This window comes from Micromonospora sp. DT41, assembly GCF_049841715.1.
Taxonomy (GTDB): domain Bacteria; phylum Actinomycetota; class Actinomycetes; order Mycobacteriales; family Micromonosporaceae; genus Micromonospora; species Micromonospora profundi.
On record NZ_JBNCKU010000003.1, the window covers coordinates 339,412 to 395,584 of the forward strand.

At 71.3% G+C, this 56,173-nt stretch carries 50 protein-coding genes and 1 pseudogene (2 of these 51 running past the window's edge); 28 read left to right on the plus strand and 23 right to left on the minus strand.

The genetic code is table 11. The annotated features are described in order from the left end of the window. Positions 1-6 carry the 3' end of a phosphoglyceromutase gene (locus tag ACLQ23_RS07975; RefSeq protein ID WP_355589636.1) on the plus strand. The gene continues 762 nt to the left of window position 1, outside the view, so only the last 6 of its 768 coding nucleotides appear in the window; its start codon lies beyond the left edge, outside the window; the stop codon is at positions 4-6. Positions 7-66: 60 nt separating this feature from the next. Here ACLQ23_RS07975 and phoU read toward each other — a convergent pair whose 3' ends face one another. Further along, on the minus strand, positions 67-720 hold the full coding sequence (gene phoU / locus ACLQ23_RS07980; RefSeq protein WP_425880485.1) for a phosphate signaling complex protein PhoU: 654 nt from the start codon (positions 718-720) through the stop codon (positions 67-69). A gap of 203 nt (positions 721-923) precedes the next feature. On the opposite strand from phoU, the gene ACLQ23_RS07985 reads away from it, so the two are divergent. Beyond that, positions 924-2,207 (plus strand): sensor histidine kinase, encoded by a 1,284-nt coding sequence (locus ACLQ23_RS07985; protein ID WP_355589634.1) that lies wholly within the window; start codon positions 924-926, stop codon positions 2,205-2,207. 22 nt (positions 2,208-2,229) lie between these two features. Next, on the plus strand, positions 2,230-2,913 hold the full coding sequence (locus ACLQ23_RS07990; protein ID WP_053654192.1) for a response regulator transcription factor: 684 nt from the start codon (positions 2,230-2,232) through the stop codon (positions 2,911-2,913). A gap of 31 nt (positions 2,914-2,944) precedes the next feature. On the opposite strand, the gene ACLQ23_RS07995 is transcribed toward ACLQ23_RS07990, so the two are convergent. Then, entirely contained in the window at positions 2,945-3,745 is an 801-nt protein-coding gene (locus ACLQ23_RS07995) for a hypothetical protein (RefSeq protein WP_355590368.1), read from the minus strand. Between the two features lie 80 nt (positions 3,746-3,825). Here ACLQ23_RS07995 and ACLQ23_RS08000 point away from each other — a divergent pair, with 80 nt between their 5' ends. Both ACLQ23_RS08000 and ACLQ23_RS08005 read left to right on the plus strand, forming a co-directional pair. Continuing rightward, complete coding sequence (locus tag ACLQ23_RS08000; RefSeq protein WP_355589632.1) at positions 3,826-4,770, plus strand: Ppx/GppA phosphatase family protein; 945 nt, start codon at positions 3,826-3,828, stop codon at positions 4,768-4,770. A 75-nt stretch (positions 4,771-4,845) separates the two neighbouring features. Continuing rightward, positions 4,846-5,652, plus strand: a complete 807-nt coding sequence (locus ACLQ23_RS08005) for a sugar phosphate isomerase/epimerase family protein (protein WP_355589630.1) — start codon at positions 4,846-4,848, stop codon at positions 5,650-5,652. Positions 5,653-5,713: 61 nt separating this feature from the next. Here ACLQ23_RS08005 and ACLQ23_RS08010 read toward each other — a convergent pair whose 3' ends face one another. The 3 genes from ACLQ23_RS08010 to ACLQ23_RS08020 are packed head-to-tail and all read right to left on the minus strand — an operon-like array spanning position 5,714 to position 7,761. Further along, a complete protein-coding gene (locus ACLQ23_RS08010; protein WP_355589628.1) occupies positions 5,714-6,301 on the minus strand; it encodes a CGNR zinc finger domain-containing protein in 588 nt (195 codons plus the stop codon). A gap of 19 nt (positions 6,302-6,320) precedes the next feature. Then, a complete protein-coding gene (locus ACLQ23_RS08015) occupies positions 6,321-7,487 on the minus strand; it encodes a glutathionylspermidine synthase family protein (RefSeq protein WP_355589626.1) in 1,167 nt (388 codons plus the stop codon). Position 7,488: 1 nt separating this feature from the next. Then, positions 7,489-7,761 carry a hypothetical protein gene (locus ACLQ23_RS08020; protein ID WP_355589624.1) on the minus strand — a complete coding sequence of 91 codons (273 nt, stop codon included), beginning with the start codon at positions 7,759-7,761 and terminating at the stop codon, positions 7,489-7,491. Between the two features lie 153 nt (positions 7,762-7,914). Here ACLQ23_RS08020 and ACLQ23_RS08025 point away from each other — a divergent pair, with 153 nt between their 5' ends. The 9 genes and pseudogenes from ACLQ23_RS08025 (at position 7,915) to ACLQ23_RS08065 (ending at position 16,902) form a co-directional block, all read left to right on the plus strand. Further along, on the plus strand, positions 7,915-8,835 hold the full coding sequence (locus tag ACLQ23_RS08025; RefSeq protein ID WP_355589622.1) for a proline dehydrogenase family protein: 921 nt from the start codon (positions 7,915-7,917) through the stop codon (positions 8,833-8,835). A gap of 83 nt (positions 8,836-8,918) precedes the next feature. Next, positions 8,919-10,208 (plus strand): hypothetical protein, encoded by a 1,290-nt coding sequence (locus ACLQ23_RS08030; protein WP_355589620.1) that lies wholly within the window; start codon positions 8,919-8,921, stop codon positions 10,206-10,208. A 40-nt stretch (positions 10,209-10,248) separates the two neighbouring features. Continuing rightward, positions 10,249-11,631, plus strand: a complete 1,383-nt coding sequence (locus ACLQ23_RS08035) for an efflux RND transporter periplasmic adaptor subunit (protein ID WP_425880486.1) — start codon at positions 10,249-10,251, stop codon at positions 11,629-11,631. Then, positions 11,628-12,503: pseudogene (locus ACLQ23_RS08040) on the plus strand (ABC transporter ATP-binding protein); the annotation flags it as partial. The gene ACLQ23_RS08035 and the pseudogene ACLQ23_RS08040, both read left to right, overlap by 4 nt. 119 nt (positions 12,504-12,622) lie before the next feature. Next, a complete protein-coding gene (locus ACLQ23_RS08045; protein WP_053654177.1) occupies positions 12,623-13,807 on the plus strand; it encodes an ABC transporter permease in 1,185 nt (394 codons plus the stop codon). 205 nt (positions 13,808-14,012) lie between these two features. After that, complete coding sequence (locus tag ACLQ23_RS08050; RefSeq protein ID WP_007465625.1) at positions 14,013-14,222, plus strand: helix-turn-helix domain-containing protein; 210 nt, start codon at positions 14,013-14,015, stop codon at positions 14,220-14,222. A 307-nt stretch (positions 14,223-14,529) separates the two neighbouring features. Then, a complete protein-coding gene (locus ACLQ23_RS08055) occupies positions 14,530-14,631 on the plus strand; it encodes a 30S ribosomal protein bS22 (RefSeq protein WP_007465623.1) in 102 nt (33 codons plus the stop codon). A 121-nt stretch (positions 14,632-14,752) separates the two neighbouring features. Beyond that, positions 14,753-15,829, plus strand: a complete 1,077-nt coding sequence (locus ACLQ23_RS08060; RefSeq protein ID WP_355589616.1) for an NAD-dependent epimerase/dehydratase family protein — start codon at positions 14,753-14,755, stop codon at positions 15,827-15,829. Between the two features lie 152 nt (positions 15,830-15,981). Beyond that, the gene (locus tag ACLQ23_RS08065) at positions 15,982-16,902 is read left to right on the plus strand and encodes a lysophospholipid acyltransferase family protein (protein ID WP_425880502.1); all 921 of its coding nucleotides are present in this window, start codon (positions 15,982-15,984) and stop codon (positions 16,900-16,902) included. Between the two features lie 9 nt (positions 16,903-16,911). Here ACLQ23_RS08065 and ACLQ23_RS08070 read toward each other — a convergent pair whose 3' ends face one another. The 3 genes from ACLQ23_RS08070 to ACLQ23_RS08080 all read right to left on the minus strand — a co-directional run bounded on the left by ACLQ23_RS08070 (position 16,912) and on the right by ACLQ23_RS08080 (position 20,053). After that, the gene (locus tag ACLQ23_RS08070; protein ID WP_355589615.1) at positions 16,912-17,787 is read right to left on the minus strand and encodes an HAD family hydrolase; all 876 of its coding nucleotides are present in this window, start codon (positions 17,785-17,787) and stop codon (positions 16,912-16,914) included. Between the two features lie 133 nt (positions 17,788-17,920). Then, positions 17,921-18,811, minus strand: a complete 891-nt coding sequence (locus ACLQ23_RS08075) for a DUF5667 domain-containing protein (RefSeq protein ID WP_425880487.1) — start codon at positions 18,809-18,811, stop codon at positions 17,921-17,923. 279 nt (positions 18,812-19,090) lie between these two features. Further along, positions 19,091-20,053 carry an ECF subfamily RNA polymerase sigma factor, BldN family gene (locus ACLQ23_RS08080; protein ID WP_355628877.1) on the minus strand — a complete coding sequence of 321 codons (963 nt, stop codon included), beginning with the start codon at positions 20,051-20,053 and terminating at the stop codon, positions 19,091-19,093. 573 nt (positions 20,054-20,626) lie between these two features. Between ACLQ23_RS08080 and ACLQ23_RS08085 the strand changes: the two genes are divergently transcribed. The 3 genes from ACLQ23_RS08085 to ACLQ23_RS08095 are packed head-to-tail and all read left to right on the plus strand — an operon-like array spanning position 20,627 to position 23,245. Then, the gene (locus tag ACLQ23_RS08085; protein WP_355628868.1) at positions 20,627-22,315 is read left to right on the plus strand and encodes an AMP-binding protein; all 1,689 of its coding nucleotides are present in this window, start codon (positions 20,627-20,629) and stop codon (positions 22,313-22,315) included. Then, positions 22,305-22,559, plus strand: a complete 255-nt coding sequence (locus tag ACLQ23_RS08090) for a glutaredoxin family protein (protein ID WP_053654171.1) — start codon at positions 22,305-22,307, stop codon at positions 22,557-22,559. Before ACLQ23_RS08085 ends, ACLQ23_RS08090 begins: the two co-directional genes overlap by 11 nt. 20 nt (positions 22,560-22,579) lie before the next feature. Next, positions 22,580-23,245: an HAD family hydrolase gene (locus ACLQ23_RS08095; RefSeq protein WP_355628866.1), complete on the plus strand. Its 666-nt coding sequence runs from the start codon at positions 22,580-22,582 to the stop codon at positions 23,243-23,245. On the opposite strand, the gene ACLQ23_RS08100 is transcribed toward ACLQ23_RS08095, so the two are convergent. Next, on the minus strand, positions 23,226-23,879 hold the full coding sequence (locus ACLQ23_RS08100) for a response regulator transcription factor (protein WP_355589607.1): 654 nt from the start codon (positions 23,877-23,879) through the stop codon (positions 23,226-23,228). The genes ACLQ23_RS08095 and ACLQ23_RS08100 overlap by 20 nt on opposite strands. A gap of 50 nt (positions 23,880-23,929) precedes the next feature. After that, on the minus strand, positions 23,930-25,234 hold the full coding sequence (locus ACLQ23_RS08105) for a sensor histidine kinase (RefSeq protein ID WP_355589605.1): 1,305 nt from the start codon (positions 25,232-25,234) through the stop codon (positions 23,930-23,932). A 451-nt stretch (positions 25,235-25,685) separates the two neighbouring features. On the opposite strand from ACLQ23_RS08105, the gene ACLQ23_RS08110 reads away from it, so the two are divergent. The 6 genes from ACLQ23_RS08110 (at position 25,686) to ACLQ23_RS08135 (ending at position 32,148) form a co-directional block, all read left to right on the plus strand. Further along, entirely contained in the window at positions 25,686-26,456 is a 771-nt protein-coding gene (locus ACLQ23_RS08110) for a redox-sensing transcriptional repressor Rex (RefSeq protein ID WP_355589603.1), read from the plus strand. Continuing rightward, a complete protein-coding gene (locus ACLQ23_RS08115) occupies positions 26,453-27,850 on the plus strand; it encodes a glutamyl-tRNA reductase (protein ID WP_355589601.1) in 1,398 nt (465 codons plus the stop codon). The genes ACLQ23_RS08110 and ACLQ23_RS08115 overlap by 4 nt, the downstream gene beginning before the upstream one ends. After that, complete coding sequence (gene hemC, locus ACLQ23_RS08120; RefSeq protein WP_355589599.1) at positions 27,847-28,815, plus strand: hydroxymethylbilane synthase; 969 nt, start codon at positions 27,847-27,849, stop codon at positions 28,813-28,815. The genes ACLQ23_RS08115 and hemC overlap by 4 nt, the downstream gene beginning before the upstream one ends. Beyond that, on the plus strand, positions 28,812-30,392 hold the full coding sequence (locus tag ACLQ23_RS08125; RefSeq protein WP_355589597.1) for a uroporphyrinogen-III synthase: 1,581 nt from the start codon (positions 28,812-28,814) through the stop codon (positions 30,390-30,392). Before hemC ends, ACLQ23_RS08125 begins: the two co-directional genes overlap by 4 nt. An 18-nt stretch (positions 30,393-30,410) precedes the next feature. Beyond that, positions 30,411-31,394 carry a porphobilinogen synthase gene (gene hemB / locus ACLQ23_RS08130; protein WP_355589595.1) on the plus strand — a complete coding sequence of 328 codons (984 nt, stop codon included), beginning with the start codon at positions 30,411-30,413 and terminating at the stop codon, positions 31,392-31,394. 250 nt (positions 31,395-31,644) lie between these two features. After that, positions 31,645-32,148, plus strand: a complete 504-nt coding sequence (locus ACLQ23_RS08135) for a helix-turn-helix domain-containing protein (protein WP_355589593.1) — start codon at positions 31,645-31,647, stop codon at positions 32,146-32,148. Between the two features lie 75 nt (positions 32,149-32,223). On the opposite strand, the gene ACLQ23_RS08140 is transcribed toward ACLQ23_RS08135, so the two are convergent. The 3 genes from ACLQ23_RS08140 to ACLQ23_RS08150 all read right to left on the minus strand — a co-directional run bounded on the left by ACLQ23_RS08140 (position 32,224) and on the right by ACLQ23_RS08150 (position 37,976). After that, positions 32,224-35,502 (minus strand): lamin tail domain-containing protein, encoded by a 3,279-nt coding sequence (locus ACLQ23_RS08140; protein WP_425735119.1) that lies wholly within the window; start codon positions 35,500-35,502, stop codon positions 32,224-32,226. Between the two features lie 92 nt (positions 35,503-35,594). Then, the gene (locus tag ACLQ23_RS08145) at positions 35,595-36,611 is read right to left on the minus strand and encodes a GNAT family N-acetyltransferase (RefSeq protein WP_425735152.1); all 1,017 of its coding nucleotides are present in this window, start codon (positions 36,609-36,611) and stop codon (positions 35,595-35,597) included. A 72-nt stretch (positions 36,612-36,683) separates the two neighbouring features. Then, on the minus strand, positions 36,684-37,976 hold the full coding sequence (locus ACLQ23_RS08150) for a lytic murein transglycosylase (protein ID WP_425735153.1): 1,293 nt from the start codon (positions 37,974-37,976) through the stop codon (positions 36,684-36,686). Between the two features lie 56 nt (positions 37,977-38,032). Here ACLQ23_RS08150 and ACLQ23_RS08155 point away from each other — a divergent pair, with 56 nt between their 5' ends. Beyond that, on the plus strand, positions 38,033-38,254 hold the full coding sequence (locus ACLQ23_RS08155) for an FmdB family zinc ribbon protein (protein ID WP_355628863.1): 222 nt from the start codon (positions 38,033-38,035) through the stop codon (positions 38,252-38,254). A 151-nt stretch (positions 38,255-38,405) separates the two neighbouring features. Next, positions 38,406-41,249: an ATP-binding protein gene (locus ACLQ23_RS08160; RefSeq protein ID WP_425735120.1), complete on the plus strand. Its 2,844-nt coding sequence runs from the start codon at positions 38,406-38,408 to the stop codon at positions 41,247-41,249. A 97-nt stretch (positions 41,250-41,346) separates the two neighbouring features. Here ACLQ23_RS08160 and ACLQ23_RS08165 read toward each other — a convergent pair whose 3' ends face one another. Further along, positions 41,347-41,883: a phospholipase gene (locus ACLQ23_RS08165; protein ID WP_355589587.1), complete on the minus strand. Its 537-nt coding sequence runs from the start codon at positions 41,881-41,883 to the stop codon at positions 41,347-41,349. 176 nt (positions 41,884-42,059) lie between these two features. Further along, the gene (locus tag ACLQ23_RS08170) at positions 42,060-43,733 is read right to left on the minus strand and encodes a glycoside hydrolase family 10 protein (RefSeq protein WP_425735121.1); all 1,674 of its coding nucleotides are present in this window, start codon (positions 43,731-43,733) and stop codon (positions 42,060-42,062) included. Between the two features lie 303 nt (positions 43,734-44,036). Between ACLQ23_RS08170 and ACLQ23_RS08175 the strand changes: the two genes are divergently transcribed. Then, entirely contained in the window at positions 44,037-45,533 is a 1,497-nt protein-coding gene (locus ACLQ23_RS08175; RefSeq protein WP_355589583.1) for an amino acid permease, read from the plus strand. A 48-nt stretch (positions 45,534-45,581) separates the two neighbouring features. Here ACLQ23_RS08175 and ACLQ23_RS08180 read toward each other — a convergent pair whose 3' ends face one another. From ACLQ23_RS08180 to ACLQ23_RS08200, 5 genes are read right to left on the minus strand one after another with little or no spacing between them, the layout of a single operon-like run. Then, positions 45,582-46,607 carry a glycoside hydrolase family 43 protein gene (locus ACLQ23_RS08180; RefSeq protein WP_355589581.1) on the minus strand — a complete coding sequence of 342 codons (1,026 nt, stop codon included), beginning with the start codon at positions 46,605-46,607 and terminating at the stop codon, positions 45,582-45,584. Continuing rightward, entirely contained in the window at positions 46,604-47,458 is an 855-nt protein-coding gene (locus ACLQ23_RS08185) for a carbohydrate ABC transporter permease (RefSeq protein WP_355589579.1), read from the minus strand. Before ACLQ23_RS08185 ends, ACLQ23_RS08180 begins: the two co-directional genes overlap by 4 nt. A gap of 10 nt (positions 47,459-47,468) precedes the next feature. Next, positions 47,469-48,434 (minus strand): carbohydrate ABC transporter permease, encoded by a 966-nt coding sequence (locus ACLQ23_RS08190; protein WP_355589578.1) that lies wholly within the window; start codon positions 48,432-48,434, stop codon positions 47,469-47,471. A 6-nt stretch (positions 48,435-48,440) separates the two neighbouring features. Beyond that, the gene (locus tag ACLQ23_RS08195; protein ID WP_425735123.1) at positions 48,441-49,775 is read right to left on the minus strand and encodes an ABC transporter substrate-binding protein; all 1,335 of its coding nucleotides are present in this window, start codon (positions 49,773-49,775) and stop codon (positions 48,441-48,443) included. A gap of 59 nt (positions 49,776-49,834) precedes the next feature. After that, on the minus strand, positions 49,835-51,349 hold the full coding sequence (locus tag ACLQ23_RS08200) for an alpha-N-arabinofuranosidase (protein ID WP_425735124.1): 1,515 nt from the start codon (positions 51,347-51,349) through the stop codon (positions 49,835-49,837). 143 nt (positions 51,350-51,492) lie between these two features. Between ACLQ23_RS08200 and ACLQ23_RS08205 the strand changes: the two genes are divergently transcribed. Continuing rightward, positions 51,493-52,518 (plus strand): LacI family DNA-binding transcriptional regulator, encoded by a 1,026-nt coding sequence (locus ACLQ23_RS08205; RefSeq protein WP_425735125.1) that lies wholly within the window; start codon positions 51,493-51,495, stop codon positions 52,516-52,518. Between the two features lie 42 nt (positions 52,519-52,560). On the opposite strand, the gene ACLQ23_RS08210 is transcribed toward ACLQ23_RS08205, so the two are convergent. The 3 genes from ACLQ23_RS08210 to ACLQ23_RS08220 all read right to left on the minus strand — a co-directional run bounded on the left by ACLQ23_RS08210 (position 52,561) and on the right by ACLQ23_RS08220 (position 55,596). Beyond that, positions 52,561-53,286, minus strand: a complete 726-nt coding sequence (locus tag ACLQ23_RS08210) for a methyltransferase domain-containing protein (RefSeq protein ID WP_425735126.1) — start codon at positions 53,284-53,286, stop codon at positions 52,561-52,563. Between the two features lie 313 nt (positions 53,287-53,599). Continuing rightward, a complete protein-coding gene (locus tag ACLQ23_RS08215) occupies positions 53,600-53,920 on the minus strand; it encodes a hypothetical protein (RefSeq protein WP_053654123.1) in 321 nt (106 codons plus the stop codon). A gap of 38 nt (positions 53,921-53,958) precedes the next feature. Then, entirely contained in the window at positions 53,959-55,596 is a 1,638-nt protein-coding gene (locus ACLQ23_RS08220; RefSeq protein WP_355589567.1) for an ABC-F family ATP-binding cassette domain-containing protein, read from the minus strand. A gap of 62 nt (positions 55,597-55,658) precedes the next feature. On the opposite strand from ACLQ23_RS08220, the gene ACLQ23_RS08225 reads away from it, so the two are divergent. Next, positions 55,659-56,173, plus strand: the 5' portion of a protein-coding gene (locus tag ACLQ23_RS08225) for an ROK family protein (protein ID WP_355628848.1). 256 nt of this gene lie beyond the right edge of the window; only the first 515 of its 771 coding nucleotides appear in the window; its start codon is at positions 55,659-55,661; its stop codon lies off the right edge, out of view.

Genomic DNA, 56,173 nt, shown 5'->3' on the forward strand with positions numbered 1-56,173 from the left:
CGCTAAGAAGTTAGGAAGGGCCCCTTGTTATGCAAAAAGCGATAACAAGGGGCCCTTCCTTGCACTTCAGCTGGCGGTGGGGGCGCTTTCTCCGGTGATCAGGTAGATCACGTGTTCGCCGGCGTTCACCGCGTGGTCGGCGAAGCGCTCGTAGAAGCGGCCCAGCAGGGTGGCGTCGATGGCGGTCTCCACCCCGTACGGCCAGTCGTCGCCGAGCAGCACCGAGAACAGGCTCTTGTGCAGCTCGTCCATGGCGTCGTCGTCACGGTCCAGCTCGCCGGCGAGGTCGACGTCGGGCTTGGCGAGCACCGAACCGATCTTCACCGCCATCCGGTCGGCGATGTCGGCCATCTCGGTGAAGATCGCCCGCAGTTCGGCCGGCACGGCAGGCGACGGGTGCCGGCGCAGCGCTGTCTTGGCCACGTGGTCGGCGAGGTCGCCCATCCGCTCCAGATCGGCCGCCACGTGCAGAGCGGTGATCATGGCGCGCAGGTCGGAGGCGACCGGCGCCTGCCGGGCGAGCAGGTCACACACCCGCTCCTCGACGTGCCGGTAGAGGTCGTCGATCTCGGCGTCCCGCTCGATGACCGTCTCGGCGGCCTGCCGATCGGCGGTGAGCAGGGCGCGGGTGGCCTGGCGCATGGCGGCGCGGACGCCCTCCGCCATGTCCACAAGCAGTTGGCTGACGATCTGAAGGTCGGCCCGGAACTCGTCGCGCATCATCACGTCCTGTGGTCGTCGCCGCCGACGGCTGTCGGCGCAGGGGGCTGAGCAGGTGCGACGCCAACGGTAGGCGGCGTTGACGGATCCCGGATGAACCACGATGAACGACGCCGGACCGGCGGGTGAACAGTTTCGAAAGTGAGGGTGGTTCGTCCCGTTCTGCGTGGTAGCCAGGTTAACAATGACCCTACGATCGCCGGGTGGAGTGGGCAGTGGCGATCGTGGTGGCAGTGGCGTTGGCGGCCGGACTGGTCGCCGGCCTCCTGCTGCCCCGGTTCCTGCCGGCGGGCGACGCCCGCACCAGATCGACGGGCGGCGTGAGCTCCCGATGGACCAGGGGGAGGCCCGCGATAGCCGACGAACAGCAGACCGGGCTCGGCCGGCGGACGATCGATTCGCTCCGAGCCGGTGTCGTGGTCCTGGACAACGACGACGTGCCTGTGCTGATCAACCCGGCTGCCCGCGCGATGGGGCTGCTGCGTACCGGCAGCACCCCGGGCTCGATCGCCGCGCACCCGCTGATCCGTACCCTCGCCGGTCAGGTGCGGCGCACCGGCGTGCGCCGCGAGATCGAGCTGGACCTGCCCCGGGGCCGCGACAGCGCGGGGGAGAACCCGCTCGGCGTGCACCTGCGGGCCATGGGCATCGGCAACGGCTTCATCGCTGTGGAAGCGGTCGACGTTACCGAGTCGCACCGGCTGACCCGGGTACGTCGTGACTTCGTGGCCAACGTGAGCCACGAGCTGAAGACCCCCATCGGGGCGCTCCAACTGCTCGCCGAAGCGCTGCTGGACGCCACCGAACCCGCCGACGCCGCGGTGCCCGACCTCTCCGAGGACCTGGTGGCCGCCCGTCGGTTCGCCGAACGGATCCAGCACGAGTCGACCCGGCTGGGCCGGCTGGTGCAGGAGTTGCTGGAACTGACCCGATTGCAGGGCGCCGAGCCGCAGCCTCCTCCGGAGCCCGTCGCGCTCGACTGGGTGATCGCCGAGGTGGTGGACCGGACGCGCACCACGGCCGCCGCCCGCGGCGTCGAGGTGACGGTGGACGGCGAGCGCGGCCTCACCGCGTACGGCAGCGACGCCCAGCTCGCCACGGCCGTGGCGAACCTCGTGGAGAACGCCATCAACTATTCGGGGGAGGACACCACTGTGCGGGTCACCCTTCGCGGCGGCGACGAGCACGTCGAGATCGCGGTCGCCGACCAGGGCATCGGAATCGCCCCCACCGACGTGGACCGGGTGTTCGAGCGGTTCTACCGGGCCGACCAGGCACGCTCACGTGCCACCGGCGGCACCGGGCTCGGCCTGGCCATCGTGAAACACATCGCGAGCAACCATGGCGGTCGGGTGGAGGTGTCGAGCACTCTTGGAGGTGGATCGACGTTCACCCTCCGGTTGCCCGTCAGCCCACCGGACGACCTGCTGGCGACACTGCCACCGGCTGGGATCGAGGCCGGTCCGGCCGAGCTTCGGCAGGTCTGACAGCAATGAAAGGAACCCCCCGTTGAGCCGCGTTCTGGTGGTCGAGGACGAGGAGTCGTTCTCCGACGCCCTGTCGTACATGCTCCGCAAGGAAGGCTTCGAGGTCTCGGTCGCCGCGACCGGCACCGACGCCCTCACCGAATTCGACCGGACCGGCGCTGACATCGTCCTGCTCGACCTGATGTTGCCCGAGATGTCGGGGACCGAGGTGTGTCGGCAGCTCCGACAGCGTTCGGCGGTGCCGATCATCATGGTCACCGCGAGGGACAGCGAGATCGACAAGGTGGTCGGCCTGGAGATCGGTGCCGACGACTACGTCACCAAGCCGTACTCGCCCCGGGAACTGGTCGCCCGGATCCGGGCGGTGCTGCGACGGCAGAGCCCGGAGGTGGCCGAGTCCGGCGCCCCGACGCTGGCCGCCGGCCCGGTGCGGATGGACATCGAGCGGCACGTGGTCACCGTCGAGGGCGGGAACGTGCAGCTGCCGTTGAAGGAGTTCGAGCTGCTGGAGCTGCTGCTGCGCAACGCGGGTCGGGTGCTGACCCGGGGCCAGCTCATCGACCGGGTCTGGGGTGCCGACTACGTCGGTGACACCAAGACGCTCGACGTGCACGTCAAGCGGCTGCGCTCCAAGATCGAGCCGGAGCCGTCCGCGCCGCGTTTCATCGTCACCGTGCGGGGGCTGGGCTACAAGTTCGAGCCGTGATCGGATGGTAGCGACGACCTTGCTACCAAGATCAGCTGGGATCGTCGGCGGGGTGCGGGGCGATCATGCCCTGCTTCACCCGGGCCGCGCACAGCTCGGCCAGCCGCTCGTACGCCGCCGCCCCGATGAGCGCTGTCAACTCGGGCCCGTACGACAGGTACATCGGCTCAGCGCCGACGTGCGCATCCGTCGAGGAGGTGCACCACCAGTCCAGGTCGTGCCCGCCGGCGCCCCAGCCCCGCCGATCGAACTCGGCAAGCGTGGAGACCAGCACCTTTGTGGTGTCCGGCCGCTTGACCCAGTCCTGGTCGCGCCGGATCGGCAACTGCCAGCAGACGTCCGGCTTGTATTCCAACGGGTGCACGCCGTCGCGGAGCGCCTGACCGTGCAGGGCGCAGCCACCGCCACCGGGAAAATCGGCGTCGTTGAGGAAGACGCACGGCCCCTCCGCGCCCTGGGTGGCGGTGCGGCGGGCCGGGTTCTTGCCGTCGATCGTGTCCTCGTCGGTCCAGCTCTTGAAGCCACGCCGGAAGTGCTGCCAGGTCGCCGGGGTGAGCCGCTTGACGGCGCTGCGGACGCGCTTCTCGTCGTCCGAGTCGGTGAAGAACGCCCCGTGCGAGCAGCAGCCGTCGGCGGACCGGCCGGCGATGATGCCGTGGCAGCCCCGGCCGAAGATGCAGGTCCAGCGGGACAGAAGCCAGGTCAGGTCGGCGCGGATCAGGTGGTTGTCGTCCGCCGGGTCGGCGAACTCGATCCACTCCCGGGGAAAGTCCAGCGGCACCTCGCGGCTACGCGGGTCGCCCGGATCGTCCACCAGCACGCGGAGCTCCATCGTCACCCGGACCAGCGTACGCCCGGTCTCGGCCACGGGCCGCCGAGCCGCGCAAACGTGTTGCCCCTAGTGTCTTCACCATGCGACTGGGTGTCCTCGACGTCGGATCCAACACCGTGCACCTGCTGGTTGTCGACGCGCACCACGGTGCGCACCCCTGGCCGGCGCATTCGGAGAAGGTGGTGCTGCGCCTCGCCGAGCAGCTCGGCCCCGACGGCGCGCTGACCGAGGCGGGCGCGGACAGCCTGGTCAAGGCGGTCGGCATGGCCAGGGCAGCGGCCACCGGCCTGGAGGCCGCCGACCTGATCGCGTTCGCCACCTCCGCGGTCCGTGACGCCACGAATGCCGCCGACGTCCTGGCCCGGGTCCGCGACGAGACCGGCGTACGCCTGGAGGTGCTCTCCGGCGCGGACGAGGCGCGGTTGACCTTCCTGGCGGTGCGGCGCTGGTTCGGTTGGTCGGCGGGGCGGCTGATGGCGCTCGACATCGGCGGCGGCTCCCTGGAGATCGCCGCCGGGATCGACGAGGACCCGGACGTCGCGATCTCGTTGCCGCTCGGGGCCGGCCGGTTGACAAGGGAGCGGCTGCGGGTCGAGCCGGACAGCACGGCGCCGCCGTCCGCCGAGGCCGTCGACGGGCTGCGGGAGTACGTGGACGGCCGGCTGGACAAGGTGGTCGACCAGATGACCCAGGTGGGTTGGGAGCGGACGGCGGCCACCTCGAAGACGTTCCGTACGCTGGCCCGACTCGCCGGTGCGGCACCGTCGGGTGCGGGGCTCTGGGTGTCCCGCCGCCTGACCCGCGCCGGTTTGCGGCAGGTCATCGGCTTCATCAGGCACATCCCGCCGGCTCAGTTGATGGAGTTGGAGGGGGTCAGCGCGGGCCGCGCCCACCAGTTGCTGGCCGGCGCTGTGGTCGCCGAGGCGGTGATGCGCAAGCTGGACCTGGACTCGGTGGACATCTGCCCGTGGGCGTTGCGCGAGGGCGTCATCCTCCGTCGACTCGATCAACTCGAACCGATGTGAGGACGGGTCTGGTTAGGGGTGTTTTGCCGATGCTCGTCCTGATAGTCCCGTGACAACCGGGCTACCCTGGCTGATGTGACTTCCCGCGTTCCCGTCCTCCTGTCCAGCTCGTCAGTCTTTCCCGAACCGACCGCGGCGGCGTTCCAGATGGCCGCGGCGCTCGGCTACGACGGCGTCGAGGTGATGGTCTGGACCGACGTGGTCAGCCAGGACGCGGGGGCGCTGCGCGGCCTCTCCGAGCACTACGGGGTGCCGGTGCTGTCGGTGCACGCGCCGTGCCTGCTCGTCACCCAGCGGGTGTGGAGCCCGGACCCGTGGGAGCGGCTGCGCCGGGCCGCCGAGTTGGCCGAGACGCTGGAGGCGCCCACGGTCGTGGTGCACCCCCCGTTCAGTTGGCAGCGCGACTACGCGCGCGGCTTCGTCGACGGGCTGGCCACTGTCGCTGACCAGTTCAGCGGGCTGCACCTCGCCGTGGAGAACATGTACCCGGTGCGGATGGCGGGCCGCCAGTTCGTCCCGTACGTGCCGGGGTGGGATCCCACCGAGGCCGGCTACGCGTCGTACACCCTGGATCTGTCGCACTGCGCGGCCTCGCACAGCGACCCGCTCGAGATGGCCGACCGGATGGGCTCCGGGCTGGTGCACGTGCACCTCGGCGACGGCACCGGCGAGGGTCGTGACGAGCACCTGGTGCCTGGCCGGGGCACCCAGCCCTGCGGGGAGCTGCTCTCCTCGCTGGCCGGGCGGGGCTTCACCGGCTCCGTGGCGGTGGAGGTGGCGACGCGGGGCGCGAAGAGCCGCGCGGTGCGCGAGGCGGACCTGCGCGCCGCGCTGGAGTTCGCTCGCCAGCACCTGAGCACGCCGTCCCCGGTCGACGCCTGAACGCCCGCGCCGGGACCCGGCGCAGGCCGGTACGCCGCTCAGGCCTGCGCCGGTCGGCGGCCTAGCTGATCCGCGTCAGCGAATCGGCTTTCGCTGTCGGCTGCGGGGCGACCGTCGGCTGCTCGACGATCGCGGCCCGCTTCCGGGCCCGGTGCGCCGCGACGTGCGAGCGGGTGGCGCAGCGCTCCGAGCAGAACCGCCGGCAGCAGTTGGACGACGTGTCCAGGTAGACGTTGCCGCACCGCTCGTCGGCGCAGACGCCGAACCGGGCGCTGCCGTACTCGCAGAGCCACACCGACAGCCCCCAGGCCGCGCCGGCCAGGTATTCCGCGCTTACCGACGCGCCCCGGCTGGTGACGTGCATGTGCCAGTCGCTGGAGTCGTGCCCGGAGATGCGCGGCTGGACCGGGAACGCCTCAAGCAGCGCGTTCAGCTCGGTCACCGCCTGGGCGTCACGCCCCGAGGTGCCGTACTCGAAGACGTCGCGGAGCCGCTTCTGCGCCCGCCGGAAGATCGCGATATCCCGCTCCGCGACCTCGTCGCGCATCCATGCGTTCTCGTCGGGAAAGAGCGCCCTTAGGTCGTCGAGGTCGTCCAGGCGGGCGTTGACCAGGTCAACACCGGTCCGGGCGTACGCGTCGAAGTTCACGCCCTCAAAGGTAGACGACTCACGCGGTACGCGGCGCGTCGATGTAGTGCGGCAGGAACCGCGCGTAACCGTCGGTGATCAGGCTTGCGCTTTCGCGCACCCCGACGCCCGCCGACTCCCCGTCGACGATCCAACTGCCCAGGACCGTCCGGTTACCGTCGAACTGCGGCAACGCCCGGAACTCCTGGTAGCACCAGCCCTCGTCGCCGTAGATCCCCGGATTGGTGATCTCCTCCTCGGCCGTCACGATGCGTACCGAGCCGCCCTCGCGGCCGAGCAGCGGCTTCGCCACGTACTCCCGCATGCCGCGCGGCGAGTCGAGGTACGCCGGAAGCAGGTATTCGTGGCCCGGGTAGAGCTCCCAGAGGACGGCGAGCAGCGCCTTGTTGGACAGCAGCAGCTTCCAGGCCGGCTCGATCCAGGTGGTCGGCGTACCCGGGTCGAGCGCCGGCACCCCGTACGGCTCGGCAAGCATCCACTCCCACGGGTAGAGCTTGAAGCACGTGGTCACCGGGCGGTCGGCGGCGTCGACGAAGCGCCGGCCGTCCCAGCCGATCTTCTGGATGGGTTGCAGCTCGACGTCCAGGCCGGCCTGCCGGGCCGTCTCGGCCAGGTAGCCGGCGGTCATGTGGTCCTCGCCCGACTCCTCCTCGTTCGACCAGAGCACGTGCACACGGCGGTCGTGCAGCCCGGCGCCGATCTTGGCCCAGGCGCCGACCAGCCGCTCGTGCAGGCTGTTCCACTGGTCAAGATCCGGCCGGGTCTCCTCCAGCCAGAACCACTGGATGATGCTCGCCTCGACGAGCGCGGTGGGGGTGTCGGCGTTGTACTCCAACATCTTCGGAGGCCAGGTGCCGTCGTACGCCAGGTCGAAGCGGCCGTAGAGGGTGGGTGGCGCCTCGCGCAGTGACCTGGCCACCGCCTCGGCGGCCCACTGCGGGATGCCGAACTCGGCGTACCGGTGCTTGGCGACCACGTGCTCGGCGGCTGCCACCGACATGCGGTGCAGCTCCTCGGTGGCCTCCTCCAGGCGCAGCACCTCGTCCAGGTCGAACGCGTACGCGGCGGTCTCGTCCCAGTACGACATGATCTCGCCGTCGGGGAGTTCGGTGTCGACGTAGACAAGCCCCTGCTCCCGGATGGTGGCGTCCCAGTCGGGCCGAGGGGTCACGGTCACACGGCGCACGTCAACCTCCGCAGGCGGCGAGGTGGGTGCCGAAGCCGCCGCGCTCGGGCACGGCTGCGGTCGTCGGCTCCGGTGCCGCCCGACCGGCGGCGGCCTGGGGGACCCGCATCGCCAGCGCGACAGTGTCGCCGCCGCCGACAGGCCCGAGGGCGCAGTCGTCGTCATCGTCGTCGTCGGAGGTCATGTTGCAGCCGGAGAGGGCGAGCGCCAGAGCGGTGAGCGCGCCGAGCTGCACGGAGGCCGACCGGAGCCGGCGACGGGGGCGTTGTTCCACGGCATCGTTGTAGCTGATCGATGCCAACAGCGCCGCCCCGCCCCCGGTTGTCAAAGGGGCCCGTTGTAGCACATAAACCCCTAAGTGACATCCGGTCGAGGTGCCCCGGCCGCTGCCCGGCGGAGGTACTGGCGCGGGCGATACGCTCGGCTCATGCTCCGTTCCGTCATCCTCGCCGCCTCCCGGTCATCCCAGGTGGAGCGGCTTGTCGCGACCGCCCCGTACACCCGGGACGTCGTCCGCCGGTTCGTCGCCGGCGCCGCCACCGACGATGCGCTGCGCGTGACCCGCGGGCTCATCGACGACGGCCTGGCTGTCACCCTCGACCACCTCGGCGAGGACACCGTCACCCCCGAGCAGGCGGTCGCCACCCGGGACGAATACCTCAGGCTGCTGAAGATGCTCGCCGAGGCGGGGCTCACCCCGGCCGCCGAGGTGAGCGTGAAGCTCTCCGCCCTCGGCCAGATGTTCGACGAGCAGTTGGCCTACGACAGCGTGCGGGCGATCTGCGCGGCGGCCGACGCGGCGAGCACCACCGTCACCCTGGACATGGAGGACCACACCACCACCGACTCGACGTTGGAGGTGCTGGCCAAGCTTCGCAAGGACTTCCCGTCGACGGGCGCGGTGCTCCAGGCGTACCTGCGTCGCACCGAGTCGGACTGCCGGGAGTTGTCCTCGGCGGGCTCGCGGGTGCGGCTGTGCAAGGGCGCCTACAAGGAGCCGGAGTCGGTGGCGTACCAGTCGGCCCGCGAGGTCGACAAGTCCTACGTCCGCTGCATGAACATCCTGATGTCCGGCGACGGCTACCCGATGCTCGCCACCCACGACCCACGGATGATCGCGATCGGCGAGGACCGGGCCCGCTGGTTCGACAGGGGAGCGGATCGCTTCGAATTCCAGATGCTCTTCGGCATCCGTCCGGAGGAGCAGGCCCGGCTGGCCGGCGAGGGCTACACCGTTCGCACGTACGTCCCGTACGGCGACGACTGGTACGGCTACCTGATGCGCCGGCTCGCGGAGCGCCCGGCGAACCTGGTCTTCTTCGGCCGTGCCCTGATGTCCAAGAAGTAGCCAACTGTGGCGGGTGGGTCCACAGGGTGGGTCGAGGTGGTGGCGGCTCGTTTGCTCCGGCGAATGGTCGTACCCTTCGGCGGGTGACTGACGGGTTGGAGCTGCCATCGCCGCGGCGGCTCTGGCCGTTGTGGACGATGCTCGTGGTGGTCGTCCTGCTGCTCGGCTGCGGTCTGCCCGCGCTGCTTGTCGCCGGGGTGGTGCGGGAGTCCGGTGACCGGGCCACCGTCAGTCGTGCCGGCACCCCGGCCAGCGACGACCCGGCGACCGCCGTCGCCCGCGGGCTGTCCGACCGGATGACCGCGCAGCTCCAGCGGCAGGCAACGGCGCTGCTCGGCGGTGACCGGGCCGCCTACCTGGCCGTCGCCGACCCGGGCGCGCACGCCGACCTGCGCCGCCGCTTCGCCGCGCTGCGCGCGCTAAAGGTCACCGTGTGGCGGGCCGAGCCGAGTGGCCTGCCCGTGCCTGTCGTCGGCCAGCCCGGCGAGTGGCGGCTCCTGGTGCGCTTCCAGTACTGCTTCGTGGTGCCGGACTGCCGGCCGAGCCCGGTGTTGATCGGTACCCGTTGGCGGGAGAACGGCGACCAGCCCCGGCTGGTCGCCGTGGAGGAGTCCAAGTCGGCAGAGACCGGCACCCGACCGTGGGAGATCAGCGACCTGGCCGTGGCGGTCGGCGCGCGGACGATCGTGGCCACCACACCGGCGCTGCGTGGCAAGCTGCCCGGCCTGCTGGCCCAGGCCGAGGCGGCGGCCAAGGTCGCCGACGGGTACGTCGTGGCCGGCTCCCCGCCGGACCGCTACCGGATCTTCTACGCCGGTCGCACCGAGTGGCAGCGCTGGTACGGCGGCGGACGGCCACAGTGGACCGGTGGTTACGCCGTGACCGTCGGCGGTGGCCACCACGAGGTGGTGCTCAACGCCGAAGGGCTGCCCAGCAGCGGCACCGACGACCTGCTCCGGCACGAGTTGACCCATGCCGCCTCGCTGCCCGAGCGCGGCTATCCGGGCAAGACGACGTGGTGGCTTGTCGAAGGGCTTGCCGAGTTCGCCGGTGCGGGAGGGCAGGCGGTCGACAGGTACGAGGGGCTCGCCGAGGTGCGCACGCTGGTCCGGGGCAAATGGGACGGCAGGCTGGAGGGGATCACTCCCGCCGACAACGCCGAAGCCGAGCGGGTCGGCGGCAGCTACGGCGTCGGCTACCTCGCCGTCCGGCACCTCGTCGACAGGTTCGGAACGGCCCAGTTGCTCGCCTTCTTCAAGGCAGTGGTGCACGAGCGCAAGCCCTTTGACGCCGCAGCCGAGGAGGCGTTCGGCGAGCAGTGGTCGACGCTGCACGACGAGTGCGTCGCGTACGTCCGCGCGGTCGCCGCCTGACGTCCGATGCGGCGGTGACGGTGCGCCGTACCATCGATGGGTGCGCCGCCCCCAGCCGCCGCGGCCCGCAAGCGTCACGCGGCCCCGCCTGCTCATCGCCCTGACCGCCGTCGCCGTTCTCACCGCCACCACCGCCGCGTCCTGCGGCGACGAAGACCCCGACCTCGCGCTGGCGTCAGCCGCCCGTAACCCGGTCGCCGAGGTGATCGACGCCCCGGCGACGGTGACCGCCCGCGCCGCCGCGACCCTCTCCGCACCCGCCGACGGCACGCTGGCCAGCCTGCGTGTCCAACCTGGTCAGCGGGTCAAGCGCGGCCAGGTCCTCGCCGTTGTCGACTCGCCGTCGGCGCAGCAGCGCCTGCGCCAGGCGAAGGAGGCGCTTACCGCCGCGAAGCGCGCCGGCAGAGGTGTTTCCACAGGCGACCTGACCGGCAGCCGGCGCGACACCGACAAGGCCGCCGGCGAGGCGTTCGACGCGGCCCGCAAGGCCGCCGAGAAGATCGCCGACCCGCAGCTACGGGACGCGCTGCTGGCCCAGGTGACCTCCGCCCAGCGGCAGTACGCCGCAGCCGCGCGCAGCGCCGACCAGGCCGTCCGTGCCGTGCAGCGGGGGATCAACGGGCTGAGTTCCGCCGTCGGCGCGCTTTCGGCTGCGCAACGGCTCCAGGCCCAGCAGGCGTACGACCTGGCGAAGGCCACCGTCGACGCGCTGACCCTGCGCGCCCCGCTCGCCGGTGTGGTGCAGCCGGGCGGCATCCGGGCCGGCGGTGGCGCGAACGCCGGCCTGGCCGGGCTGCTGGAGCAGGCCGGTGGGGCCGGCATCGACCCGTCCGTGCTGGTCCCCGCCCAGGGTGGGCCGCCCGCCGGAGTCGACGACGCTGTCGCGGTCGGCGGCCAGGTCACCGCCGGCACGCCGGTGCTGACAGTCGTGGACATCGGGCAGTTGGGGCTGCTCGCCGAGGTGGACGAGACCGACGTACTGCTTGTCAAGCCCGGTGTGACAGCCACTGTCGAGCTGGACGCCGTCACTGGCGCCAGCTACGACGCGACGGTCCGCTCGGTCGACGTGCTGCCCACCAACTCCGCGCAGGGCGGTGTCACCTACCGGGTGCGCCTCGCACTGGGTGCCGGAAAGCTCGCCGAGGACGAGCCGGCCCCGACGCCCCGCCCCGGCATGAACGCGATAGTGCGGCTGCGCGTACGCGAGGCGGCCGACGCGGTGACCGTCCCCGCCTCGGCGGTGTTCTCCGCCGACGGGCGGGACGCCGTCTGGGTGGTCCGCGACGGTAAGGCGGGTCGCGCGCCGGTGACAGTTGGCGTGCAGGGGCCCGACCTGGTGCAGATCCTCGACGGCGTCCAGCCCGGCGACCGGATCGTGGTGCGCGGCACCGACCAGGTGCGCGACGGCCAGGAAGTCCGGTGACCGAGCCGGCAGCAGGGCCGGCGGGGGAGCGCGTCGCTGCCATCGAGGCGGTGGACGTGTCGCGGACGTACCAACTGGACGGCGTGTCGGTCGAAGCGCTGCGTGGGGTGTCGTTGACAGTGCAGCCGGGTGACTACGTGGCGCTCGTCGGCCCGTCCGGCTCGGGCAAGTCCACACTCATGCACCTGCTGGGCGGGCTCGACCGGCCCACCGGTGGTCGCCTGGTCATCGGCGGTCGGGACGTCAACGCGCTCTCCCCACCGGAGATGGCCACCCTTCGTAACGAGACGATCGGCTTCGTCTTCCAGGCGTTCCACCTGCTGCCGCGTACGTCAGCTGTGGAGAACGTGGCGCTGCCGCTGGTCTACCGGGGCGTGTCGGCCCGGCAGCGCCGGGAGCGGGCGGCGGCGATGCTCGGCCGGGTGGGCCTCGGGCACCGGCTGGACCACAGGCCCAACCAGATGTCCGGCGGCGAGCAGCAACGGGTGGCGATCGCCCGCGCGCTCGTCACCGAACCGACGGTGCTGCTTGCCGACGAGCCGACGGGCAACCTGGACAGCGTCACCGGAGCGGCGGTGCTTGAGCTGTTGGAGCAGTTGAACGCCGAGTCCGGGGTGGCGCTGGTGATGGTCACCCACGACCAGGAGGTGGCGGCGCGGGCCGCCCGGCGGATCACCATGCGCGACGGTGTGGTGGTCGCCGACAGCATCGCCGCCGAGCCCGCCGGCCCTCATGATCGACCGCTGTCGGATGGCAACGGTCGACCTGAGACACTGATGCCCGCTCCCAGCGCGGAGCCCCGGTCCGTGTCCGGAAACGGCCCGGGGCACCCGCCCGGTGGCTCCGGTGGCGCCGCCGGAGCCACCGGGCGCCTTCCGCTCGCGCCCCCGGAAACCGCCGCGACAGGCACTTCGGCCAGCGCCGACGCGGCGCTCGCGCCCACCGATGCCGACGCCGGCCACGCGCCCGGTGCAGGCTCCCGGAGCGGGTCGTGAGGGTCGCCGAGGCGTGGCGGGTGGCGTTGGACGCGCTGCGGGCCAACCGGCTGCGCAGCGCTCTCACAATGCTCGGCGTGATCATCGGCGTGGCCTCTGTGGTGCTGCTGGTGGCCATCGGCACCGGCACCAAGCAGAAGGTGGAACAGCAGGTCGAAGGGCTCGGCTCCAACCTGCTGCTTGTCGTCCCCGGCCGCATCGAGGTCGGCAACGCGCCTGTCGTGTCGCCGTTGACCCTCAAGGACGTGGACGCCGTGACCCGGGTGGTCGGCGACCCCGAGCGGGTGGCCGTCACCGTCGCCTCGGGTGCCACCGCAAGGGCCGGCGCCTACTCCGACTTCACGACCGTGCAGGGCGTACTGGAGACGACCCCTGCGGTGTTCGCGCGGTCGCTGGCCCGGGGCCGCTACCTCACAGGCACTGACGTCGACACGAGCCGACGGGTGGCGGTGCTCGGTGACTCGGTGGCCCGCGCGCTCTTTCCCGACCGGGACCCACTCGGCCAGCAGGTGACACTCGCCGGGGTGCGGTTCCGGGTGATCGGCGTGTTCACACCGCTCGGTCAGAGTCTCGGCGTCGACCGTGACGACGAGGTGCACGTGCCGGTGACAGCCGCGCAGCGCCTCTGGGGCACCCAGCGGGTGGACGGCATCGCGGTGAAAGCGCCGGACCGGGAACGGATCGACGAGTTGGGCGAGCGCATCGTCGCCGAACTCAACCGCCGCCACCCGGACACCGAGTTCAGCGCTGTCACACAGCAGCAGATCCTCGGCGTACTCGGCGACATCCTCGGCATCCTCACCGGCGTGCTCGCCGCCATCGCCGGCATCTCCCTGCTCGTCGGCGGGGTCGGCGTCTCCAACATCATGCTTGTCAGCGTCCGCGAGCGGACCAGGGAGATCGGGCTGCGCAAGGCCGTCGGCGCCCGACCCCGCGACATCGGCGTGCAGTTCCTGCTGGAGGCGGTGCTGCTCACCACGATCGGCGGGCTGACCGGGATGGCCCTGGGTGTTGGCACCGCGCTGCTTGTCGACGCGCTGTCCCCAATTCCGGCGGCAATCACCTGGTGGTCGCTGGCACTCGCCTTCGGTGTGTCGGCGGCCGTCGGCATCGTCTTCGGTGTCGTCCCCGCGCAGCGTGCCGGCAGGCTCGACCCGGTGGTGGCGCTGCGCGCCGAGTGAGGAACGCAATCGGACGGCGGACGCAGGCGGGGAGAATCCGGGAGCGCGGATCGGGTGAACCAGCGATCCAAACATGATCAGTTGTAAGAAGGGATCGCGCCGGTCACAGCGGCCCCGCTACCGTACTGGTAACACGCGCGTCGCCGCCCGGCCCGGAGCATCCGTCGGGACGGCACGCGCCGGGCATGGGATGGGTCGGTGAGCCATGGCCGGGTCACAGTCCGACGGACGGCTGTCGGAGGTCAAGTTCCTGACCGTCGCAGAGGTCGCGACGGTCATGCGGGTGTCGAAGATGACTGTCTATCGCCTGGTGCACAGCGGTGAGCTCACCGCCGTCCGGGTCGGCAGGTCCTTCCGGGTGCCCGAGCACGCCGTGCACGAATATCTCCGGGGTGCCTTTCAGGAAACCGCCTGAGCCACCGTCGGGCCGATCGCGCACACAGTGACGGGCGCGCGTACGGGCCTGTCGGGCGCCGACGGGAATCGGCATCGGTGAGCGCCAGAGGTGGACGGGCGGGGCCTGTTGTCGCGCACCGAAAGCCGTGACGGCGGGGGCGCGTTGGTCCTGCTGACGCTCTCCCGCTACCCTGGAGCCCGACCGAGGCCCCACCGGTGCGCCCCGCCGCCCAGACTGGTCCGGTCCTTTGTCCGCATGCGGTCGCCGTCGCCACCAGCGTGGTGTCATCCGGTCCGCCCCGCACGTTGTATCGAAAGGCTGTCGTATGGGCTCGGTGGTCAAGAAGCGCCGTAAGCGCATGGCTAAGAAGAAGCACCGCAAGCTGCTGCGCAAGACCCGCGTCCAGCGTCGCCGTCTCGGCAAGTGATCGCCGCCGGGCTCACGGCCCGGCGTTCGGCGGCTCTTGCCAACTGTCGACTTCCGGAGGCTCAGGTGATCAGGCCGTGGTCGTCCCGGCTCGGTCCCTCCTGCCGGCGTAGGTGCGTCAGATGACCCCCGGTAGCACCCCAGGTGCTCCGGGGGTCGTCGTCGTGACCGGCGTCGGTCGGTACCTGGGCGCTCACGTGGCCGCGCGACTGGCGGCCGACCCGCGTATCGAACGGGTCATCGGCGTGGACGTGCCGGAGCCCGGTGCCGAGTTCACCGACCTGCTCGACCGGGTCGAGCGGGTGCGTGTCGACCCCGGCTCACTCGGTGGGCTCCTCGCCGACCTGGACGTCGACGCAGTCGTGCACCTCGCGCTGGTCAGCTCCCCCGACCCGCAGCACGGTGGCCGGTCGGCAATGAAGGACCAGAACGTCATCGGCACCATGCAACTGCTCGCCGCCTGCCAGCGAGCGCCCCGGCTGCGCAAGCTCGTGGTCCGGTCCTCGACGGCCGCGTACGGGGTGTCGTTTCGCGACCCGGCGGTCTTCACCGAGGAGACCGAGCCGCGCGAGGTGCCGCGCGGCGGTTTCGGCCGCGACATCCTCGACGTCGAGGGGTACGTCCGTGGCTTCCGGCGTCGCCGACCCGACGTCACGGCGACGGTGCTGCGGTTCGCCCCGTTCATCGGCTCCAACGCCGACACGACGTTGACCCGCTACTTCGCGCAGCCGTTCGTGCCCACCGTCTTCGGCCGCGACCCACGGTTGCAGTTCCTGCACTTCGACGACGCGTTGGAGGTGCTGCACCGGTCGATCGTCGAGGACCACCCGGGCACCTACAACGTCGCCGGGCCGGGCGTCCTGTCGCTGTCCCAGGCGATCCGGCGGGCCGGCCGGGTAGCGGTGCCGGTGCTGGAGCCAGGTCTCTCCGGCGCCGCCGCGCTGGCCCGCAACATGGGCTTCGGCCGCTACGGCCTGGACCAGGTCGACCTCTTCGTGCACGGCCGGGTCGTCGACACCACACGGCTCGAGCAGGAGTACGGCTTCACGCCCCGCTCCACCGCCGCCGCGTTCGACGACTTCATCCGCGCCCACCACGGCGGGGTCGTGCTCAGCCGGAGTCAGCTGGCCGCCGCCGAGCAGCTCGTCCTGGACGGCATCCGGCAGGTTCGCGCAGCGGTGCGGGAGCGGTCGTCGTGACCGGGCCGGAAACGGGTCGCGAACCGACGGGCAACGGGCGATTCGACGTACCCCCGGGGTCGACGCCGGACGTGGAGCCGGCGCGGCGCAACGGGCACCGACCAGCGGCACAGGCCGCGTCGAGCCCGACCCCGACCCCGACCCCGACCCCGATGCCGGCCGACGAGGTCGACACCGCTGCCACCGACGAGCCCGTGGCCGCCAGTGGCGCTGCCGTTCCGGACCGGCCGGGCGACCCGTGGGACCGGCGTGTCGCCGACGGCCTGGCCTTTCTGCGCCGACGGCTGTCCGGCGAGTACGAGGTCGACGAGTTCGGCTTCGACCCGGAGCTGACCGCCGCGGTCTTCCACCCGCTGCTGCGGCTGCTCTACCGGGACTGGTTCCGCACCGAGGTAAGCGGCGTGGAGCACGTGCCCGTCGACGGGCCGGCCCTGGTGGTCGGCAACCATTCGGGCACGGTGGCGTTGGACGCGCTGATCCTCTCGGCGGCCCTGCACGACAAGCACCCCGCACACCGCTACCTGCGTCTGCTCGGCGCCGACCTGGTCTTCCGGATGCCCGTGGTGTCGGAGATCGCCCGCAAGACCGGCGGCACTGTGGCCTGCAACCCGGACGCCGAGCGACTGCTCGGCGGCGGGGACCTCGTGGGCGTGTTCCCCGAGGGGTTCAAGGGCATCGGCAAGCTCTACGCCGACCGCTACAAGCTGCAACGGTTCGGACGCGGCGGGTTCGTCTCGGCGGCGCTGCGCACCGGCACCCCGATCGTGCCGGTCGCCATCGTCGGCGGCGAGGAGATCTACCCGATGCTCGCCGACATCAAGCCCCTCGCGCGGCTGCTGAAGCTGCCCTACTTCCCGGTCACGCCGACCTTCCCGTGGCTCGGGCCGCTGGGCATGGTGCCGCTGCCCAGCAAGTGGCTTATCGAGTTCTGCCCGCCGATCCCCACCGCCCACCTGACCGACTCGGCGGACGACCCGCTGGTGGTCTTCAACCTCGCCGACCAGGTGCGGGAGACCATCCAGCAGACGCTGCACTCGCTGTTGGAGCGGCGGCCCGACCCGTTCGGCCCCTGAGGCGCGGCGTCAGCTGTCGCGGCGTCGGCGCTGGAGCGCCAGGCCGGCGGTCACCGCTCCGGCGACCAGACCGGCTGCCGCAGTCGACGGTACGGCGATCTTGGCCGCCCGCCGGCCGGTGCGGAAGTCCCGCACCTCCCAGCCGTGCTGCCGGGCCTGCCGCAGCAGGGTGCCGTCCGGGTTGACCGCCACCGCCCGGCCGACAGTGCGGAGCAGAGGCAGGTCGTTCGCGGAGTCGCTGTAGGCCGCGCAGCGGGCCAGGTCCAGCCCTTCCACGGCGGCGAGCTGGGTGACCGCCTCGGCCTTCGCCGGCCCGTGCATGAGGTCGCCCACCAACCGCCCGGTGTACGCCCCGTCGAGCACCTCGGCCACCGTACCGATCGCACCGGTGAGGCCGAGCCGGGTGGCGATCACCCGGCCGATCTCCACCGGAGCGGCGCTCACCAGCCAGACGCGCTGACCGGCGTCCAGGTGGGCCTGGGCGAGCTGGTGGGTGCCGCTCCAGATCCGCGGTGCCATCAGCTCGTCGAAGATCTCCTCCGAGAGCCGTTCGACGTCGTCGACCCGCCAACCCTCGACGAAGGCGAGTGCGGCCTCCTTGGCCTGGGACATGTCACCGGCGTGTTCCCGGGCGAGCACCCGGAACCGGAGCTGCTGCCAGGCGAAGCGCGCCAGGTCGGTGGTGGTGAAGTAGTTGCGGGCGGCGAGCCCGCGAGCGAACCAGTAGATCGACGCGCCCTGCATCATCGTGTTGTCCACGTCGAAGAAGGCGGCGGCGGTCGGGTCCGGAGCGGGTGGGGTCACCGGCGCCAGTTCGGTCTCCGCCCAACCGGCGGTGTGACCGTGGGCGTCGGTGCTGACCGTCACCTTGCGGCTGCGTGCCACGCGACCCCCTTCCTGACCAGGCGCGACGGATGTCTCCAGCGAGGGTATCCGGCGGCAACGGTCGACCGACCACGCACTCAGTGAACTGTGGCGTGGTCGGTCGGGACGAGCGGGAAGGGCGTGTTCCGGCAGGTCAGCGGTCGCCGGGGCAGGTGGTCGGCGCGGGCCCGAGGGTGTCGCTGCCGGCCGGTGCCGGCAGGCCGCAGGCGATCGCGTCGCGCAGCGCGTCCGAACGTTCCCGGACGGTGTCCAGCAGCGCCAGCGACCGTCGGGTTCGTTCCCGGTCGGCCCGGTTGGCCCCGTCGAGGAGCTTGCTCACCGCTTTGTGCTGGCTCGCGACGAACGCGTTGACGGTGTCCAGGCTGCTCGGCTCGGCCCGTTGCACTGCGGCAGCGGTGAGCAGGCGGATGCCCTGCCGGGTGTCGGCGTCCATGTCGTCGAGGACGGCGCTGTAACCGACGGGATCGCCGCGCAGCTCGGCGGCCTCGCCGAGCCTGGTCCGAGCAAAGTCCAGGAAGAGTTGGCCGCGGCTGATGTCCGAGCTGGCCAGGGCGAGCTGGGCGCGTTCGGTCGACCGCTTCATGCCGTACAGCGCGTCGCCGGGCACCGCGTTCTCGCTGGCTGCGGAGATCCCGGAGACGGCGACCGCGCCGGCGGCGATGCCGATGAGGATCGCGCCCCGGGCGCGGGCGCGCCGGGCGGTGGCCGCCGGCAGCAGCGACCCGCGGGTGGTGGTGGCGGCGGGACGCGCCACAGCTGGTTCGGCGGTCGCCGGCGTGGTGCCGATCCCGTCGCGCTCGGCGGTGGCGAGCAGCATCGCCCGCAGGCCGGTGCGGAATTCGGGGTCCACCTCGGTCGTGGGGGGATCGACGCTGAGCCGCTGGCCCACCGCTACCAGCGGTGCCAGTTGGCCGTCCACCCGGGACCGTACGTGGTGCCGCCGGCCGCCGTTGGCCTCGTCGAGAAGCTGCGCGAAGCGCTTGGCGCGCCGGCGGGAGAAGAGGATGTTGTCCACCGCTGGCACCTCCTCTCGCTGGTCACGGCCGGTCGGCCGCCGTCGTTGCCAGCGACCGGGCGGCAGTGTGACACCACGGAGGTGAGGTGCCGTCCGGCGTGCCGGTCGGACCTCGGTGTCCCGGGCCTGCCGGGACGACCACCGGTCGCACCCGGAGAAACGCGGCGGACGGGGCACGGGTTACGGGCCGGGCGGAGCGGAAATCACCGAAAGTGATGGCCGTCACCACACGAGATCGCCTCTGAGCTGCGCAAACGCAGATCAGTGCTCCGACCGCCCGCCGAACCGCTAAGGCTGGAAGCCGTCCGGCAGGAGGCGCGCCAGCGCCCGGACAGCCCGGTACTGGAGTGCCTTGATGGCGCCCTCGTTCTTGCCCATGGCACGTGCCGTCTCGGCCACCGAGAAGCCCTGGAGGAACCGCAGCACGATGCACTCCTGCTGCTCCGGATTGAGTTGCTTCACGGCGGTGAGCAGCGCGACGTTCGTGATGTGCTCCACCACCGCCGCCTCCGGGCTGCCCTCCGGGCCCCGGTCCTCCCGGTCGGCGTCGAGCACGTCGCCGGTGGTGACCTCCAGCCGGTACCGGCCGGACTTGAAGTGGTCGGCGACCAGGTTGCGGGCGATTGTCACCAGCCAGGCGCCGAGATCGCGGCCCTGCCAGGTGAAGCTGCCGATCCGCTTGAGGGCGCGCAGGAAGGTGTCCGAGGTGAGGTCCTCGGCGAGTTGGCGGTTGCCGACCCGGAAGTAGACGAACCGGAAAACGGTGTCCACGTACCGGTCGTAGATGAGGCCGAACGCCTCGGACTCGCCGGCCTGGGCGCGCTCGATGAGCGTCCAGACCTCGGTGGCCGGGTCGGACGGGTCCGGTCGGCTTGGGAACCCGGTCGGAGTGGTCGTCGTCGTGGTGGTGGCCTGGACGGCCGGGATCACCGCCGTCTCGCCCGCTGCCGGATCGCTTGTCACCGCAGGTGTGTCGCCGACACGGCGGCCCTGGGCCGGCATTGTCGGCCGGGCCGGTGCGACGACCCGGCCGCCTGTCGGCATCGCGTTGCCGCCGGGAACCGCCGGTCTCGGTGGCGGCTCGTTCGTGTGTGGACGACTGCGGGTCCGGTGGGCCGCGCTGTCACCCCGCATGGCGGCGCCGTGCTGGTCGTCAAGCGGCGCACGGGCCGCCGGACGCTCGTTTACCTGGGCGCGGGTCGGTTGACCGGTCAGACCGACCGGGCGTTCCGCGTAGCCGAAGGCGGTCACCGCGCAGCCCCCGTCCCGTCGTTCGCCGGGCGGGCCGGTCTGCGGGTCGTCGCTGCGGACCGACCGGGGCACCGGTCGGGTAGGACGGTTCCGGGGTGTGCCGACGGGCGGCAGTTCCCCTTGAGGTGCTGGTCCAATGCGCTCACAGGCACGGGGGCCTCCTCGGGCTGAGGGGTGTCGACTCACGGCAAATGGGGTGAGCCGACCCGAGTGATAATAGGGCCAACGTCACCCGCGCGTGGCAAGTCCGTTACACAGGGCGGAAGTATTTCCCTCTGTGTCGCACACGTGGCGGACCGGTTGTCCGTCGTGTGCGTTTGACTTTCCGCCGGGTCGGTGTTCCACGATGAAGTCCCTGCTCGGAGCACATTGGCCCGTCGGTCGCTTCACCACGACCGACTGTGGATCGTGCGTGGCCGGGCCGCCGACCGGAGGCAACGCACGTCCCATCAGGGGGACTCGCCGGCACCGTGGACGGCATATTCTCCGGTCCCGTCGGCGGGACCTGAGCGGTGCTCGCGATCGACAGTCGGGCATGGTCTGTCACCGCCCGCTGTGCCAGACTCGATCACCGTGCAGGACGCAGCGGCAGGCTCCGCGCCGAACCTCGCCGACCCGGTCCGCCGGGCGGCTCTCCACCACGGCGACAAGCCCGCACTGCACTGGCGGGACCAGAGCATCAGCTGGTCCGAACTGGACGCCGCGGTGACCGCCGCCGCGCACGGCCTGGCCGCCGTCGCGCCACCCACAGAGCCGAACGGCACACCGCCCCGCGTCGCCATCGCACTGCCCAACACCCCCGACTTCGTGATCGGCCTGCTCGGCACCCTGCGGGCGGGGTTGGTCGCCGTCCCGGTCAACCCCGGCCTCACCGCGCCGGAGCTGCGGCACGTGCTCGCCGACTCCGGCGCGTCGGTGCTGATCGGCGCTGACCGGGTCCGGGGCCTGGTCGCCGAGGTGGCTGCCGAGTTGCCGGCGCTCACCGCCGTGCACGGCACGCCGCCAGCTGCTGCGCACGGCGTGTCGCCAGCTGCTGCGCACGGCGTGTCGTCGACCGTTGCGCGCGGCGCGTCGCCGGCCGCCGCGGCGCCGCTTCCGCCCCGGGGCGGCGACGACCTGGCCGTACTCCTCTACACCTCCGGCACCGAGGGCCGCCCGAAGGGGGCGATGCTCTCCCACCGGGCGCTGCTGGCCAACCACGAACAGGTCGACCGGATCGACCCGCCGGTGGTCGGCCCCACGGACACCGTGCTGCTGGCACTGCCGCTGTTCCACGCGTACGGGCTCAACTCGGGGCTCGGCGCTGTCGTCCACAACGGCGCGACAGGTGTGCTGCTCGACGAGCCGGGGCCCACAGCGGGACTGGACGAGATCGCGCGGCACCGGGTCAGCGTGCTGGCGGGCGTACCGTCGATGTTTCTGACCTGGGCCGACGCGCCGCAGGCCCGCACGGCGATGGCGTCGGTGCGGGTGGCGGTGTGCGGCGCGGCGCCGCTGGAGCGCGCTGTCGCGGCGCGCTTCACCGAGGCGACCGGCCACCCTGTGCACATCGGGTACGGCCTCACCGAGACCGCGCCGATGCTCACCGCGACCCTCGTCGGCGGGCTGGCCAAGGCGGGCTCGATCGGCAGGCCGCTGCCCGGCGTGCGGCTGCGCCTTGTCGACCCGGACGGGGTGGACCTGTGGCGCGACGGCGAGGCCGTGCCCGACGACGACCCCGATGAGCTGGACATCTCCGACATCGCGCCGGGCACCGACCCGGGAGAGATCGTCGTTGGCGGAGACAACCTGTTCGCCGGTTACTGGCCGGACGGCCGCGACGGCCCGGACGCCGACGGCTGGTGGCGTACCGGCGACGTCGCCTACGCCGACCCCGACGGCGACCTCTTCCTCGTCGACAGGCTCGGCGAGCTGATCCTGGTGAACGGGTTCAACGTCTATCCGCGCGAGGTGGAGCTTGTGCTCGGCGGGCACCCCGGGGTGGCCGAGTCGGCGGTACTGGGTGTGCCGCACCCGCGGACCGGCGAGACTGTGCGGGCGTACGTGGTGCCGGCACAGGGGCGACCGGTGACCAGCGAGGAGTTGCTCGCCCACTGCGCACGGAACCTGGCCCGGTTCAAGTGCCCGACCGCCGTCGAGTTCGTCGACGCCCTGCCACACTCGGCGATCGGCAAGGTACGCAAGATCCAGCTCCGGTCGGCGACACCAGCCGGCCCGCCCGCATCCGCCGACACCCGCACGGAGGTAACCGATGGCCAGTGACGCCCGGCTCGCTCTGATCACCAGGCCCGGTTGCCATTTGTGCGACGACGCCAAGGCGGCGCTCGACCGGGTGGTGGCGGTCACCGGTGACAGGTGGGTCGAGTGGGACGTGAGCGACAACCAGGACCTGGAACGGGAGTACGGCGACCGGCTGCCGGTGGTGATGCTCGACGGCAAGGAGCACGGCTACTGGCGGGTGGAGGAGGACCGGCTGCTGCGGGACCTGACCACCCCCCAGCTCTGAATCGCACCTATGGTGCTCGGATGAGCCCTGCGCACCCCCACCTGGTGTGGGACTGGAACGGCACCCTGCTCAACGATCTCAGCCTGGTGGTAGCCGCCACCAACGCCGCGTTCGCAAGCGTGGGAGGGCCGTCGGTCACCTCCGAGGAGCATCGGACGAGGTTCCGCCGCCCGATCGCCGACTACTACGCCGAGGTGCTCGGCAAGGCCGTCGACGACGAGGCGTTCGGCCGGCTGGACCGGATCTTCCACGACGCGTACCGGACCGGTCTGACCACCTGCGAGCTCGCCGCCGACGCGCAGACGGCGATGGCCAGCTGGGAGGGCAGCCAGAGCCTGCTGTCCATGTGGTTCCACGACGAGCTGGTGCCCACCGTGCACACCTACGGGTTGACCGGCCGGTTCACCCGGGTGGACGGACTGCGGGCCACGGTCGGCGGCGGACGAAAGGCCGAGTCGCTCCAACTGCACCTGGCCGAGCTGGGCGTGGACGGCGGCTCGGTGGTGCTCATCGGTGACTCCATCGACGACGCGGACGCCGCGCTGGCCGTCGGCGGCCGGGCGGTGCTCTACACCGGCGGCTTCACCGACCCGGCCCGGCTGCGCGCCTCCGGCCACCCGGTCGCCGACACCCTCACCGACGCGGTGGCCCTGGCCACCGGCAAGGTCAGTTCCGCAGGTACGTGAGGACGGCCAGCACCCGCCGGTGCTGCTCGGTGTCCGGCGGGAGGGTGAGCTTGGTGAAGATGTTGCGCACGTGCTTCTCCACCGCGCCGTCGCTGACCACAAGAGCACGGGCGATCGCCGTGTTGGACCGCCCCTCGGCCATCAGGGACAGCACCTCGCGTTCGCGCGGGGTCAGCTCGCGCAGCGGGTCGTCGCGGCGTCGACGTGCGAAGAGCTGGCTCACCACCTCCGGGTCGAGCACCGTGCCGCCGGCCGCCACCCGGCGCAGCGCGTCCAGGAACTCGTCGATCGCTGCCACCCGGTCCTTGAGCAGGTAGCCGATCCCCCCGCCGGACCCGCCGGCGGTGGCCAGCAGATCGTCGGCGTACGACACCTCGACGTACTGGGAGAGCACCAGGATCGGCGTACGCGGCACCAGCCGGCGGGCCTCCACCGCCGCCCGCAGCCCCTCGTCGGTGTGTGTGGGTGGCATCCGGACGTCGACGATCGACACGTCCGGCTGGTGCGCCACCACCGCCTCGACAAGCGCGTCGCCGTCGCCGACGGCGGCCACCACCTGGTGCCCGCTCTCGGTCAGCAGCCGCACCAGCCCTTCCCGGAGCAGGACGGCGTCGTCCGCGATCACGATGCGCATGGCTCTGGTGTCTACCACGTCGGGACTGCCGTGCGGGTCTCGATGCTCGCTCACAGTGGCAGGTCGGCCCGGATCTCGGTGGGTCCACCGGTGGGGCTGACCACTGTGAGTTCGCCGCCGGCGGCCCGGACCCGGTCGGCGATGCCGGCCAGGCCGTGCCCCTTGGCCAGGTCGGCGCCGCCCTGCCCGTCGTCGCCCACCCGTACCTGGAGTTGGGTGCCGCGCCGGGTCACGGCGACGGTGGCCTCGGTGGCCCGGCTGTGCTTGGCGATGTTCGTCAGCGCCTCGGCCACCACGAAGTACGCGGTGTTCTCCACCGCCGGGTCGAGCCGCCCGCCGGGCGTGCCGAGCTGCGGGTCGACCTGTAGCTCGATGGGGATCAGCCCGCGGCCGGCGAGCGCGGCCAGGGCGCTGGGCAGCCCCCTGTCGACAAGGATCGGCGGGGCGATGCCCCGGGACAACGCCCGCAGTTCGGCGAGGGTGTCCCGGGTCTGGGTGACCGCCTCGTCGATGGTCCGGCCGGCGGCCTCCGGGTCGGAGGCGAGCTGGAGTCGGGCCCGGCTGAGGTCCATCGCCAGCCGGACCAGGCGCTGCTGGGGGCCGTCGTGGATGTCGCGTTCCAGCCGGCGCAGCGCGGACGCCTCGGCGGACACGGCGGCCCGCTTCTGCTCCTCCAGCACGGTGATCCGGTCACGCATCTCGGCCACCCCGGTCAGCATTGCCTTGGCGAAGCTGGCCTGGAGCAGCGCGCAGCCCCGGACCACGATCGGCAGCGTGATCAGGAAGAACACCCCGAGCGCGGTGTACAGCCCGATCCGGGCGGTGGTCGAGTCGCCCAGGCCGAGCAGTTGTGCCAGGTCCTGGTCGCCGTCGGCGTCGGCCCGGGGCAGCGCCCAGTCGTACGCCCAGTAGAGCGAGCCGGCGATCGCGGCGGCCCACCACACCAGGGTCACCACGAAGGTGCTCACCGCCGCTACCAGCCGCAGGATGCCGTGCGCAAGATCGAGCCAGGACTGGGCGTCCCGGATCGGTACGAAGATCCGCCGCCAGGCGTTCGCCCCCGCCTCGGGTAGCCGGTAGTGCGGCCGGATCCGTGGTTGCCGCAGGACTGCGGACAGCCGCAACCGCTCGATGTCGGCGAGCCCACGGGCGGCGTACAGGGTGCCGCTGAGGATCGGCAGGCCGATCACTGTGACCACCAGGCCGACGCCGACCGAGAGACCCACGACGAGGACGACGAAGCTGGCGACGGCCAGGGGGAGGCCGAGCAGCACGTACCCGGAGTCGACGAAGAGCTGGCGGGGAATGCTCGGTGCCAGCATCCGAGGATCGCTGGCGGCGGTAGCGGCGGTCATGCCAAAAGGCTAGGCACCGAGGCCGCCCGTCCCCATCCCGAAGCCCAGCCTCTCTCCTGTAGTGCTGTCCCTACCCCAATCCCCTCCGGCGCGCCGATCTTGCACCTGTGGTCGCCGGATTGCCCGCTATGGGGCTACTGCGGGGGCAGCAACTGCAAGATCGCGGAGTTAGTGACGCACGGCGCGGAATTAGTCAGAGAAGTCGGGATTGAGCAATAATCGCCCCGGGCGGCCGAGAGTCGGTCGGCTGCTGAATCGATCTTGCGAAACGGAGGTGCTGGTGAGGCCGCGTCACGGGGCGACAAGATCGCGATTTGTGCACGTCTTCACAAGCGCCTACTCTGTAGTTCCGACGCGCCCTGCTAGCACAGCCGGCAATCTCGGTCGCCAGCGGGAGTCCACAAGCGGCCGACCTGCGACGTTGGCCGAGGATCGCACCGCACGGAGTCTCATGAGTCAGCACCGTCACCCAGGCGCGTCCGGCCGCGCCGGTGCCGTACCGACGCTCCCGGACCTACCCGAGGCGACCGTCGCTCGGCTCCCGGAGTACCTGCGCGCGCTGCACAACCTCGCCGACGCCGGCCACGAGACGGTCTCCAGCGAGGGCCTCTCCGCCGCCGCCGGGGTCAACTCCGCAAAGCTCCGCAAGGACCTCTCGCACCTCGGCTCGTACGGCACCAGAGGCGTCGGCTACGACGTCGCGTTGCTGATCGAGCAGATCGAGTATGTGCTCGGGCTCACCCAACGCCGCGCCGTCGCCCTGGTCGGCGTGGGTAATCTCGGTCACGCTCTGGCCGGCTACGACGGCTTCGCGGGCCGTGGCTTCCGGATCGTGGCGCTGCTCGACGCCGACCCGTCCCGTGTCGGCGAAGAGATCAATGGCCTGACTGTCCGGCATGTCGACGACCTTCCGGCGGTCGCCGCCGCGGAATCCCTGGCCATCGGCGTGATCGCCACCCCCGCCGCAGCCGCCCAGAGCGTCGCCGACCAGCTTGTCGCGGTCGGCGTGACGAGCATCCTCAACTTCGCGCCGTGCGTACTCTCGGTGCCGGAGGGGGTCGACGTGCGCAAGGTCGACCTCGCCATCGAGCTGCAGATCTTGTCCTTCCACGAGCACCGCAAGGCGTCGCTGGTAGCGCTGCCCGCCACCGGCGGGTCCGCCCTCACCGCTCTGCCGGGCGGGCTCGCGACCACCGACACCCAGGAGGCGATCGGCACGTGAAACTGCTTGTCGTCGGCGCGTCCTACCGGACCGCCCCGGTCGCCACGCTGGAGCAGCTGGCAGTACCCCCAGCCGACCTCACCCGCACCCTCGACCGCCTGGTCGCCCAGCCGTACGTGAGCGAGGCGGTGCTCGTCTCCACCTGCAACCGGGTGGAGGTCTACGCCGCCGTGTCCGGTTTCCACGGTGGGCTCGGCGACATCTGCGCAGTCCTGGCCGAGCAGGCCGGCTGCCAGCCGGCGGCGCTCGCCAGCCACCTGTACGTGCACTACGACACCGCAGCCGTGGACCACGTCTTCCGGGTCGCAAGCGGTCTCGACTCGATGGTGGTCGGCGAGGCGCAGATCCTCGGCCAGTTGCGTGACGCCTACCACTGGGCCAGCGGCGCCGACTCGGCAGGCCGTCTGCTGCACGAGCTGATGCAGCAGGCGCTGCGGGTCGGCAAGCGGGCCCACTCCGAGACCGGTATCGACCGGGCCGGCCAGAGCGTGGTCACCGCCGCACTGGAGTTGGCCGCCGGGCACCTCGACGGCGACCTCGCCGGGCGTCCCGCCCTGGTGATCGGTGCCGGTGCGATGGGTTCGCTCGGGGTGGCCACGCTGTCGCGCCTGGGCGCCGGGCCGCTCACCGTCACGAACCGGGGCCTCGACCGGGCCGTCCGGCTCGCCCAGTCGTACGGGGCGGGCGCCGCGCCGATGGCCGAGCTGACCGACACCCTTTCCACAGTGGACATCGTAGTGGCCGCCACCGCGTCCGCTGAACCGGTCCTCACCCGCGAGGTGGTCACCGCCGCGCTTGCCGAGCGGGACCTGGCCCGGGGCCCGCTGGTCCTGCTCGACCTCGCCGTGCCGCGCGACGTCGAGGAGGGCGTCGCCGAGCTGTCCGGCGTCGAGGTGATCGACATCGACCGGATGGCCGGGCTGCTCGCCGACGGTCCCGCCGCCGCCGACACCGCCGCCGTCGAGCAGATCGTGCTCGGCGAGGTGGAGAGCTTCCTCACCTGGCTGCGCGGCGCCGACGTGGCACCCACAGTGGCCGCGCTGCGCGGCCGGGCCGACGACGTCGTCACCGCCGAGCTGCGACGGTTGGCCCAGCGTCGCCCCGACCTCGGCGACGACCTGCGGGCCGAGGTGGCCCGCACCGTGCACCGGGTGGTGCAGCGGCTGCTGCACCAGCCCACCGTGAAGGTCCGCCAGCTCGCCGCCGAGCCCGGAGGCGACCAGTACGCGGCACTGCTGCGTGAGCTGTTCGACCTTCAGGTGCCGCAGACCTCGCCGGTGGACACCGTCCCCGACGTGCTGACCCCCGACCTCGGTGCGGCGCTCACGGGCGTCGACCCGACGGTCGGCGTGGACACCCCCGACCCCGCCCCGCCCACCGGAGGTGCCCGATGACCGCCCCCCTGCGACTCGGCACCCGGGGCAGCGCCCTGGCGATGGCCCAGTCCGGTCAGGTCGCCGAGGCGCTGACCGCCGCCACCGGACGCCCGGTCGAGTTGGTCGAGGTGCTCACCGCCGGCGACCAGTCGAACGCGCCTGTGCACCGGCTCGGCGTCGGGGTGTTCGTCTCCGCGCTGCGCGACGCCCTCACCGCCCGGACCATCGACTTCGCTGTGCACTCCTACAAGGATCTGCCCACCGCGAGCGACGGCGGGCTGCTCGTCGCGGCGGTTCCGCCCCGGCAGGATCCGCGCGACGCGCTGATCGCCCGGGACGGCCGGACGCTCACGGAGCTTGCGCCCGGGGCGACTGTGGGCACCGGCGCACTGCGTCGCATCGCCCAGTTGAACGCCCTCGGCCTGCAACTGGAGGTCACTCCGATCCGCGGCAACGTGGACACCCGCCTGGCCCGGGTGCTCGGCCCCGACGCCGACCTGGACGCCGTCGTACTGGCGCGGGCCGGGCTGGCCCGACTCGGCCGGGCCGATGTGATCACCGAGACGTTGGACCCGATGCTGATGCTGCCCGCACCCGCCCAGGGAGCGCTGGCAGTGGAATGCCGGGCCGACGATCAGGACCTGGTCGAGCTGCTCGCGCTGCTCGATCACGCACCGTCGCACGCCGCGGTCACCGCGGAACGCGCGTTGCTGGCAACCCTGGAGGCCGGGTGCAGCGCACCCGTCGCCGCCTATGCGGAACTCGCCGAAGGTGACACCGGCGATGAGATCTACCTGCGCGGGGCGGTGATCAGTCCGGATGGCACTCGTGACCTCCGGCTGTCCCGCACCGGAACGCCCGCCGACGCGGCGGAGATCGGTAAGGCACTCGCCGCCGAACTCCTCGAACTCGGCGCCGACTCGATCCTCGGCCACGAAGGACACACCGGCCCGGGGACCCAGGAATTTGGGAGCACAGAATGACCCGCACCCGTAAGCCCGTCGGTCGTATCGCATTCGTCGGGGCGGGCCCCGGTGACCCGGGCCTGCTGACCCGTCGGGCGCACGACGCCCTGGTCGACGCCGACCAGGTCATCTACGACCGGGGAGTCCCCGACTCTCTGCTCGCCGTCGTACGCGCCGAGGCCAGGGACGACGCCCAGTTCACGCCTGCCGAAGGCGCACCGGGGGACGTGGCGAAGGTGTTGATCTCCGCCGCCCGGTCCGGGCTGAACGCGGTGCACCTCGTGGCCGGCGACCCGTTCGGCCACGACTCGGTGGTCAAGGAGGTGCAGGCGGTGGCCCGCACCGCCGCCCACTTCGAGGTGGTGCCCGGTGTCGGCCAGGCCGAGGGCGTGGCCACCTACGCGGGTGTTCCGTTGCCGGGCGTGCGTACGGCCGCCGACGTCGAGGACGTCACAGCGCTGGACTTCGAGGCGCTGGCAGCTGCCGTCGGTCGGGGTTCGCTCGCGCTCGCTGTCGATGCCGGTGATCTCGCCGCGGTCCGGGACGGTCTGCTGGCCGCCGGGGTCGACGGCACCACGGGCGTCGGGGTGACCGGCGACGGCACCGGCGAGACCCAGTACACGACCACGTCGTCAGTTGACAGCTTCGTGGCCGCCGCCCTCGGCTTCACCGGCCGGGTGGTGCTCACCATCGGTGCGGGCGTGGGTCAGCGCGACAAGCTGAGCTGGTGGGAGAACCGCCCGCTGTACGGCTGGAAGGTGCTCGTACCGCGTACCAAGGAGCAGGCCGGCGCGATGAGCGCCCGGCTGCGGGCGTACGGGGCGATCCCGTGTGAGGTGCCGACCATCGCTGTCGAGCCGCCGCGTACCCCGGCGCAGATGGAGCGGGCCGTAAAGGGTCTTGTCGACGGCCGGTACGCCTGGGTGATCTTCACGTCGGTCAACGCTGTCCGCGCGGTCTGGGAGAAGTTCGCCGAGCACGGACTGGACGCCCGGCACTTCGGCGGCGTCAAGATCGCCTGCATCGGTGAGGCCACCGCGGACGCGGTCCGCGCGTTCGGCATCCAGCCGGAGCTGATCCCCGCCGGGGAGCAGTCCTCCGAAGGGCTGCTTGCCGAGTTCTCGCCGCACGACGAGATCCTCGACCCGGTGGGCCGGGTGCTGCTGCCGCGCGCCGACATCGCCACCGAGACGCTCGCCGCCGGGCTCACCGAGCGCGGCTGGGAGGTCGACGACGTGACCGCGTACCGGACGGTGCGGGCCGCGCCGCCGCCCGCCGAGATCCGGGACGCCATCAAGTCGGGCGGGTTCGACGCCGTGCTCTTCACGTCCAGCTCGACAGTGCGCAATCTCGTCGGTATCGCGGGGAAGCCGCACGCCCGTACCGTTGTTGCTGTGATCGGGCCCAAGACGGCGGAGACCGCGACGGAGTTCGGCCTGCGGGTCGACGTCCAGCCGCCGCACGCCTCGGTGCCCGACCTGGTTGAGGCGCTCGCCGCCTACGCTGTCGAGCTGCGCGAGAAGCTGGCCGCCATGCCGGCCAAGCAGCGCCGCGGCTCGAAGGTGCAGGGCCCCACAGCCCTGCGCTTCCGGTAGCCGTCCGAGGAGGCCATCATGTCGTACCCCGAGATCCGGCTACGCCGGCTGCGCCGCAACCCGGCGATCCGCCGACTGGTCGCCGAGACCCGGGTCGACCCGGCCGAGCTGATCCTCCCGATGTTCGTCAAGGAGGGGCTTACCGAGCCCCGGGCCATCGCGTCGCTCCCGGGGGTGCTCCAGCACTCCCGGGACTCGCTGCGCAAGGCCGCCGCTGAGGCGGTCCAGGCCGGTGTCGGCGGGATCATGCTCTTCGGGGTGCCCGAGCGGCGGGACCCGACCGGCTCCGGCGGCATCGACCCGAACGGCATCCTGAACGTCGCCATCCGCGACGTGGTGGCCGAGGTGGGCGACGACACCGTCGTGATGGGCGACCTGTGCCTGGACGAGTTCACCTCGCACGGGCACTGCGGTCTGCTCACCCCCGGCGGCGAGGTGGACAACGACGCGACCCTTGCCGCGTACGCCGAGATGGCGGTCGCCCAGGCCGCCGCCGGGGTCGGCGTGGTCGGGCCGTCCGGCATGATGGATGGCCAGGTCGGCGTGGTACGCCGGGCGCTCGACGCGGCCGGCTACCAGGACGTGGCAGTGCTGGCGTACGCGGTGAAGTACGCCTCGGCGTTCTACGGTCCGTTCCGGGACGCTGTGGAGTCGGCGCTAGAGGGCGACCGGCGTACCTACCAGCAGGACCCGGCCAACCTGCGCGAGTCGCTGCGCGAGGTGGCGCTGGACGTCGCCGAGGGCGCCGACATGGTGATGGTCAAGCCGGCCCTGCCGTACCTCGACGTGGTGTCGGCGGTCCGGGCCGCAGTCGACGTCCCGGTCGCCGCCTACCAGGTCTCCGGGGAGTACGCGACTGTCGAGGCGGCTGCCGCGAACGGCTGGATCGACCGCGAGCGGGTGATGCTGGAGACGCTCACCTCGATCAAGCGGGCCGGCGCCCAGATCATCCTCACCTACTGGGCGGTCGAGGCCGCCGGTCTGCTCCGTCAGCGCTACTGAGCAGCCTGTCCGGCTGGCCTCTGTTGCCGTCCGTCCTGCTGGGCGTGCCGGGCCCGGGCACCCCTTGCGGCCCCTTTGCTCTGCTTCAACCGGCGCAACACTTTTCGGGTCCAACTGTTGCGTCCGTTGAAGCAGAGCAAAGGACGCGACCTGGGTGCCTGGCCTCGCGCCGGTTCAGCACCCCGGGCGGTTTTCCACAGGCTTATCCACAGGGATTGAGTCTGGGTGAGGGCACCGGCATGGTGGGCGGATGGCGTCGGCGCTCGATCCTCCTCCGTTCCCCGGTCCGACCATCGGTCGGTCTCCCATCGCCGGCCTGGTCCGCCGGGCACGTCGGATCGTCGGGCTGAGCCAGCACCAGATGGCCCGCTTCGCCAAGGTCGCGCCCTCGACCGTGGGCCGGGTCGAAGCGGGCAGCCTGACACCGAGTCTGGCCGTGCTGGAGCGTCTACTCGGCGCGGCCGGGCTCTACCTGGTCGTCGTGGACCAGGAAGGCCGGATCGTCCAACCGATGGCCGACCGCGCGGATGTTCATGACGGCGCAGGTCGCCGCTATCCCTCGCACCTCGACACCATCCTCGACCCCGAGCCGGGGGAGTGGTGGGGGGACATCTACGGGCTGGCCCGGCCGCCGGAGACCTACCACCGTTGCTCGGCGGATCGCGAAGCGCGACGCCGTCGCAGCCAGTGGGAGGTGCGCGTGGCTCAGCACCGCAACGCACCACCACCGCCGATCGTCCACGACTACTACTGACCCCGCCACGGCAGATGCGAGCGGCCCGTCGTCCGAGGAGATGGACGACGGGCCGCTGCGAGGACGACTGAGAGCTCAGTCGTCGTTGGTGATGGTGCCTACCGCCAGCGGATCGGCCAACCGCAGGCCGGGCACACCCGCCACCAGTAGCGTCAGCTTCTCGTCCGACTCCCGCTTGCGGTCACCGCGCACGGTCACCGGGAAGGCGACCGACGTCTGGCCGGCGGCCAGGGTTCGGCAACCGACGTACGGATCGAAGTCCGAGCCGACCTGCGCCGTCACACCGACGGTGGCGGCGCAGAGCAGCACCGGCTGGGACAGCGGCCGGGACACGGTGGCGGTGAAGGTGAGCTGCCGGGTTCCCTGGTTGCCCTCCACCACCGTCGCGTCGGCCACTGTCAACGACGCCCGGGAGCGGAACCGGGCCACCTGCGGGTCGTGGTCACTGGAACCGCGCGACCCGTCGCCGGTGAACTCCGCAGGCCAGTCGGCGTTGATGTGCGCCGCCCGTACCTGCACCAGATCGCCGTACAGCGCCTCGTTGACGAACAGGTGGTCGAGCGTCTGCGCCTGCCCCTCGAAGCTGTACGAGTAGGCCGACGACGGCACGTCCGCGACCAGGTTGTCCCACAAATTGTGCAGGCCCGCTTCGTACAGTGGGGCGAGCTGGTCCGACGGGGTGGGCTGGCTGCCCGTCGCGATCGGGTCGTCCGGACGTGGGAAGACGTTCAGGTCCCCGCCGTACACCACACGCGCGTGCGCGTCGGACGCCTCGATGGCGGTGACGATCGCCGCGCCGTACGCCGCCTGCTCCCGACGCTGCCCCACCCGGCTGTCCGGGCCGGAGGAGTAGTGGTTGCTCAGCGCGTACAGGATGAACCGCTCGGTCGAGCCGGGCGCCGCGGCCACGCTGAACTTGCCCAGCTGGGGAGCCCTGGTGAAGACGTTGTTGCCGTCCCGCCCGGTGGAGGTGTCCACGTCCGCCGGCAGCACCGCGTTGAGGGCCTTCGGATTCTGCACGTCGGCGTTGCCCGGCAGCCCCGGAGCCCGGTACTGGACCGTCGGCGCCGACCCCAACAGCGGGTCGCCCGCCGTCGCCGCAGCAAGTGAAAGCCTGTCGGTGCGGTACAGGAACGCCGCAGTGATGCCGCGGGCGTCCGCGCCGGTGCGGTCATAGGCAGCGGCGTACGCCGGGCCGCCGGCCGCCGCCACAGCGAGCGCCAACTCCTGGATGGTGTCCGGAGCGCCGTCGGCGTTGTCGGTGTCACCGCAGGCCAGCACCGCCCCGGACACCGTGCAGATGTCCTGGTCCTCGGCCTCCTGCACCAGGATCAGATCCGGTGCGTGCAGATCCTTGACGATCTGGTCGGCGAGCGCGGTCAGGTGCTCCCGGTAGTCCGCCTCGCTGCTCGGCACGTAGTCGAACGGCGGAGTGACGCCAGTGCAGCCGGCGTTACCGGCGAAGTCGCAGCCGTCGAACGGGTCGTCGCGGAAGTCGTACAGGTTCTCCACGTTGTAGGTGGCGACAGCCACCTCCTGCGAGCGGTCGGCAGGCTTCGGCGGGTTGTTCCGCGACGGGTCGGCCCCGGCGGCGAAGTCCGCCTGCTCGACCTGCACGCCGTACTTCTCGAACGAGTAGTAGACGCCGCCCACCGCGTCCGCGCGCAGCGTGTCGAACGTGCGCGCCGGGGGGAGCAGCGCGGAGCTGTCCCCGGCGGTCGCCTTCACGCCCATGCTGCCCAGCAGCACCCGCTGCCCGTTGCCGTCGTCGAAACGCCGGGTCGGGTCGTTGTCCAGCGGGTGCGAGTCCCGGAAGACCCGCCGGGCGTACGGGTCGGCGCGGTCCAACAACGGGTCGTCCCGGTCGACCACCCAGAGTTCGGCGTCGGCGGTGGACGAGAAGACGTCCCGGCCGCTCACCGCGCCGCTGCCCGCGCGCACTCGCATCCGGGAACCCTCGTGCCGCTCCCAGAAGCGCTGCGCGTCGGTCAACTCGACAGGCGGCACCGCGTCGGTCACCGCGACCGCCGCGTTCACGTCCAGACCGGTGGCGATCCGGCGGACCAGCGAGGCGCCGGAGAGTTGGGTGAAGTTGAAGTACTCCGACACCCGTGCCCGGAGCACCACCTCGTCGCCGACCGTCGGCACGTAGCCGCCGATCAACGAGGTGAACGTGCCCATGAACACGAAGATGCCGTCGGAGCTGGTCGGGTCGCCGTCGGTGTCACCGGTGCGACTCTGCAGGAAGAAACCGTGCTGCTCCGCCCCGGCCGACGTACGAGCCCGGGTCAACTGGGTGATCACGCCGCGTACGTCGTACATGGTGCTGCTAGTGCCGTTGCCGCTCGCCGGCGCGAGCGGCGACCGGTCGGTCTGCCCGGACTCGGCGTCGGCGGTCGGACCCTGCACCTCGCCGACGGTCAGCTCCCGGGTGACCTGCACCGCCAGCGCGCAGGTCGCGCTGCGGCCGTCCGCGTCGGTCGCGGTGACGGTGACGGTGTACGCCCCGGCGGCCAGGTCGGCGCTCGTCCCGACCGTGGCGCGGGCGGTGCCGCCAACGCCGTCGGCGGGGGTGACAGAGGTACGGGTGATCGACCCGGTGGCCGGCGTGGGGCTGACCCCGGTCACCGCCAGGTCGACGATCGTGTCGTCCGGGTCGGTGGCGGTGACCTCGCGGGTCGCTGCCGTTCCCGAGGCCGTCACCAGCGGTCCGCCACAGGTCAGCGTGGCCGGTACGTCGACCGGGCCGCCGTCGTCCACGGTGTGCGCTCCGAGCCCGTCGAACGTGTCGACCGGGAAGCCTGCCCACTGCGCGGCCGGGTCGAACGCGTCTGACGGATCGGTGTCACCAGTGGTCACCGACGGCAGCCGGCGCAGCGTGTTGTCGGCCGTGCTGGTGACGCCGGCACCCCATTCGGTGCCCGGGTCGACGCCCACCTGACCGATCGAGTCGAGCACTGTGGCACCCCGGCGCAGCACGATCGCGTCGTCGCCGTTGAACAGGCCCGCACCGGTGGTCTGGTCGGCCTGGGCGAGGATCGCGGCCCCTGCCGAGGCACTGGCGAACACGAACACGTCTCCGGCTGCCACACTCCCGGTCAACGCGATGGTTGTCGCCGTTGTGGACCCGTTGAAGTAGAGCTGGAGCTGGTAGCCGCCAGCGGCCAGGTCGACGGCCGCGCCGGTGCCGTTGAACAGCTCGATCGCCTTGTTGTTCGACGAGCCCTCGACGTACTCGGAGATGAAAAGGTCGGTGGGCGCGGCGCTGGCCGCGGTGGGTGCGACGCCGAGAGCCGTGACGGTCACAGCGGCGGTGGCGGTCGCGAGCACAGCCATGGTGCGGCGCGGGCGCATAGGGCCTCCACGATGGGTGGACAGGAGTCAACGCACGTTAAGGTGCGCGGCTGTCCACCGTCCATCCCTCATTGGACAGTTTCGTGAATTCCTCAGCGTGGCGGATCGAGCCGGTGCACCAGCTCGGCGACATCGACGCTGTATTCGCACCAGTCCCGGTCGGGCCGGTAGCCCAACTCCGCGTTGACCTTGAGCATGGCCTCGTTCGCCTGCGCGTTCCAGGTCTGCACCTCGGCCAGGTCCGGCTCGGCGGAACGCAACTCAAGCAGCATCCGGGCCTTGATCGCCCGGTCGATGCCGTAGCCCCGGTGACTCTGCACGACGATCGTGTCGTACTGGTCGGCGCGGGTCGGGTGCTGCGCCGGCACCACCACCTCGGTCAGCCCCGCCACCTCGCCGCTCTGCTCATGCTGAGCGAGCACGATGTACGGCTTCATGCCCCGGCGGTGCAGGGTGTTCACGCTGTCCCGTAGCCGCTCCGGGTCGTACGAACTGGGGCGCAGCTCGCCGTCGTCCACGTCACGCACCTCGGCCTTGGCCCGCGCGTACGACTCGATCAGGTCGTCCGGTGGGCCGCCAGGGCAGAACTCCAGGTGATAGCCCGAACCGAGCCCGTTGGCCATCTCGGTCAACTCGGCCCAGTCGACGGTCGCGAGGTCGAGCACGCTGCGCGTCTCCACGTACTCCCTGGTGAAGCCGAGGGACTCGTAGAAGCCCACCGCCGGCGTGTCGCCGACCACCTCGACGCCGATCGACTGGAAGCCCTCCTGGTAGACCCGGCGGGCGGCCCGCAGCACCAGGTCACGGCCGAGACCGGTACGCCGCACGGACGGGTGCACCAGCACCTCGATCACGCCGATGTCACCGAGGAGCAGCACATGCACCTGCCCGAGGACCGCGCCCGGCTCGTCGGGGCTGGGCGGCTCGGCCTCGGCGATCCAGGAGAGCCGACGTTCACCGGGCATCACCTCGGCGAGGTACTCCCGCAGGGAGGTCTCCCGCCAGGGCGGGTCCTGCGGAAGATCGGCCGCCAGAACCGCGTTCAGCGTGGACAGCAACGACGCGATCTCGGCGGACGACGCGGTCCTGGGGTCCCACTCGCGCACCATCACCCGTCTAGCTTGCCGCTAACAGCAGCCCGGGGGAAGTGTCCAGTTCTCCAATGTATGCGGACGATCACTTCACGTGCGGCTCGCTTGTCCGTATCGGTTCGCCGTGTCGTAGACGGCCTGGGCGTACCGGCGCACGTCGTTGTACGACAGGATCGCGTTCCACCAGTCGCCCGGGATGCTGAGATTCCGGCCGCCCTTGCACAGGTAGTTGCCGGCCGCCAGCGCGGCGTCGTCCAGGTCGTGCGGGTCCTTGACGCCGTCGCCGTCGGCGTCCGCGCCGATCTCCTGCCAGGTGGTCGGGATGAACTGCATCGGCCCGATCGCGCGGTCGTAGGTGGTGTCCTTGTCGAGCACCCCGCGGTCGGTGTCGATGATCCGCATCCGGCCGCCGTTGCCGTCCAGCCGCAGACCGATGATCTCCGGCAGTGCCTTGCCGTCCGGCCCGAGCCGCGCGCCGTTGGCCGAGCCGTGGCCGGACTCGACCTGACCGATCGCGGCGAGCGTGGTCCAGCTCAACGCGCAGCTGCGGTTGGTCTGGGAGAGCACCCACTCGGCGTACCCGTACGCCTGCATGGCGACCGGGGGAATGCCGACCTTGGCGCCGACCTGCTGAGCCCAGCCGGCCAGGGCGTCCGACGGGCGGCCACCGCCACCCGGCAGCCCGCCACCCGGCCCACCCGGCAACCCGCCGCCGGGCAACGGGGCGGTGGGAAGCGGGCCGGTGGGCAGCGGAGCGGTCGGCAGCGCCCCCGTCGGTAGGGGACCGGTTGGCGCCGGGCCGGGCGGTGTCAACCCCGGCACGGCCCCGGTCGGCGTGACCGAGGCGTCGACGGCCACGGGCCGGGGCGCGCGGATGGTCGCGGGAACGAGCAGCGCACCCGCCGCGGCCGTCGCCGCCACGAGAGCCAGCAGGAAGAGCCCGGGAAGAGCGAGTCGGCCGCTGGGCCGGCGCGACCAGTCGCGGGTCGCGCGTACGGCTGTCGCCGCTGCCTGGCGCGGGGGCAGACGAACAGCGTGCGCGAACGGCACACGTCGCCGCCGGCCGCCCTGCGACGCTGGCGGGACCGCCACACCGTCCACGATGGTTGCGGCCGGGCCCGCGACGGTGGCCGCTTCCGGGTCCGCGACGGTGGCCGCTTTCGGGTCCGCGACGGTGGCATCCGTCGGCGGGGAGTCGGTGACGGTGGCCTCGGTCGTGCTGGTCTTCGCGTCCGGCCTTCGGCCGCTCAACCAGGGCCGGCGAGGGCGGGGCACGACCCGGGCCGCCGGATCCGGTGCCGCTCCCGAGCCTTCGAGCGGGCCGTCCAGCGGCGCGGCGGGTCGCAGCGGTCGCACACGCGTCTCGTCCTCGCCGTCCACCACCCGTCGAGTATCACTCATGTCCCCGGTGGGCGTCAGGTCCACGTACCCTGGTTGTCATGCCCCGGTACGAGTTCCGTTGCCGCGCCTGCGGCGACACTTTCGAGGTCAACCGCCCGATGGTCGAGGCCGGCGCGCCGGCCACCTGCCCGCAGGGTCACGCCGACACTGTCAAGCTGCTGTCCGCTGTGGCGGTCACCGGCCGTGGTGCCGGCGGTTCCGCCGGTGGCGCACCGGCGTCCGCCGGAGGCGGCTGCTGCGGTGGCGCCTGCGGCTGCTGAGCCGGTCGTTCGCGTCCGACCGGTGGGCTGGCCTTGCCGGGAGCGGGCCCGAGTGGCACCTTGAGGCGGCACGTGCCCGGCCGTTCTCACGATGCGTGACTGCTCGGACTCAGGCAGCATGAACCCGACGTTACGGGCGGAGGTTCCACGCATGTCGCCACGGATCCAGCTCCCGAGCGGTTGGGTGACCTTCGTGTTCACCGACATCGAGGGCTCGACCCGACTGGCCCAGCTGCTTGGCGCGGACTACCGTCCGGTGCTCGCCGAGCACCGCCGGCTGTTGCGTCGTACGCTCGCGGCCACCGGTGGCGCGGAGCTGTTGACCGAAGGCGACTCGTTCTTCCTGGCCTTCGACGACGCGGCGGCGGCACTGACCGCGTGCCTGACGGCCCAGCGGGCGCTGGCGAGTCACGACTGGCCCACTGCGGAGGCCGCCCCGCGGGTGCGAATGGGCCTGCACACCGGTTACGCCGAGCCGGGCGACGGGGAGTACGCAAGCCCCGAGGTGCACCGTGCCGCGCGGGTTGCCGCAGCGGCGCACGGCGGGCAGGTGCTCTGCTCGGCGTCGACCGCCCGCCGGGCCGAACCGTTGCCGCCCGGTGCCACACTGCTCGACCTGGGCCTGCACCGGCTGCGCGGCTTCGACGACCGGGAGCGGCTGTTTCAGCTCGTGGCGCCGGGGCTGGAGCGGCAGTTCCCCCGCCCCCGCACCGCCGACGCTGTGGCGCACAACCTGCCGACCCAGGTGACGTCGTTCGTCGGCCGGCAGGTCGAACGCGCCGAACTGGGTCGGCTGGTGGAGCAGCATCGACTGGTCACAGTGCTTGGCGCGGGTGGCGCGGGCAAGACCCGGCTGGCCGTCGAGCTGGCCGGTGGGGTCGTCGAGGCGTACCCGGACGGGGTGTGGTTCGTCGACATCGCGGCCGTGACCGACCCGGGGCTTGTGGCGTTCGCGGTCGCCGCCGTGCTCGGGCTGCGACCGGAGCCGGGCCGGCCCATGATGGACACCCTCGTGGAGTACGCGGCCGGCCGCCGGATGCTCGTCGTGCTGGACACCTGCGACGCGCAGCCGTCCGCCTGCGCCGAGGTGATCTCGCGGTTGCTGGCCGGCGGGGGCGGCGTGCGCGTGCTGGCGACCAGCCGCGAATCGTTCAGCCTGCCCGGCGAGGTCGTGTGGCGGATTCCGCCGCTCTCGGTCGACCCACGTCCGGACGGCGCGGAGAGCGACGCGGTGGCGTTGCTGCTCGACCGTACGGCGGCGGCGCGCGGCGGTCGGCAACCGGAACCCGCCGAGTCGGCCGACCTGCGCCGGGTGGTGCAGCGGTTGGACGGGCTGCCGCTCGCCATCGAGTTGGCGGCGGCCCGGCTGCGGGTGCTATCGGTCGGTCAGCTCGCCGAGCGGCTGGAGGACGTGCTCGGCACGTTGGACGCAGGTCGGGAGGACCCGGAGCCGCCGCCGGTGGAGCGGGGCTGGTCGGGCAACCAGCAGGACACCGTGGACCTGGTGGCGGCGGCCATCGGTACGCCACCACCCACCCCGGCGAGCAGGGCGGTGCAGCGTTCCGCCACCGAACGGCACCTCACCATGCAGGCGACAGTCACCTGGTCGTACCGGACGCTGGGCCCTCGGGCCGCGCGGCTGCTGCGGTGGCTTGCCGTGTTCGCCGGGCCGGTGGACCTCCCGACCGTGGAGTGGCTGCTGGGTGACGACCCGCTGGATCCGCTGTCGGTGCTCGTGGACAAGTCGATGGTGCTTGCCGAGCCACGTGCCACGGGCAGTTCGTACCGGATGCTCGACCCGATCCGTGCGTACGCGGCGCGGCGGCTGGTCGAGGCCGGTGAGGAACAGGCGGCCCGGGACCGGCACGTGGCCTGGTCGGTGCACGCGCTTGAGCGGGCGCACCTTGGTCCGGACGGGCGGCCGGTGACGTTGTCGCTGTACACGCTGGACCCGCTCGCGGACGAGCTGCGGGCCGCGCTGCGGTGGTGCGCGACCGGCGGCAGCGCCCGTGCCGGTCTGCGGCTGGCCGGGGGTCTGGACCAGTGGTGGCGCGAGCGTGGGCTGGCCCGGGAGGGGCGGCTCTGGCTGTTCCGGCTGTACGGGCGGATCGCCGAGACGGGCGAGTGGATTCCGGAGGCGGAGCTGGCTGCGGCGTACCACATGCATTCGCTGCACGCCGGTGCCGACGGGGAGTTCGCCGAGGAGCTGCGCTACTCGCAGCGGGCGGAGGCCGCGGCACGGCAGGCAGGTGACGCCGGGCTGCTGGCCCGGGTGCTCGCCGGCCGGGCGGCGCCGCTTGTCGACATGGGTCAGTTCGTCGAGGCCGAGCGTGTGTGCCGGGAGGTCATCGACTGGGCACACGGGCAGGACGTGGTCGGCGAGGCGTTGTTCGCGGTGTTCAGCCTCGCTCAGTTGCTGTGGCGGCGGGGCGAGCTGGAGGAGGCGGCCGAGCTGCTCGGGGCGGCGCGGCCGGTGGAGGCGGCGCGGCCTGTGGAGCGGGGCCGGCGTTCGGTGGACATGCTGCTCGGGATGGTCGCGTTGGCCCGGGGCGACGTGATCGCCGCGCACGAGCACCTGCTTGTGGCGTTGCGTTCCCGGATGTACCACGGCTACCACGGCCGAGCGTGCGACACGTTGAACGCGATAGCGGTGCGCTGCGCGCTGAGTGGGGAGCGGACGACCGCCGCCCGGTTGTTCGGGGCGGCGCAGGTGACGCGGGCGAGCATGCGGGGTACGCCGGGAATCTACGGCGGCTACTGGGCCGACCAGCAGGCGGAGTTGCGTGGGGTGTTGGGTGACGCGGCGTTCGACGACGCGTACGGCGAGGGCGCCGAGTTGGGGTTGGACGAGGCGGTCGCGCTGGCGCTCGACGTGGAACACCCGGACCTGGCGGCGGATTCGACACGCTTCAGCACCATGCCGGCGGCCTCCGCTCCCCATCAGGCCGGTGCGGAGCCGGATCGGCGTCCCGCGGGTCGCACCGAACGGGCCTGATCGCCACGCCGGATCCCGCAGGAGATGGTGTCGGGGGCGATCTTCGGTGCGGCCATCCGGTATCGCTGAATGGCCGCACCGAAGAGTGGGGCGATGCTCAGCGGGCGGCGGCGCGGGCTTCGGCGTCGGCCTTCATCCGGGCAGCCCGGTCGATGTCTGCCTGCTGGACAGCGGCGACCGACCCGAAGATGTTCACCGCCTGGTAGTAGGTCCAGGCCAGGCTGTTGCAGGCCGGGCGGACGACCGCGTTGTACGTGGCGCAGACCCGCTTCAGGTCCGCGTAGAAGGCGTTGTCCAGGCGGGCCTTGTTGCCGGAGAACTGCCCGACCGCCTTGTAGTTGCGGTAGCCGAAGTCGTGCCGGTAGCAGCTCAGGTTGAACGTGAACCCGAGCGGGTTGTCCGGGCTTGACGAGCAGTAGTCGGTGGACCAGTTGAAGTTGTACTCGGCCCAGGGTGCCCGGTTGACCCGGGCGCTGTTCCACGAGTTGTAGCTGGATGCGCTTGTCTGCGTCCAACTGGACAGCACCGACAGCTTCTGTTGGGGCGTGACGGCTGCGGCGGGGGAGGCGACAGCGAGGGTGGCGATGAGTGCGAGCGCGCCCGAGGCGAGCATTGTGGTGAGACGTCGGGGCACGGTGACCTCCGCGGGGGTGAGCGGGGATGTTACCGGCGGGTTACCGGGTGTCGACAAGTCTCGATCAACTGATCAACTTGTCGGTATGCGTCCCACCAACTATTGGTGACATGCGTCGAAACAGACGAATGCCCCGGGTGCCGTGGCACCCGGGGCAGTTCAGCAGTGTCGTACGGTCAGCGGAGAACGAAGGCCGGCGGGCTGGCCGGGCTCTCGTTGGCGGTCCGGTCCAACGCGGTCACCTGGTAGGTGTAGCGCTGGCCCGGTTCCGCCGACGTGTCCACCCAGGACTGCGTCCCGGGCGTGGCCCGGACGGTGTCGATCAGGTGGGCGGCGTCCGCGATGCCGCACCGGCCCGGCAGCGTGGTGCCGTCGAAACGGTAGATGGCGTACGAGGTGGCAGTGCCCAGAGGGCCGACGCCGTCGGCGGGCTGACGCCAGGTCAACCGCACCCCGTCGGCCTCTCGGACGGTCTTGGTGACCACCGGGAAGAGCAGCGGCTTGGCCGGCAGGTGCGGCATTGCCGGCACCAGCGCCGGCCGGGAGTAGTGCTCGGCGGCGTAGATGTCGGTGGCGCCGAGCCGGTTGGCGCGTACCTGCACGGCCGAGAAGTGCACGTTGCCCTGCACCTCGGGGTACGACCGGTTGAGCGTCAGGTGGTCGGACAGCTCGCGCGGGTTCTGCCAGAACGAACCGTACGCCGGGTCGCCGCTCTTGTAGTCGGCCTGGCCGATGTAGAGCTGCACGCGGGTGCCGCGCACCGTCTCGGCCCACCACGGGACCAGCCGTCCGTAGTCGGCGGCCGGGTACTGGCCGATGTACCAGTAGAGCTGGGGCACCACGTAGTCGATCCACTCCTGCTTGATCCACTTGCGGGTGTCCGCGGAGATGATGTCGTACGACTGGCTGCCGGTCGTGTCCGAGCCGAGCGGGTCAGCGGTCTTGTTGCGCCAGATGCCGAACGGGCTGACCCCGAACTTCACCCACGGCTTCGCCGCCTTGATCTTGCTGTTCATCTCCTGGATGAGCAGGTTGATGTTGTCCCGCCGCCAGTCCGCCCGGTCGGTGAAACCCCTGTTGTACTCGGCGAAGGTGGCGTCGTCAGGCACCTGGTAGGTGCCGCTGGGGTAGGGGTAGAAGTAGTCGTCGAAGTGCACCCCGTCGACGTCGTACCTCTTGACCGCATCCATCATCGCGGTCTGGACGAACTCGCGTACCTCGGGAATGCCGGGGTTGTAGTAGAGCCGGCTGCCGGCGACGCCGGCCGGCGGGTACGCGAAGGTCCAGTCCGGGTGCTGCTGCGCCGGGTGGCCGGGCGCGAGTTGCGTGAGGTCCGCGCCGGCGCCGCCGGGGGCCGGCATGGAGACGCGGTACGGGTTGAACCAGGCGTGGAACTCAAGGTTGCGTCGGTGCGCCTCGCTGACGAGGAACGCCAGCGGATCCCAGCCGGGGTCCTGGCCGCGTACGCCGGTCAGGTACTCCGACCAGGGCTCGTGCGGCGAGGGCCAGAGAGCGTCCGCGGTCGGCCGGACCTGGACCACGACGGCGTTGTGGTTGAGTCGCTCGGCGAGGTCGAGCAGTTCGCGGTATTCGGCCTGCTGGGCGGCGACCCGGTCCGGGCTGCTCTGGGATGCCTTGCTGGGCCAGTCGATGTTGACCACCGACGAGATCCACATTGCCCGGAACTGCCGTTTCGGCGTGGCCGGGTCGGTGACGCAATTGGTGGTCGAGGAAGTCTCGGCGCTCGCCGGGGCGGCGCTCGCCGGGGCGGCGCTTGCGGGGGTGGCGGCGACGAGCGTGCCGAGCAGGGCCGTGACCAGCCCGGCAGCTCCTATTCGACGTGCTTTCATGCGGTGTGTCCCTTCGTTGGGGCTACCGGTGTTCCGAGCGACAGGCCCGGCAAGATTCGCCGCTGCCTATTTGTCTCTGGAAGGAAATTTTCACACTCCGGCCTGTCGCCGCAAGGGGTTCACACCACATCTGGCCGACAGTCGGAGTCCGGCCCGTCTGGCGTCGATTGCCGGGGCTGCCGCGCGTGATCTTCCGCATACCGAACGTCATATTTCCGAGGCGGTTGACGGTACCCGACGGTGGGTAGCAACGCCGGTCACCGGCCGCCACGGGGGTGGTCGCGCGGTGGGAGGGGTGAGCGCATGTCGATGCTGCGAACCAAACCAATAAAGGACGTCATAGCCCAGGGCGAAGCCGACGGCAGCGAAGGCAAGCTGGGGCTCAAGCGGCGTCTCGGTGCTGTCGACCTCACCGGCTTCGGCATCGGCATCGTGATCGGCACCGGCATCTTCACGCTCACCGGCATCGAGGCACGCGACAGCGCCGGGCCGGGCGTGGTGATCTCCTTCGGCATCGCCGGCTTGGTCGCCCTGCTCGCCGCCCTCTGCTACGCCGAGCTGGCCTCCAGCGTGCCGACCGCCGGCAGCGCCTACACCTACGCGTACGCCACGATGGGCGAGATCGTCGCCTGGATCATCGGCTGGGACCTGCTGCTGGAGTTCGCGCTCGGCGCGGCGGTGGTGGCCCGCGGCTGGTCCGGATACCTGGCCCAGTTGCTCGACCTGCCGACCCGGTGGTTCGGCGAGGAGGGCAGCACTGTCAACATCGGCGCGATCGCCATCGTGCTGATCCTCGGCGTCGTGGCGATCGTCGGCATCCGGGAGTCCGCCCGGATCACCAACCTGCTGGTGCTGGTCAAGGTGTCCATCTGCGTCTTCGTGGTGGTCGCCGGCCTGTTCTTCGTGAAGGCCACCAACCTCACCCCGTTCATCCCGCCGGCCGAGCCCGCCGGCAGCGGCGACGACGGCATCAAGCAGCCGGTAACCCAGGCGCTGTTCGGGCTGGAACCGTCGGTCTTCGGCTTCGTCGGGGTGCTCAGCGCCGCCGCCGTTGTCTTCTTCGCGTACACCGGCTTCGAGGCCGTGGCCAACCTCGGTGAGGAGACGCGCAAGCCCAAGCGGGATCTCACCCTGGGTCTGCTCGGCACGTTGCTGATCTCCACCGTGCTCTACATCGGTGTCTCGCTTGTGGTTGTCGGCATGGTGCCCTACACGGAGATCGACCGGGGTGCCCCCATCGCGGCGGCCTTCGAGTCGGTCGGCGCCGGCTGGGCGGCCGTGCTGGTCTCCATCGCCGCTGTCGCCGGCCTGACCAGCGTCATCCTTGTCGACCTGGTGGCAATGGGCCGGATCGGCTTCGCCATCGCCCGCGACGGGCTGATCCCGCCCTCGATCGCCACTGTGCACCCGCGCTGGGGCACGCCGTACCGGATCTCGGCGATCATGACGGTTGTCGTCGCGCTGCTGGCCGGCTTCCTGCCGCTGTCCGCCCTGGCCGACCTGGTCAGCATCGGCGCGCTCTGCGCGTTCGTGCTCGTCTCGATCGCGGTGCCGATCCTGCGCCGCAAGCGGCCGGACCTGGAGCGTCCGTTCCGGGTGCCGTTCTCGCCGGTGCTGCCGATCGTGTCGGCGCTTGCCTGCTTCTACCTGATGCTCAACCTGTCGGTGGAGACCTGGCTGCGGTTCCTGGCCTGGATGCTGCTCGGCGCGGTGATCTACTTCGGCTACGGCTACCGCCGCAACCGGCTCGCCCAGCACGAGCCCGCCGTCGCCCCGTCGCCCCGCGAGCCGTCCGCCTGACCCGACGCGTGTCGAAGGGCCCTCGCTTCGGCGAGGGCCCTTCCATGTTCAGGGTCGAGGCTGCGGTGTGGCGGTCGGCCCCTTGACGACAGGCTTGCCGTCGACCCAGGTCACCTCGTCGAGCCAGACCTGCCGGCCTGGGTCCGTACTGCCCTCCTGGCCGGGCGGCCACGCGTGGTACAGCAGCCACGTCCGGCCGTCCTTGACCACCATCGAGGCGTGACCGGGGCCGGAGGCGGCGTCGGTGCTCTTCAGGATCGGATTCTCGGCTGCCTTCACACACGGGCCGGTCGGGCTCTCGCAGACCGCGTAGCCCTCTGCGTACTCGGCCCGGTCGTAGGCGTTTGCAGCGAAGAACAGCAGCAGCCGGTCGTCCTGACGGTGGAAGAACGGCCCCTCGATCAAGGTCCCCTCCCACGGCTCGGTCTGCTTGAGCAGCTTCGTCGGCTCTCCCACGAGGGTCAGGCCGTCGTCGGAGAGGCGCTGCGACCAGAGCCAGGTGTCGACCCCGATGGCGTTGCCGTCGTTCTTCCAGAGCAGCCAGAGGCTGCCGTCGGTGTCCCGGAACGGGCTCGCGTCGATCGCCCCGCCCAGGTCCGCCTGGCAGATCAGCGGACCTGTCGAGTCGTCGGAGTACGGGCCCTGCGGCGCGCTTGCCACCGCCCGCCCGACGCACTGCCGCCCGGACTCCCGGCCGGCGACCGTGTAGTAGAGCAGGAACCGGTCCGGTGCCAACGGGATCGCCTCGGGCGCCCAGGTCTTGCCGGGATCCGCCCAGTCCGGCAGCGCCGGCAGGGCATCGCCGGCCTCGGCCCAGTCGACCAGGTTCGCCGACGTCAGCACCGGTACGTTGCGACCGCCCGAGTTGGTGTGGAACAGATACCAGGTGTCGCCCACCTGGATGGCCTGCGGGTCGGGGGCGTCGGTGCGTACGACCGGGTTGGTGAACATGCTGGAGTCGCTCCCGCTGCTCGTGGGGGTGGATTCGCTGTCTCCGGTGCAGCCCGAAACGAGCAGCGCGGCGGCGAGAACGATCGCCGCCGCACCGCGTCGCCGGGTGGTTGCCCGCGTCATCCCTTCAGACCACTGCGGGAGACGCCCTGGATGATGTGCCGCTGGGCGAGCACGAAGAGGATCAGCACCGGCACGCTTGCCAGCACCGCACCCGCCATGATCACCGGGTAGTCGGTGACGTACGAGCCCTGGAGCAGGCCCAGGCCCGGCGGCAGGGTGAGCTTCTCCGGGCTGAACAGCACGAAGATCGGCCAGAGGAAGTCGTTCCAGTTGGTCAGGAACGACAGCACTGCCAGGGTGGCAAGCGCCGGCTTGGACAGCGGCAGCACCACCCGGAAGAAGATCTGCCACTGGTTGGCGCCGTCAAGCGTCGCGGCCTCCTCCAACTCGTTCGGCAGAGACAGGAAGAACTGCCGCAGGAAGAACACCCCGAACGCGCTGGCCGCGCCGGGCACCACCACGACGGCGAGGGTGTCGATCCAGTTGAGCTGGTCGACGATCAAGAAGTTCGGCACGATAAGCGAGGTCGGCGGGATGAACAGCGTCCCGACGATCAGGGCGAAGGTCACCCCGCGCCCGCGGAACCGCAGACGGGCCAGGGAGTACGCCGCCATCGAGGCGGTCACCAGCACCAGCAGCGAGTGCAGGGTGGCGGCCACCATGCTGTTGAGGAACCAGCGCAGCACCGGGTTGGCCGAGTTGTTGAGGATCTGCTCGTACCCGTAGCCCGCGACCGGGTTGGGCAGCCAGCTCGGCGGGATCTGCTGCGCGGCCGTGTAGGTCTTCAGCGAGGTGATGACCATCCAGGCCAGCGGGACCAGGAAGATCAGGGCCAGCGCCACGAGGGTTGCGTAGAGCACGACCCGGCTCGCGAGAGCGGAACGGCGAGCGGTCGGAGTGGGCGTCGTCATGGCGTACCCCTCAGTCTTCCTTGTAGCGGAAGAGACGGAAGTTGGCGATGCTCACGACCACCAGCATCAGGGCGAACACGATGCTCATGGCGGCGGCGCGACCGGCGTTGTTGTTCCGCAGGCCCTCCTCGACGATGAACCACACAACAGTGCGGGTCTCCGTCCCGGGCGTGCCCTGGGTGATCAGGAACGACTGACCGAACATGTTCGCCGAGGCGAGGACGGTCGTGGTGATCACGAAGAGCAGCACCGGCCGCAGGCCGGGCAGTGTGACGTTGCGGAACCGCTGCCACGCGCTGGCGCCGTCCATCCGGGCCGCCTCGTACAGCTCAGGCGAGATGTCCTGGAGGCCGGCCAGGTAGATCACCGCGTTGAAGCCCGAGGTCCACCAGACCGTCACTCCGACCAGCGAGATCCACGCCCACGGCATGTTCGTCACCCACGGCGTGTCCGACGGCAGCCCGACAACGCCGAGGACCCGGTTGACAAGGCCCAGGTTGGCGTCGAGCAGGAACCGCCAGAGCAGGCCGATCACTGCCACACCCAGCACGTACGGCGCGAAGTAGACCGCCCGGAAGAAGGTCCGACCCGGGAAGGAGCGGTTCAACAGCAACGCCAACCCGAGCGGTACGACAACGAGCAGCGGCACCGACAGCAGCGTGAAGATCGCGGTCGCCCGGACGCTCTGCCACCAGTCGCCGAAGACGGCGGACTCGCTGGAGAAGAGCTGCTTGTAGTTGTCCAACCCGACGAACGGGCGGTTGGGCAGCTGGAAGTCCCACTGGTGCACGCTGAGCCACACGCCCAGGATGATCGGCAGGAGGCCGAACACCCCGAACAGGATCAGGTAGGGGGCGAGGAACAGATACGGCGTCGCCCGTCCGGTCCGGCCCGCCGTGGCGCCCCGGCGGGGAGCCTTGGCCGCCGAGGGCGGCGCGTCATCGCGCGCCGCCCCGACCTCGATCACGTCCGCCACGGGTTATCAGCTCCCGTACTTCTTGCGGTTGTCCTCGAGCTGCTTGTTGGCCTTGGCAACACCGTCGTCAAGCGCCTGCTTCGGCGTCTTCTTGCCCAGCGCCGCCTCGTTGAACGAGTTGTAGAAGGTCGTGATGACCTCGCCCAGCCCCGGTGCCGCCGGCGGGAACGCCGCGTAGTCCAGCTCGGGGGCGAGCGCCGAGATCTCCGGAAGCGCCTTGAACTCGGCACCCTCGCGGACGTCCTTACGGGCCGGGATCTGGCCGCCCTTGGCCCAGTCCAGCGAGTGCTGGCTCAGCCAGTTGATGAAGACCTTCGCGCCCGACACCTTGTTGGCGTTGTTGGCCCGCTGCTTCACGATCGTGAAGTTGTGCGAGTTCGCCCAGGCCGCCGGCTTGCTGCCGATCTGAGGGAGCGGGGCGACGCCCCACTGCACCTCGGGGCTCTTCTTCAGATCGTTGATCTGCCAGATGCCGTTCCAGGTGAAGGCGTTCTTGCCGCTCTTGAACGCCAGGTACTCGGCGTCCTGGCCGACGTTCGCAGGTGAGTGGCCCTGCTTGATCATGTCGACGAACCAGGTGCACGCCTCGACCGCCGGGTCCGAGTTGAACGTGGCCTTTGCCACGTCGGCGTCGAAGAGGGTGCCGCCCCACTGGTTGAGCAGGGAGTAGAAGGTCATACCGCCGGTGAACTGGAACGGGCTGACCCAGAAGCCCTGTACGCCCGACTTCTTCAGCTCGACAAGGGCCGCCGTGAAGTCGTCCCTGGTGGTCGGCGGCTTGTTCGGGTCGAGGCCGGCCTTCTGCATTACCGACTTGTTGTAGTAGAAGCCCAGCGGGTGCATGTCCAGCGGAATGCCGTACCGCTTGTTGTTGTAGAGCCCGCCCTTCCAGACAGTCGGGGCGAAGTCGCCCTCGGAGAGCTCCAGGTTCTTGGCCACGTCGTCCAGCTCGCTGATCACGCCACGGGCGGCGAAGGTGGCGAGCTGGTCCATGTGCATGACCGCGATGTCCGGGCCATTGCCGCTGGAGGCCGCACCGGGGAGCTTGTTGTAGTAGTCCTCCCACTGGTACGTGGCCACCGATACGGCGATGTTCTGGTGCTCGGTGTTGAACTGGTTCACCAGAGTCTTGAAGATCTCGCCGTCGCCGCCGGTGAAGCCGTTCCACAGCTTCAGGTCGACCTTGGGCCCGGTGTACTCCTTGCCGCCGTTGCCCGCGGCCGGCCCGGAAGCGCTGTCATCGTCGCCGCCGCCACAACCGGCGAGCGTCAACGAAGCCGCGGCACCGAGTCCGAGACCAAGGCCGAGCAGGCGGCGCCGGCTCATGTCGTTCTGGATCATGCTGGTATCTCTCCTTGGGGGGACGGAATGAATTGTGCCTGGTCAAGCCCGGTACGACTTCAGACGCCGGCCGGGCCGAAGCGCAGCACGCTCCAGGAAACGGCGGGGAGGCGTACAGTGCACCGGCCGCCGTCCGGGGTGGGGGTGGGGAGGTCCCGGGGCGTCACCCGGTCGGGCTCGGCCTCGGTGTTGATCGCCGACGGGTCAGACCCGGCAGCGATGCTCTGGAAGGAATAACCGGATAGTCCTGGCAGACCGCGCAGGTCGATCTCCAGCGGGAGGTCCGTCTGGTCACGGTTGACCGCGAAGACGGTCAGCTCGCCGGTCTCCTCGTCGTGTACGGCGACCGTGTCGAGCACCGGCACGTCCCCGAACCTCTTCGTGTCGTAGCGCGGCGACACCGGCTCGGTACGCAGCACGGTGCCCCGGGCGTACCGGGCGGTGAGCGCGAACGGGTGGAAGATGCTCTGCCGCCAGGCGGGACCGCCGTTGCGGGTGCGGATCGGCGCGATGACGTTTGCGAGCTGGGCCTGGGCGGCCACCCCGACCCGGTCGGCGTGGCGGAGCAGGGTGATCAGCAGGTCACCGACGACCACCGCGTCGACGGCGGTGAAGTCGTCCTCGATCAGCGCCGGCGCCTCGACCCAGCCACGCCGGTCCAGGTCGGCCTGGAGCCGGGACTCGTACCAGACGTTCCACTCGTCGAACGAGATCTTCAGCTTGCGCTTGTGCCGCTGCTTGGCCGCCACGTGGTCGGCGGTGGCCACCACCTCGGTGATGAAGTTGTCCATGTCGACGGCTGAGGCCAGGATGCTGGCCTGGTCGCCGTCGGACGGGTCGTAGTAGGTGTGCGCCGAGATGTAGTCGACGTGCTCGTAGGTGTGCTCCAGCACTGTCGCCTCCCACGCGGCGAACGTCGGCATCCGCCGGTTGGAGCTGCCGCAGGCGACCAGGCTGATCGACGGGTCGATCATCTTCATGGCCCGGGCCGCCTCGGCGGCCAGCCGCCCGTACTCGTCGGCGGTCTTGTGGCCGACCTGCCACGGGCCGTCCATCTCGTTGCCCAGGCACCACAGCCGCACCCCGTACGGGTCCTCCGCGCCGTGCTTGCGACGCAGGTCGGAGAGCGCGGTGCCGCCCGGGTGGTTGGAGTATTCCAGCAGGTCCAGAGCCTCCTGGACGCCGCGAGTGCCCAGGTTGACAGCCATCATCGGCTCGACTCCGGCCTCGGCTGCCCAGGTCATGAACTCGTCCAGCCCGAACGCGTTCGTCTCGATCGTCTTCCAGGCCAGGTCGAGGCGGCGCGGCCGGTCACCGACCGGACCCACCCCGTCCTCCCAGCGGTAGCCGGAGACGAAGTTGCCGCCGGGGTAGCGGACCACCGAGACGCCCAGCTCGCGGGTCAGCTCCAGCACGTCTCGGCGCAGGCCGCGCGAGTCGGCGTTGGGGTGGCCGGGCTCGTAGATGCCGCCGTAGACGCACCGCCCCATGTGCTCGACGAACGAGCCGAAGAGACGTCGGTCGGCCGGGCCGATCGCGAAGGCCGGGTCGATCGTCAGCTGTGCCGTCCGCAAGGGATGCCACCTTTCCTCGGTGCCGGGCCAGGTGATCGCAGTCACGACCCACCCGGTGTCCCTCGTTTCTACAACGTTGTAGGCAACGTTGTAAAGAGCTGATGACGAGGTATGGTGCGCTGGGTTACAGGGGAGGTTCCGCAGTGCGACACAGGCTCAAGGACGTGGCCGAGCGGGCCGGCGTGTCGGTGAAGACCGTTTCGAACGTGGTCAACGGTTATGTCCACGTCCGGCCCGACACCCGGGCCAGGGTCGAGCAGGCCATCGCCGAACTCAACTACCGGCCGAACCTCTCCGCGCGCCACCTGCGCAAGGGCCGCACGGGTGTGATCGCCCTGGCCGTGCCTGAGCTGGACATCCCGTACTTCGCCGAACTGGCCCGCCACGTCGTCACCGCCGCCGCCGACTACGGCTGGACGGTGCTCATCGACCAGACCGGCGGCCGGCGCGAGCAGGAACGGGTGGTCGCGTCCGGCATCACCGACCACCTCATCGACGGGCTCATCTTCAGCCCGCTGGCGCTCACCGCGGAGGACCTGACGGGTCTGGACGGCGCCCCGATGGTGCTGCTCGGCGAGCGGGTCGACCACGGCCCGGCCGATCGCGTCGTCATCGACAACGTGGCAGCCGCCCGCGAGATCACCACCCACCTGATCCAACTCGGCCACCGCCGGATCGCGGCCATCGGCTCGCAGCGCACCGACGAGGGCGCCAGCGCCCGGCTGCGCCTCGCCGGCTACGCCGACGCGCTCCGCGCCGCCGACCTCGACTTCGACGAGACCTTTGTGGCGCCCGCGGCGGCCTGGCACCGCGCCGACGGTGCCGCCGCAATGCGGGGCCTGCTCACCTCGGGGGTACGCCCCGACGCCGTCTTCTGCTTCAACGACACGCTCGCACTTGGTGCCCTGCGCGCCCTGCACGAGGCCGGCCTGCGGGTGCCCGGCGACGTGGCGGTGGTCGGCTTCGACGACATCGAGGACGGCCGGTTCTCGATCCCGACGCTCACCACAGTCGCGCCGGACAAGGAGCGGATCGCCCGCCTCGCCGTCGAACTGCTCGCCAACCGCCTCGACGGCGACCGGGCCGCTCCCGCCCGCGAACTCTCCGCCCCCTACCGCCTGGAACTACGAGAATCCACCCAAGAGGTAGTGCCCTCGCTGCCGGCGTGACGCCGCAGTGACTTCCTGACCGGGCCGGCCGGGGTAAGCGGATCAGTCGAAGAAGCGGGCCAGGTGGGACTGGGGTGCCGGGTCCTCGTCGGGGGGGAGTGGCGTCAGGTCGGCGAAGATGGAAGCGCCGTCGCAGCCGGCGTGCAGGGGATACCAACGCGGGGTGCCCGGCGGCCGTAGCTGACAGATCCCCTTGAACGTCTGCACGTCCATCAGCCGCACGTGTGTCGGGTCCGCCACCGCGTTCACGTGCCCCCACCAGGGGCTCATCACATGGAGGACGCCTCCCGGCCGGAGCACCCGGTGGCACTCGTCGACAAGCGGCAGGAAATCGATCAGGTGCTCCAGGATGTGTACGGCGAAGAGGACGTCCACCGACTTGTCGGCCAAAGGCAGCGAGCCGGAGAGGTCCGCCACCGCGTCCACGCCCGGCGCCGGATAGATGTCCAGGCCCAGGTTGCCCTGCCACTGCTTCGTCGGCCCGCAGCCGAGATCCACCACCACAGGCTTCCGCCCTCCGACGCCGACCCGGCACCAGACGCCGTAGACCCCGGCCAGCCGGCCCACCATGTCGCGTACCAGCCGTAGGTCGTCCTGCTCGGGCACCTCACCGCTGAGGTGCGCCACCCCTCGGTCGAACCGCACCTCGACCTCCAGGTCACGCAGCCGGTCGTCGTGACGGACCTGGTCCGCCCAGGCCTGCGCGAGGAACTCGTCGATCGCCCGCAGCCTGTCGGCCGAGGGTGGAGTCTGTGCCAAAGCAACCATTGGGGCCACCTCCCGCCGCGCGTTACCCGCATCCGCGCCCGGTATGCCCCACTCGTCCACAGTCTCGGCGTGCCGTCCAGTCGGCGTGTCGCAGGGCCGACGGGGACACTGCGGCGAGCCTGATACCTGAGAGTCATCAAGATGCCTCAGAGGTATCACGCCCCGACGAGCCCTAGGCCCGCGCCCGCGCCCTCGGGCCGGGCCGCGCCCACGAGCCGTCGACCACGAGCCGTGAGCCGCGTCCGGGTGCGGCGGATCGGGCCGAGGTGGCAGGGTGCGCCGGGGTCGGCCAGAGCAGAGGTACGGCCCCAGGTCAGCCCGAGAGGGTACGGCGGCCCGGTCGGCCCGCGCCGCGCATCCGCTGCCGGGGCGGGGGATCGGTGGCCTTCGGCCGCTTGAGGTGGTAGCGGTGCAGCTCGTTGTTGCCGGGCAGTGACGGGTCCTCGCTCATGGAGACCAGTTCCCAGCCCTGGTCCCCGGCCCGGTTGAGGTGGGCCAGCGAGGTGTCGCCGTACGGTGTCACGTCGACCATCGAGCCGTCCGGGCCGTACCAGACGAAGACGACTTCCCAGCCGAGGTCGGTGGTCGCGGCCTGACGGCGGCGGACCAGCAGGGCGTACTCCCACTTGAGCATGGCGACATTCTCACCCCGTGACGGTCCGCCGGCACGGATCAATCCTCGGCGATCCGCCCGGCGTCCACCCGCAGTCGGCGGTTCGTCTCGATGGCGGCAAGCATCCGCCGGTCGTGGGTGACCAGGAGCAGCGTGCCCGGGTAGCTGGCCAGCGCCGATTCGAGCTGCTCGATGGCGGGCAGGTCCAGATGGTTTGTGGGCTCGTCGAGCACCAGCAGGTTGACCCCACGGCCCTGGAGCAGGGCCAGCGCCGCCCGGGTCCGCTCTCCGGGGGAGAGGGTGGCCGCAGGCCGTGGGACGTGCGCCGCCCGCAATCCGAACTTGGCCAGCAGGGTCCGCGCGTCCGCCGGCGACATGTGGGGTACGGCCGCGTGGAACGCGTCGATCAGCGAGGCGTCGCCGAGGAACAGCCCACGGGCCTGGTCGACCTCGCCGACCACCACGCCCGGCCCCAGCGAGGCGGTGCCCTCGTCCAACGGCAGCCGGCCCAGCAGCGCGGCCAGCAGGGTGGACTTGCCGGAGCCGTTCGCCCCGGTGACCGCGACCCGGTCCGCCCAGTCGATCTGAAGGTCGATCGGTCCGAGAGTGAACCCGCCCCGGCGTACCACGGCACCTCGAAGCGTGGCCACGACGGCGCCGGCGCGGGGTGCGGCGGCGATCTCCATGCGCAGCTCCCACTCCTTGCGGGGCTCCTCGACCACGTCGAGCCGTTCGATGAGCCGTTCGGTCTGCTTGGCCTTGGCGGCCTGCTTCTCGCTCGCCTCGCTCCGGAACTTGCGGCCGATCTTGTCGTTGTCGGTGGCCTTACGGCGGGCGTTCTTCACGCCCTTCTCCATCCAGCCACGCTGGGTGCGGGCCCGTGCCTCCAACCCGGCCTTTGTGTCGGCGTACTCCTCGAAGTCGGCGCGGGCGTGCCGGCGCGCCACCTCGCGCTCCTCCAGGTAGGCCGCGTAACCGCCGCCGTACTGGTTGATCTGCTGCTGGGGCAGGTCCAGCTCCAACACGCGGGTCACAGTGCGGGTCAGGAACTCCCGGTCGTGGCTGACCAGCACCGTCCCGGCCCGCAGCCCGGTGACGAACTCCTCCAGCCGCTCCAGCCCGGCCAGATCCAGGTCGTTCGTCGGCTCGTCGAGCAGGAACACGTCGTACCGGCTGAGCAGCAGCGACGCGAGCCCGGCGCGGGCGGCCTGACCGCCGGAGAGCCCGGTCGTCGGATGGTCCAGATCCACCGCGAGGCCCAGGTCGGCGCTCACCTGCTCGGCGCGCTCCTCCAGGTCCGCGCCGCCGAGGGCGAGCCAGCGCTCCAGGGCGTCGGCGTACGCGTCGTCGGCCCCGGCTGTTCCGGCGGTCAGCGCCTCGGTCGCCGCGTCCAACGCGGCCTGCGCGGCGGTCACCCCGGTCCGCCGGGCCAGGAAGTCGCGTACCGTCTCGCCCGGTCGCCGTTCCGGCTCCTGCGGCAGGTGCCCGACGCTCGCGGTGGGCGGGCTGAGTCGGACGCTGCCGGCCTCCACCGGCAACAATCCGGCGAGGGTACGCAGCAGCGTCGACTTGCCAGCGCCGTTCGGCCCGACCAGGCCGACCACGTCGCCGGGGGCGACCACCAGGTCCAGTCCGGCGAAGAGTGGGCGGTCGCCGTGCCCGGCGGCCAGGTCCTTGACGATCATCGTGGCGCTCATCAGGACGGCAGCCTATCCGGCTGCCCGCATGAGGACCGACGGCAGCGGGCACACTCAACGGCGTGGTGACCACTCTGGCGATCGACTGCGGTGGCGGCGGCATCAAGGCGTCCGTACTCGACGAGGCCGGCACGATGCGCGCACGGCCGCTGCGGGTGCCGACCCCGTACCCGCTGCCGCCCGCGCTGTTCGTCCAGACGCTGCTGGACCTGGGCGGGCAGCTACCGACGGCGGACCGCCTGACCGTCGGCATGCCCGGCATGATCCGGCACGGAGTGGTGGTGGCCACCCCGCACTACGTCACCAGAAACGGGCCTCGCACCCGCGTCGACCCCGACCTGTTGGCCGAGTGGTCCGGCTGGGACGCGCGAGGGGCGCTGGCCGACGCGTTCGGGGTGCCGGCGCTGGTGCTCAACGACGCCGAGGTGCACGGCGCCGGGGTGGTCGCCGGCACCGGCTGCGAACTGGTGCTGACCCTGGGGACAGGGCTGGGCAGTGCCCTCTTCGACGGTGGTCGGCTCGCGCCGCACCTCGAGCTGTCCCACGCGCCGGTGCGGTGGGGAACCACCTACGACAC

What these genes read in the sequence shown, in the direction of transcription:
- ACLQ23_RS08105 (WP_355589605.1), bottom strand. Translation starts at nt 25,234, where the DNA reads ATGACCGCCGCTACCGCCGCCAGCGATCCTCGGATGCTGGCACCGAGC.
- ACLQ23_RS08145 (WP_425735152.1), bottom strand. Translation starts at nt 36,611, where the DNA reads ATGGTGCGCGAGTGGGACCCCAGGACCGCGTCGTCCGCCGAGATCGCG.
- ACLQ23_RS08175 (WP_355589583.1), top strand. Translation starts at nt 44,037, where the DNA reads ATGTCGATGCTGCGAACCAAACCAATAAAGGACGTCATAGCCCAGGGC.
- ACLQ23_RS08065 (WP_425880502.1), top strand. Translation starts at nt 15,982, where the DNA reads ATGCCGGCCGACGAGGTCGACACCGCTGCCACCGACGAGCCCGTGGCC.
- ACLQ23_RS08160 (WP_425735120.1), top strand. Translation starts at nt 38,406, where the DNA reads ATGTCGCCACGGATCCAGCTCCCGAGCGGTTGGGTGACCTTCGTGTTC.
- hemC (WP_355589599.1), top strand. Translation starts at nt 27,847, where the DNA reads ATGACCGCCCCCCTGCGACTCGGCACCCGGGGCAGCGCCCTGGCGATG.
- ACLQ23_RS08170 (WP_425735121.1), bottom strand. Translation starts at nt 43,733, where the DNA reads ATGAAAGCACGTCGAATAGGAGCTGCCGGGCTGGTCACGGCCCTGCTC.
- ACLQ23_RS08155 (WP_355628863.1), top strand. Translation starts at nt 38,033, where the DNA reads ATGCCCCGGTACGAGTTCCGTTGCCGCGCCTGCGGCGACACTTTCGAG.
- ACLQ23_RS08195 (WP_425735123.1), bottom strand. Translation starts at nt 49,775, where the DNA reads ATGATCCAGAACGACATGAGCCGGCGCCGCCTGCTCGGCCTTGGTCTC.
- ACLQ23_RS08025 (WP_355589622.1), top strand. Translation starts at nt 7,915, where the DNA reads ATGCTCCGTTCCGTCATCCTCGCCGCCTCCCGGTCATCCCAGGTGGAG.
- ACLQ23_RS08060 (WP_355589616.1), top strand. Translation starts at nt 14,753, where the DNA reads ATGACCCCCGGTAGCACCCCAGGTGCTCCGGGGGTCGTCGTCGTGACC.
- ACLQ23_RS08000 (WP_355589632.1), top strand. Translation starts at nt 3,826, where the DNA reads ATGCGACTGGGTGTCCTCGACGTCGGATCCAACACCGTGCACCTGCTG.
- ACLQ23_RS07995 (WP_355590368.1), bottom strand. Translation starts at nt 3,745, where the DNA reads ATGGAGCTCCGCGTGCTGGTGGACGATCCGGGCGACCCGCGTAGCCGC.
- ACLQ23_RS08110 (WP_355589603.1), top strand. Translation starts at nt 25,686, where the DNA reads ATGAGTCAGCACCGTCACCCAGGCGCGTCCGGCCGCGCCGGTGCCGTA.
- hemB (WP_355589595.1), top strand. Translation starts at nt 30,411, where the DNA reads ATGTCGTACCCCGAGATCCGGCTACGCCGGCTGCGCCGCAACCCGGCG.
- ACLQ23_RS08140 (WP_425735119.1), bottom strand. Translation starts at nt 35,502, where the DNA reads ATGCGCCCGCGCCGCACCATGGCTGTGCTCGCGACCGCCACCGCCGCT.
- phoU (WP_425880485.1), bottom strand. Translation starts at nt 720, where the DNA reads ATGCGCGACGAGTTCCGGGCCGACCTTCAGATCGTCAGCCAACTGCTT.
- ACLQ23_RS08100 (WP_355589607.1), bottom strand. Translation starts at nt 23,879, where the DNA reads ATGCGCATCGTGATCGCGGACGACGCCGTCCTGCTCCGGGAAGGGCTG.
- ACLQ23_RS08125 (WP_355589597.1), top strand. Translation starts at nt 28,812, where the DNA reads ATGACCCGCACCCGTAAGCCCGTCGGTCGTATCGCATTCGTCGGGGCG.
- ACLQ23_RS08185 (WP_355589579.1), bottom strand. Translation starts at nt 47,458, where the DNA reads ATGACGACGCCCACTCCGACCGCTCGCCGTTCCGCTCTCGCGAGCCGG.
- ACLQ23_RS08095 (WP_355628866.1), top strand. Translation starts at nt 22,580, where the DNA reads ATGAGCCCTGCGCACCCCCACCTGGTGTGGGACTGGAACGGCACCCTG.
- ACLQ23_RS08090 (WP_053654171.1), top strand. Translation starts at nt 22,305, where the DNA reads ATGGCCAGTGACGCCCGGCTCGCTCTGATCACCAGGCCCGGTTGCCAT.
- ACLQ23_RS08220 (WP_355589567.1), bottom strand. Translation starts at nt 55,596, where the DNA reads ATGAGCGCCACGATGATCGTCAAGGACCTGGCCGCCGGGCACGGCGAC.
- ACLQ23_RS08050 (WP_007465625.1), top strand. Translation starts at nt 14,013, where the DNA reads ATGGCCGGGTCACAGTCCGACGGACGGCTGTCGGAGGTCAAGTTCCTG.
- ACLQ23_RS08210 (WP_425735126.1), bottom strand. Translation starts at nt 53,286, where the DNA reads ATGGTTGCTTTGGCACAGACTCCACCCTCGGCCGACAGGCTGCGGGCG.
- ACLQ23_RS08215 (WP_053654123.1), bottom strand. Translation starts at nt 53,920, where the DNA reads ATGCTCAAGTGGGAGTACGCCCTGCTGGTCCGCCGCCGTCAGGCCGCG.
- ACLQ23_RS08180 (WP_355589581.1), bottom strand. Translation starts at nt 46,607, where the DNA reads ATGACGCGGGCAACCACCCGGCGACGCGGTGCGGCGGCGATCGTTCTC.
- ACLQ23_RS08055 (WP_007465623.1), top strand. Translation starts at nt 14,530, where the DNA reads ATGGGCTCGGTGGTCAAGAAGCGCCGTAAGCGCATGGCTAAGAAGAAG.
- ACLQ23_RS08135 (WP_355589593.1), top strand. Translation starts at nt 31,645, where the DNA reads ATGGCGTCGGCGCTCGATCCTCCTCCGTTCCCCGGTCCGACCATCGGT.